At 72.8% G+C, this 56,171-nt stretch carries 52 protein-coding genes and 2 pseudogenes (2 of these 54 cut by a window edge); 36 read left to right on the top strand and 18 right to left on the bottom strand.

All coding sequences use genetic code 11. From position 1 onward, the window contains the following. A protein-coding gene (locus tag AQJ54_RS30060; protein ID WP_063806465.1) for a hypothetical protein crosses the window boundary here: on the bottom strand, positions 1–1,151 show its 5' portion. Its footprint begins 55 nt before the window's first position; 1,151 of the gene's 1,206 nt are visible here — the first part of the coding sequence; its start codon is at positions 1,149–1,151; the stop codon falls past the left edge of the window. A gap of 91 nt (positions 1,152–1,242) precedes the next feature. Further along, positions 1,243–2,268, bottom strand: coding sequence for a helix-turn-helix transcriptional regulator (locus AQJ54_RS30055; protein WP_062242389.1), 1,026 nt, complete (start codon positions 2,266–2,268; stop codon positions 1,243–1,245). A 287-nt stretch (positions 2,269–2,555) separates the two neighbouring features. On the opposite strand from AQJ54_RS30055, the gene AQJ54_RS30050 reads away from it, so the two are divergent. The 11 genes and pseudogenes from AQJ54_RS30050 (at position 2,556) to AQJ54_RS30000 (ending at position 15,144) form a co-directional block, all read left to right on the top strand. After that, positions 2,556–3,584, top strand: a complete 1,029-nt coding sequence (locus AQJ54_RS30050) for a sugar ABC transporter substrate-binding protein (protein WP_062242387.1) — start codon at positions 2,556–2,558, stop codon at positions 3,582–3,584. Between the two features lie 9 nt (positions 3,585–3,593). Beyond that, positions 3,594–5,363, top strand: coding sequence for a sugar ABC transporter ATP-binding protein (locus AQJ54_RS30045; protein ID WP_062242385.1), 1,770 nt, complete (start codon positions 3,594–3,596; stop codon positions 5,361–5,363). Further along, the gene (locus AQJ54_RS30040) at positions 5,360–6,340 is read left to right on the top strand and encodes an ABC transporter permease (RefSeq protein ID WP_062242384.1); all 981 of its coding nucleotides are present in this window, start codon (positions 5,360–5,362) and stop codon (positions 6,338–6,340) included. The genes AQJ54_RS30045 and AQJ54_RS30040 overlap by 4 nt, the downstream gene beginning before the upstream one ends. A 32-nt stretch (positions 6,341–6,372) precedes the next feature. After that, complete coding sequence (locus AQJ54_RS30035) at positions 6,373–8,070, top strand: amidohydrolase (protein WP_062242382.1); 1,698 nt, start codon at positions 6,373–6,375, stop codon at positions 8,068–8,070. A 242-nt stretch (positions 8,071–8,312) separates the two neighbouring features. Beyond that, on the top strand, positions 8,313–9,311 hold the full coding sequence (locus tag AQJ54_RS30030) for an aldo/keto reductase family protein (protein WP_062242380.1): 999 nt from the start codon (positions 8,313–8,315) through the stop codon (positions 9,309–9,311). 220 nt (positions 9,312–9,531) lie between these two features. Continuing rightward, positions 9,532–10,317 carry a DUF899 family protein gene (locus tag AQJ54_RS30025; RefSeq protein ID WP_062242378.1) on the top strand — a complete coding sequence of 262 codons (786 nt, stop codon included), beginning with the start codon at positions 9,532–9,534 and terminating at the stop codon, positions 10,315–10,317. A 78-nt stretch (positions 10,318–10,395) separates the two neighbouring features. Further along, positions 10,396–11,469: a DNA polymerase III subunit beta family protein gene (locus AQJ54_RS30020; RefSeq protein ID WP_079070063.1), complete on the top strand. Its 1,074-nt coding sequence runs from the start codon at positions 10,396–10,398 to the stop codon at positions 11,467–11,469. Between the two features lie 160 nt (positions 11,470–11,629). Next, positions 11,630–12,281: pseudogene (locus AQJ54_RS30015) on the top strand (ANTAR domain-containing protein). 201 nt (positions 12,282–12,482) lie between these two features. After that, positions 12,483–13,952: a purine-cytosine permease family protein gene (locus AQJ54_RS30010; RefSeq protein ID WP_062242375.1), complete on the top strand. Its 1,470-nt coding sequence runs from the start codon at positions 12,483–12,485 to the stop codon at positions 13,950–13,952. A 127-nt stretch (positions 13,953–14,079) separates the two neighbouring features. Beyond that, on the top strand, positions 14,080–14,622 hold the full coding sequence (locus tag AQJ54_RS30005) for a cysteine hydrolase family protein (protein ID WP_062242455.1): 543 nt from the start codon (positions 14,080–14,082) through the stop codon (positions 14,620–14,622). A 126-nt stretch (positions 14,623–14,748) separates the two neighbouring features. Then, positions 14,749–15,144 (top strand): SseB family protein, encoded by a 396-nt coding sequence (locus AQJ54_RS30000; protein WP_020138448.1) that lies wholly within the window; start codon positions 14,749–14,751, stop codon positions 15,142–15,144. A 274-nt stretch (positions 15,145–15,418) separates the two neighbouring features. On the opposite strand, the gene AQJ54_RS29995 is transcribed toward AQJ54_RS30000, so the two are convergent. From AQJ54_RS29995 to AQJ54_RS29980, 4 genes are all read right to left on the bottom strand, one after another. After that, on the bottom strand, positions 15,419–16,405 hold the full coding sequence (locus AQJ54_RS29995) for an AraC family transcriptional regulator (RefSeq protein ID WP_062031751.1): 987 nt from the start codon (positions 16,403–16,405) through the stop codon (positions 15,419–15,421). Between the two features lie 267 nt (positions 16,406–16,672). Beyond that, positions 16,673–17,062, bottom strand: coding sequence for a MarR family winged helix-turn-helix transcriptional regulator (locus AQJ54_RS29990; RefSeq protein ID WP_062031754.1), 390 nt, complete (start codon positions 17,060–17,062; stop codon positions 16,673–16,675). 65 nt (positions 17,063–17,127) lie between these two features. Then, entirely contained in the window at positions 17,128–17,478 is a 351-nt protein-coding gene (locus AQJ54_RS29985; RefSeq protein WP_062242373.1) for a VOC family protein, read from the bottom strand. 616 nt (positions 17,479–18,094) lie between these two features. Then, positions 18,095–19,126 (bottom strand): LacI family DNA-binding transcriptional regulator, encoded by a 1,032-nt coding sequence (locus AQJ54_RS29980; RefSeq protein WP_062031760.1) that lies wholly within the window; start codon positions 19,124–19,126, stop codon positions 18,095–18,097. 199 nt (positions 19,127–19,325) lie between these two features. On the opposite strand from AQJ54_RS29980, the gene AQJ54_RS29975 reads away from it, so the two are divergent. The 14 genes from AQJ54_RS29975 to AQJ54_RS46880 all read left to right on the top strand — a co-directional run bounded on the left by AQJ54_RS29975 (position 19,326) and on the right by AQJ54_RS46880 (position 34,856). Further along, positions 19,326–21,347: a beta-galactosidase gene (locus AQJ54_RS29975; protein WP_062242371.1), complete on the top strand. Its 2,022-nt coding sequence runs from the start codon at positions 19,326–19,328 to the stop codon at positions 21,345–21,347. Between the two features lie 257 nt (positions 21,348–21,604). Continuing rightward, positions 21,605–21,892: a helix-turn-helix domain-containing protein gene (locus tag AQJ54_RS29970; protein ID WP_020138454.1), complete on the top strand. Its 288-nt coding sequence runs from the start codon at positions 21,605–21,607 to the stop codon at positions 21,890–21,892. Positions 21,893–21,922: 30 nt separating this feature from the next. Further along, the gene (locus AQJ54_RS29965) at positions 21,923–22,885 is read left to right on the top strand and encodes an SMP-30/gluconolactonase/LRE family protein (protein ID WP_062242369.1); all 963 of its coding nucleotides are present in this window, start codon (positions 21,923–21,925) and stop codon (positions 22,883–22,885) included. Between the two features lie 167 nt (positions 22,886–23,052). Next, positions 23,053–23,508, top strand: coding sequence for a fluoride efflux transporter CrcB (gene crcB / locus AQJ54_RS29960; protein WP_062242367.1), 456 nt, complete (start codon positions 23,053–23,055; stop codon positions 23,506–23,508). Beyond that, complete coding sequence (locus AQJ54_RS29955) at positions 23,505–23,897, top strand: DUF190 domain-containing protein (RefSeq protein ID WP_062031786.1); 393 nt, start codon at positions 23,505–23,507, stop codon at positions 23,895–23,897. The genes crcB (AQJ54_RS29960) and AQJ54_RS29955 overlap by 4 nt, the downstream gene beginning before the upstream one ends. Next, on the top strand, positions 23,894–24,268 hold the full coding sequence (gene crcB, locus AQJ54_RS29950) for a fluoride efflux transporter CrcB (protein WP_062031794.1): 375 nt from the start codon (positions 23,894–23,896) through the stop codon (positions 24,266–24,268). Before AQJ54_RS29955 ends, crcB (AQJ54_RS29950) begins: the two co-directional genes overlap by 4 nt. 74 nt (positions 24,269–24,342) lie before the next feature. Further along, on the top strand, positions 24,343–25,179 hold the full coding sequence (locus AQJ54_RS29945) for an undecaprenyl-diphosphate phosphatase (protein WP_062031796.1): 837 nt from the start codon (positions 24,343–24,345) through the stop codon (positions 25,177–25,179). Positions 25,180–25,997: 818 nt separating this feature from the next. Continuing rightward, positions 25,998–26,735, top strand: a complete 738-nt coding sequence (locus AQJ54_RS29940) for a FadR/GntR family transcriptional regulator (protein WP_079070055.1) — start codon at positions 25,998–26,000, stop codon at positions 26,733–26,735. After that, positions 26,732–28,186 carry an amino acid permease gene (locus tag AQJ54_RS29935; RefSeq protein ID WP_062242363.1) on the top strand — a complete coding sequence of 485 codons (1,455 nt, stop codon included), beginning with the start codon at positions 26,732–26,734 and terminating at the stop codon, positions 28,184–28,186. The genes AQJ54_RS29940 and AQJ54_RS29935 overlap by 4 nt, the downstream gene beginning before the upstream one ends. Before the next feature lie 126 nt (positions 28,187–28,312). Further along, complete coding sequence (locus AQJ54_RS29930) at positions 28,313–29,329, top strand: asparaginase (protein WP_062242361.1); 1,017 nt, start codon at positions 28,313–28,315, stop codon at positions 29,327–29,329. A gap of 115 nt (positions 29,330–29,444) precedes the next feature. Beyond that, positions 29,445–30,857, top strand: coding sequence for an aspartate ammonia-lyase (gene aspA / locus AQJ54_RS29925; RefSeq protein WP_062242359.1), 1,413 nt, complete (start codon positions 29,445–29,447; stop codon positions 30,855–30,857). Positions 30,858–30,913: 56 nt separating this feature from the next. Continuing rightward, positions 30,914–31,843 carry a glutaminase gene (locus AQJ54_RS29920; protein ID WP_062242453.1) on the top strand — a complete coding sequence of 310 codons (930 nt, stop codon included), beginning with the start codon at positions 30,914–30,916 and terminating at the stop codon, positions 31,841–31,843. Positions 31,844–32,067: 224 nt separating this feature from the next. Beyond that, on the top strand, positions 32,068–33,504 hold the full coding sequence (mptB, locus tag AQJ54_RS29915; RefSeq protein WP_079070054.1) for a polyprenol phosphomannose-dependent alpha 1,6 mannosyltransferase MptB: 1,437 nt from the start codon (positions 32,068–32,070) through the stop codon (positions 33,502–33,504). Next, positions 33,501–34,856 (top strand): glycosyltransferase 87 family protein, encoded by a 1,356-nt coding sequence (locus tag AQJ54_RS46880; RefSeq protein ID WP_062242357.1) that lies wholly within the window; start codon positions 33,501–33,503, stop codon positions 34,854–34,856. Before mptB ends, AQJ54_RS46880 begins: the two co-directional genes overlap by 4 nt. 83 nt (positions 34,857–34,939) lie before the next feature. On the opposite strand, the pseudogene AQJ54_RS43930 reads toward AQJ54_RS46880, so the two are convergent. The 3 genes and pseudogenes from AQJ54_RS43930 to AQJ54_RS29895 all read right to left on the bottom strand — a co-directional run. After that, positions 34,940–35,725 (bottom strand): annotated as a pseudogene (locus AQJ54_RS43930) (D-alanyl-D-alanine carboxypeptidase family protein); the annotation flags it as partial. A 336-nt stretch (positions 35,726–36,061) separates the two neighbouring features. After that, positions 36,062–37,195, bottom strand: coding sequence for a transcription termination factor Rho (gene rho / locus AQJ54_RS29900; protein WP_062242353.1), 1,134 nt, complete (start codon positions 37,193–37,195; stop codon positions 36,062–36,064). Between the two features lie 228 nt (positions 37,196–37,423). After that, the gene (locus AQJ54_RS29895; RefSeq protein ID WP_062242351.1) at positions 37,424–38,251 is read right to left on the bottom strand and encodes a class I SAM-dependent methyltransferase; all 828 of its coding nucleotides are present in this window, start codon (positions 38,249–38,251) and stop codon (positions 37,424–37,426) included. A 154-nt stretch (positions 38,252–38,405) separates the two neighbouring features. On the opposite strand from AQJ54_RS29895, the gene AQJ54_RS47445 reads away from it, so the two are divergent. From AQJ54_RS47445 to AQJ54_RS29880, 3 genes are read left to right on the top strand one after another with little or no spacing between them, the layout of a single operon-like run. Continuing rightward, positions 38,406–39,068 carry a YciI family protein gene (locus AQJ54_RS47445; RefSeq protein WP_062031820.1) on the top strand — a complete coding sequence of 221 codons (663 nt, stop codon included), beginning with the start codon at positions 38,406–38,408 and terminating at the stop codon, positions 39,066–39,068. Next, positions 39,065–39,406 (top strand): YciI family protein, encoded by a 342-nt coding sequence (locus AQJ54_RS29885; RefSeq protein WP_062031823.1) that lies wholly within the window; start codon positions 39,065–39,067, stop codon positions 39,404–39,406. Before AQJ54_RS47445 ends, AQJ54_RS29885 begins: the two co-directional genes overlap by 4 nt. Beyond that, positions 39,403–40,632 carry an RNA polymerase sigma factor gene (locus AQJ54_RS29880; RefSeq protein WP_062031825.1) on the top strand — a complete coding sequence of 410 codons (1,230 nt, stop codon included), beginning with the start codon at positions 39,403–39,405 and terminating at the stop codon, positions 40,630–40,632. Before AQJ54_RS29885 ends, AQJ54_RS29880 begins: the two co-directional genes overlap by 4 nt. 4 nt (positions 40,633–40,636) lie before the next feature. Here the strand turns inward: AQJ54_RS29880 and AQJ54_RS29875 are convergent, their stop codons facing one another. Further along, complete coding sequence (locus AQJ54_RS29875) at positions 40,637–41,041, bottom strand: nuclear transport factor 2 family protein (protein WP_062031828.1); 405 nt, start codon at positions 41,039–41,041, stop codon at positions 40,637–40,639. A 71-nt stretch (positions 41,042–41,112) separates the two neighbouring features. Here AQJ54_RS29875 and AQJ54_RS29870 point away from each other — a divergent pair, with 71 nt between their 5' ends. From AQJ54_RS29870 to AQJ54_RS29860, 3 genes are all read left to right on the top strand, one after another. Next, complete coding sequence (locus tag AQJ54_RS29870; RefSeq protein WP_062242349.1) at positions 41,113–41,676, top strand: PadR family transcriptional regulator; 564 nt, start codon at positions 41,113–41,115, stop codon at positions 41,674–41,676. 72 nt (positions 41,677–41,748) lie between these two features. Continuing rightward, a complete protein-coding gene (locus tag AQJ54_RS29865; protein WP_062242347.1) occupies positions 41,749–42,477 on the top strand; it encodes a class I SAM-dependent methyltransferase in 729 nt (242 codons plus the stop codon). 104 nt (positions 42,478–42,581) lie between these two features. Then, entirely contained in the window at positions 42,582–43,355 is a 774-nt protein-coding gene (locus AQJ54_RS29860) for an acyl-CoA thioesterase (RefSeq protein ID WP_062242345.1), read from the top strand. 22 nt (positions 43,356–43,377) lie between these two features. On the opposite strand, the gene AQJ54_RS29855 is transcribed toward AQJ54_RS29860, so the two are convergent. From AQJ54_RS29855 to AQJ54_RS29835, 5 genes are all read right to left on the bottom strand, one after another. Then, positions 43,378–44,544 (bottom strand): serine hydrolase domain-containing protein, encoded by a 1,167-nt coding sequence (locus AQJ54_RS29855; protein ID WP_062242343.1) that lies wholly within the window; start codon positions 44,542–44,544, stop codon positions 43,378–43,380. A gap of 100 nt (positions 44,545–44,644) precedes the next feature. Next, a complete protein-coding gene (locus AQJ54_RS29850; protein WP_062032254.1) occupies positions 44,645–45,613 on the bottom strand; it encodes an acetylxylan esterase in 969 nt (322 codons plus the stop codon). A gap of 83 nt (positions 45,614–45,696) precedes the next feature. Continuing rightward, positions 45,697–46,278, bottom strand: coding sequence for an Rv1733c family protein (locus AQJ54_RS29845; RefSeq protein ID WP_062242340.1), 582 nt, complete (start codon positions 46,276–46,278; stop codon positions 45,697–45,699). A 118-nt stretch (positions 46,279–46,396) separates the two neighbouring features. Further along, entirely contained in the window at positions 46,397–47,152 is a 756-nt protein-coding gene (locus tag AQJ54_RS29840) for a ferredoxin reductase (RefSeq protein ID WP_062031845.1), read from the bottom strand. Then, a complete protein-coding gene (locus AQJ54_RS29835) occupies positions 47,145–47,750 on the bottom strand; it encodes a sulfite oxidase-like oxidoreductase (RefSeq protein ID WP_062242339.1) in 606 nt (201 codons plus the stop codon). The genes AQJ54_RS29840 and AQJ54_RS29835 overlap by 8 nt, the downstream gene beginning before the upstream one ends. Positions 47,751–47,919: 169 nt before the next feature. Here AQJ54_RS29835 and AQJ54_RS29830 point away from each other — a divergent pair, with 169 nt between their 5' ends. Together AQJ54_RS29830 and AQJ54_RS29825 are read left to right on the top strand one after the other, a co-directional pair. Further along, positions 47,920–48,837 carry an NADP-dependent oxidoreductase gene (locus AQJ54_RS29830; protein ID WP_062242337.1) on the top strand — a complete coding sequence of 306 codons (918 nt, stop codon included), beginning with the start codon at positions 47,920–47,922 and terminating at the stop codon, positions 48,835–48,837. Further along, positions 48,834–49,718, top strand: coding sequence for a GNAT family N-acetyltransferase (locus AQJ54_RS29825; protein ID WP_107121164.1), 885 nt, complete (start codon positions 48,834–48,836; stop codon positions 49,716–49,718). The genes AQJ54_RS29830 and AQJ54_RS29825 overlap by 4 nt, the downstream gene beginning before the upstream one ends. Positions 49,719–49,755: 37 nt before the next feature. On the opposite strand, the gene AQJ54_RS29820 is transcribed toward AQJ54_RS29825, so the two are convergent. Next, positions 49,756–50,187, bottom strand: coding sequence for a MarR family winged helix-turn-helix transcriptional regulator (locus AQJ54_RS29820; RefSeq protein ID WP_062031853.1), 432 nt, complete (start codon positions 50,185–50,187; stop codon positions 49,756–49,758). Between the two features lie 220 nt (positions 50,188–50,407). Here AQJ54_RS29820 and AQJ54_RS29815 point away from each other — a divergent pair, with 220 nt between their 5' ends. After that, entirely contained in the window at positions 50,408–51,199 is a 792-nt protein-coding gene (locus tag AQJ54_RS29815; protein WP_062031855.1) for a putative protein N(5)-glutamine methyltransferase, read from the top strand. Between the two features lie 9 nt (positions 51,200–51,208). Here AQJ54_RS29815 and AQJ54_RS29810 read toward each other — a convergent pair whose 3' ends face one another. After that, on the bottom strand, positions 51,209–52,135 hold the full coding sequence (locus AQJ54_RS29810) for a LysR family transcriptional regulator (protein ID WP_062242335.1): 927 nt from the start codon (positions 52,133–52,135) through the stop codon (positions 51,209–51,211). Between the two features lie 132 nt (positions 52,136–52,267). On the opposite strand from AQJ54_RS29810, the gene AQJ54_RS29805 reads away from it, so the two are divergent. After that, the gene (locus tag AQJ54_RS29805) at positions 52,268–53,515 is read left to right on the top strand and encodes an MFS transporter (protein ID WP_062242333.1); all 1,248 of its coding nucleotides are present in this window, start codon (positions 52,268–52,270) and stop codon (positions 53,513–53,515) included. A 6-nt stretch (positions 53,516–53,521) separates the two neighbouring features. On the opposite strand, the gene AQJ54_RS29800 is transcribed toward AQJ54_RS29805, so the two are convergent. Next, entirely contained in the window at positions 53,522–55,603 is a 2,082-nt protein-coding gene (locus AQJ54_RS29800; protein WP_062242330.1) for a SpoIIE family protein phosphatase, read from the bottom strand. Between the two features lie 287 nt (positions 55,604–55,890). On the opposite strand from AQJ54_RS29800, the gene AQJ54_RS29795 reads away from it, so the two are divergent. Next, positions 55,891–56,171 carry the beginning of a hypothetical protein gene (locus tag AQJ54_RS29795; protein ID WP_062031866.1) on the top strand. Its footprint extends 595 nt past the window's final position, so the window shows 281 of its 876 coding nt (coding positions 1–281); it begins with the start codon at positions 55,891–55,893; its stop codon lies off the right edge, out of view.

Genomic DNA, 56,171 nt, shown 5'->3' with positions numbered 1-56,171 from the left:
TCGGGCGACTTCGCGGCGTTTCCGTCACCGCCGTCCCCGTCCCCGCCGTTCCCGCTGTCTACGTCCCCGACGCCGCCGGTCAATCGCAGTGCCACGAACGCCGCCGTGCCCGCGAGGACGCCGAAGGTCAGGGCCGCGGGCACGTTCGAGCCGAGCCCCGAGAACAGGTGCACCGGGCCCCATACGGTGACGGTGTCGTCGGCCACCGTGCGCAGGAGCTCGCTCGCCAGCAGCCCGAGCAGGATGGCGCACACCGCCCCGACCGCCATCGCCGGGACCGTGATCCGGGTCAGCAGGCCGGGCAGCAGCCGCAGCGACCACCACACCACGGCCAGCGTCAGCAGATCCGCGGCCCGGTAGAGCAGCCAGTCGCCGAGCGGGGCGGTCGACGGGCCCGCCCAACTGCCCAGCAGCAGCCACTCCCGCAGCAGATCGCCGGGCTCGGACAGCAGTCCCCGGCCGCTGAACGAGGTCTGGAGCCGGCCCGCGACCGAGACGTGGGACAGCACCACCAGCGACACCGCCACCACCGCGGTGCCCACGCTCGCGGTGACACGAGCGGAGCGCGGCGGTACGGCCCGCCGGGGCAGCGGGGCCTCGCCCTTGACCGTGACGCGCGCCACGAGCACCGTGAGCACAGCGGTCGACAGCCCCGCGAACACCGAGACCGGGCCGCTCGACGAGATCACCGACGCCAGCTGGGGCAGGATCCGGTAGCTCCCGTGCTCCCGGGAGGCGAGCAGCCAGGGCGCGGAGAGAGTCACGGCGAGCGTGCAGGCCACCGGGCCCCAGGCCCACAGGGCGAGAAGGAGGGCCGGTGTACGGCCCCGCGTCGGCGGCATCCTGCGGATCAGCAGCAGCGCACCGGCCACGAACACCCCGAAGAGCGCCACGAACCGGATCTGCATCGCGGTCCGGTACAGGTCGGCGTACCGGGTGGCGCCGACCGCGCCGGGGTCCACGGACGCCGTGGAGGCGTCGTACGACCAGGGTGCCAGCCAGCTCCGCAGCTCGTTGACGGAGTCGATGCCCAACACGCTCGTACTGCCGCGCAGTTGGAGCGCCTGGGCGCTCGCGCCCGCCCACCACATCAGCAACGTGATCAGCAGTCCCCCGAACACCGCCGGTATCACCGCACGTCGATAGGTCATGTGTTGTCCCCCGCCTCGGCCCCTGGTCATGGGTGCTTCGATCAGCCGAAGAGTAGGCCAAGGAGACCTTCGGCCGAACCACAGGGTCGGCTCACCGCTCCACGAAGAACGCCAGGTGATCCGGTGTCGGCCGCAGCAGCCCGTCCCGGACCGCCAGGGCGGTGGCCTCGGCGCGGGAGACGGCCCCCGTCTTGCGGAGCAGGTGCTCGATGTGGCTGTGCACGGTCCGCGGGGAGAGGAACAGCGCCTGCGCGATCGCCTGGTTGGTCTGCCCGGTCGCGGCCCGGGTGAGGACCTCCAGCTCGCGGGGGCTGAGCCCGTACGGCAGCTCGGTGGGCGTCTCGTGGACCAGCACGGCGTCCGCCGTGAGTGCCGCGTCCGGCCGGTGCCGGTGGAGGGTGACGCGGTACCAGGTGCCGTCGACCGGCCACAGCAGCCGCAGTCGGTGGCCGCCCGTACCGGCGAACGCCCTGAGCACGCCCCGGAACTCCGGGTCCGTCGGCACCCGGGCGCGGTCCCGGCCCGGCAGGTCGACCGTGCCCTCGGCGGTCACGAGTCCCGCCGCCCCGTGGTCCGGCAGCCCGTGCGCGTCACCGGCGCGTGCCACGGGATCGGCGAGGGCGGCGAGGGCCGGGATGACGGAGGCGAGCAGTCGGCGTGCCTCGACGTCGTAGGCGTCGGCGCCCTCCGTGCTCAGGTGCACCAGCCCGACGAGTCGGTCGTGGTGCCGCAGCGCCCCGGTCACCCCGTCCCGGAAGCCCGCCGGGCGGACCCGCTCGGCGTAGAACCACCCCTGACGGAACCTGGGGCCCAGTTCCACCGGGTCCTCGGCGTCCTCGGAGATCGACGGCGGCAGCCCCTGGCCCACGACGTTGCGGTACCAGGGCGTGGTGACGAACTCGCAGGCCAGGGCGTGGGAGGTCTCGGCGGTGTAGCCGATGCCCGCGATCTGGACGTGACCCCCGGTCAGCGGGTCGATCGTGAGCAGCGTCGCGGCGTCCAGCGGCAGCGCGCGGGCGAGTTCGCGCAGCGCCTGGTCGCAGGCGGCGGCGGTGTCGCGCTCGCGGGTGAGCATGCCGATGCGGGTGGCCGCCGCGATCTGGTGGTGACTGAGCATGTGAGCCTCCGGGGAGCGGCTCAGGGGCATGGTAGGTCGTTTGGGGCCCAACGATATGTGGGGCCCACGATAGAGAGGCGGGTGGCGGCGGGCAAGGGGTCAGGTACCGCAGGCGGCGGGGCCGTCCCCCGGGGTTCGCGCCGAGGAGCGCGGTGTACGCCTGCGCGGCCGCACGTTTCCGCAGGGTCGGTATTTGTACGGATGGTGGCGCGCGGCGCGCGGGGCTTTTCTGTTCGGCACAGCTGGACGCCCGCCGGGAGCGGGCCCGCCCCTCGGAGAGCCCCGCCATGACCACACGCCGGTTCGCCACCGTCCCCTCGGCCACGCGCAGACAGTTCCTCGCGTACTCCGGAGCCGTCGCCGCCGCCCTCACCGCGGCCGGCTGCTCGGCCCCGCCCGGCGCCGCCACCGCCACCCGCCCCTCGGCCTCGTCGGGTGCCCGCCTGACGAAGATCGGCCTGGACTACCCGTTCACCCAACTCCCGCTCTACAGCACGCTGGTCAAGCTCTCCACCGCCGGCGCCAAGAAGCACGGAGCCTCCCTGCTGACCACCAACGACGGAGCGAACGCCGACACCCAGGCCAGCAACCTCACTACGTGGGTCGCCCGCAAGGTCCCCGCCATCGTCTCGTTCCCCATGGTCTTCGAGGCCACCGAGGCGATCGCCAAGGCGGCCCTGGACGCGGGTCTGATCTGGGTGACGTACGGCGGCTCGCTGGAGCACCAGAGCGCCGACATCCAGTTCAGCTTCCGCAAGGGCGGCACCCTGCTCGGCACGGCGGCCGCCAAGTGGGCCGCGGAACAGCTCGGCGGCAAGGGCAAGATCGCCTTCCTGACCGACAGCACGATCGAACTGGGCCGCGAACGCACCAAGGGCATGATCGACGCGTTCACCGAGCTCGCGCCCGGGGTCGACGTGGTCGCCCAGGAGCAGGCCATCGACCCCGACACCGGACTCGCCAAGACCCAGGCGATCCTCGCCAAGCACCCGGACCTCAACCTCGTCCTCGGTGTCACGGACGCCGCCGCGTACGGAGGGTTCAAGGCGCTCCAGCAGGCCGGCCGAAAGAAGGACGACGCGAGGACCTTCGTCGGCGGCCAGGACGGCTCGGCCCCCTCCCTGGTCGCCATCAAGCAGGGCACCTTCTACCGCGCCTCGGCCGCCCTGGCCCCGGACGACATCGCCCACGCCATCGTCGAGGTGCCGCGCGCGGTCGCCGCGGGCAAGGCCGACCCCGGCGTAGAGGTGCCGATCGCGCTGGTCGGTCCGGGCGACACCGCGGCCATCGACGACCTCCTCGCCCAGAACGGCTAGGAGAGCGCCATGACACCGGTGAACCTGCGCGTCCGGGGGCTGAGCAAGTCCTTCGGCGGGGTGCGGGCCCTGGACGGCGTGGACCTGACCGTGCCGATGGGGCAGGTCCACGCCCTGCTCGGCCACAACGGCGCCGGGAAGTCCACGCTCATCAAGTGCCTGGGGGGTGCCTTCCCACCGGACGCGGGCACGATCGAGGTCGGCGGGACGTCGTACACGCGGCTCAGCCCGCGCGAGTCGATCGACGCGGGCGTGGCGATCATCTTCCAGACGCTGAGCGTGGTCGACGCGCTCAGCGTCACCGAGAACATCTTCCTCGGCCAGGAGTGGACCCGGTACGGCCGGATCGACCGACGCGCCCAGGAGGAGGTCGCCGCCGGGCTCCTGGAGCGGGTCGCGGCGAGTTGCTCCCCGCGTGACCGCGTGGGCGAACTTCCCATGGGCCAGCGGCAGTTGGTGGAGATCGCCAAGGCGCTCAGCCGCAGCGCCGCCGTCCTCGTCCTGGACGAGCCGACCGCCGCCCTGTCCACCGCCGAGAGCGCGGCGCTCGCGGAACGCGTCGAGGACCTGCGCACCCAGGGGCTGGCCATCGTCTACGTCACCCACCTGCTGTCGGAGGTCGAACGGCTCGCGGACGCGGTGACCGTGCTGCGGGACGGCCGGGTCACCCACCGGTCGGTCGGAGCCGGACAGACGCGGCGCGAACTGGTCGAGGCGATCGCGGGACGGCCGACACGGGCGCCACAGGTGACACAGGTGACCGGGGGAGTCCCGGCTCAGGTTCCGGGATCCGGGGGTGGGGCGGACGAGTCCGCTGCCTGCGAGGGTGGGGCGGGCGGGTCCGCTGCCTCCGGGGGTGGGGCGGGCGGGTCCGCTGCCTCCGGGGGTGGGCGCGTCTCGGGACGCACAACGGCCGAGCCTCCTGCTTCCACCGCGGCCTCCGGCGCTCCGGCGCACCCGTCCGGCCGCCCCCGGCTCACCGTCGACGGCCTCCACGGACCCGGTTTCGGGCCGGTGAGCCTCACCGTCGCCGAGGGCGAACGCGTCGGTCTGTTCGGGCTCATCGGCTCGGGGCGGACCCGGATCCTGGAGAGTCTGTACGGCGCACGCCGGGCCGTCGGCGGCACCGTCAGCGTCGGCGACCGTACGGTGACCCCCGCGCGGCCCGCCGAGGCACTGGCCGCCGGGATCGCGCTGGTCCCGGCCGACCGGCGCCGCCAGGGGCTGTTCCCGCTGCTCGGGGCGCAGGACAACGCGCTGCTGCCGTCCGTACGGCACCTGGCCCGGGCCGGGATCCGCGCACGGGGCGCCGAGCACCGGGTGTTCGGGGCGCTCGCCGAAGCAGTGGGTCTGCGACCGGCCCGGCCCCGGCTTCCCGCTGCCGCGTTCTCGGGCGGCAACCAGCAGAAACTCGTCCTCGGCCGGTGGATCCACGAGGCCCGGAGCGTGGACGTATTGCTCCTGGACGAGCCGACCCAGGGCGTCGACGTGGGCGCACGGCAGGAGATCTACGAGGTCGTGACCGCACTGGCCGCCGACCGGGGTACGGCCGTCCTGTTCGCGTCCAGCGACCCCGAGGAGGTCGTCGCCCTCGCGGACCGCTGTCTGATCGTCGCCGAGGGCCGGATCGCCGGCGAGCTCTCCGGACCCGGACTCACCGAGGAGGCCCTGCTGTCGGCGATCCATGACGCCGAACCCGCCCCGGACCCCGGCACCCAGCACACCGCCTCCGCCCCAGCCCCATCCCCAGCCTCCGCCTCCGCCGAAGGAGCAGCATGACCGCCGCCGACTCCGTCCTCACCCGTCCCCGTCTCGTGGCCTCGGGCGGGCTGACTACCCTGCGGCGGCAGCCGTTGATCGTCGTCCTCGGGGTGATGGTGGCGGCCTTCCAGTTGTCCACGGGCAGCTTCCTCGACCCGGCGAACCTGCGGGGCATCGCCACCGACGCCGCCACCCTGGCCATCGTGGCGGTGCCCTCCGCACTGCTGGTCATCAGCGGGTACCTCGACCTGTCGGTCGGCTCCACGCTCGCCCTCGGCGGCCTGGTCGGGGGCTGGCTCGCCGGGCAGGGGCAGAGCCCCGTCGTCGCCGTCCTGGGCGCGCTCGCGGCCGGTGCCGCCGTGGGCGCGGTCAACGGCGTCCTGTGCTGCTACTTCGGCCTCTCGGCGTTCATCGTCACGCTCGGCATGCTGACCGCCGTACGAGGGCTCGCCCAGCAGCTCTTCCCGTTGCCGCTCAGCGGCTTCGGCACCGGTTTCGCCTGGCTCGGCGGAGCGCGGATCGCGGGGCTCGCCGCCCCGGTCGTCGTCGCCGCGCTCGTCCTGGCGGCCGGCGCCCTGTTCCTCGCGCTCACCCCGGCCGGCCGGCACGTCTTCGCCATCGGGGTCAACCGGGAGGCCGCCCACCTCTCCGGCATCGACGTCCGCCGAACGCCCTTCGCGCTGTTCGTGATCACGGGCGTCGCGGCCGCCCTGGCCGGGGCGATCAAGGCCTCCGTGCTGGACAGCGTGGTCGCCGGCACCTCGGGCAGCGGGTTCGAACTGGCCGTGCTCACCGCCGTCCTCGTGGGCGGGGTCGCGCTCACCGGCGGTTCCGGCTCGATCCTCGGCGTCCTGCTCGGCGTGCTGTTCCTCGGCTGCCTCCAGAACGGCCTGACCCTGCTGGACGTGCCCACCTTCTGGCAGCAGATGGCGCAGGGCAGCGCCCTGGTGGCGGGAGCGGCACTGGCGTACTTCGCGCCCCGCGCCGCCCGTTGACCCACCCCTGATCCCTTCCGAGAGAGGTTCCCATGCGCCGTACCGCGCCCACGCTCGTCCTGACCGGCGGTCAGGTCCTCACCGTCGACGGCGACTTCACGGTCACCGAAGGCGTCGCCGTACGCGGGCGGGAGATCCTCGCCGCGGGCACCGACGCCGAGATGCGCGCCCTGGCCGGCCCCCGCACCCGGCTCGTCGAACTCGGCGGCCGGACGGTCCTGCCCGGCATCAACGACTCCCACCTGCACGGCGCCGCCTACGGCATGACGAAACCGCCGTTCGCGATCGACGTCGCCCACCCGGCCGTGGGGTCGATCGCCGACATCGCGGCCGTCGTGCGCCGGGCCGCCGCGACGGCCCGGCCGGGGGAGTGGATCATCGGGCTGGGCTGGGACCCCGGCTACCTCGCCGAGTGCCTGGCCGACCCCCGGCGCTTCCCGCACCGCCGCGACCTGGACGCGGTCGCCCCGCACCACCCGGTGTGCCTCACGGACTTCTCCTCGCACATGGTGTGGGCCAACAGCGAGGCCCTGCGCCGGTGCGGCATCGACGCCGCCACCACGCCCCTGCCGGGCGGTGTCGTGGACCGCGACACCGACGGCGAGCCCACGGGCATCCTGCGCGAGGCTGCCCAGCGGCTGGTGCAGGCCGCGCTCCCCGCCCCGACCGTCGCCCAGCGCCGCAGGGCCATCCAGGGCGTGGTGAGCGAGCTGCACACCCGCGGCATCACCAGCTACACCGAACCGGGCCTCGGTCCCGGCGGTACCGGCACCCTCTTCGGCGGCCTGAGCACCGACAACTGGACCGCGTACGCCGAACTCGCGGCGGCGGGCGAACTTCACGCCCGGGTCAGCGTGCTGCTGCTGCCCGCCCCCATGGGCGGCTCCGCCGACGACCTCCTCAAGGGCCTGGAGGAGCTGCGCCGCCCGGAGTCCGCCGACCCGCGCCGGCTCCACGCGATCGGCGTCAAGATCTTCGCCGACGGTGTGCCGCCGAACCGTACGGCCTGGATGCACGAGCCCTACCGCGACGGCGGCCACGGCGCCCTGTGCGTGCACGGCGACTCACCGGCCCTCCAGGTGGAGGAACTGCGCGAGATGATCGGCCTCGCCCATCGAGCCGGATTCCAGCTCGGCGTGCACGTCACCGGGGACCGGGCCATCGACACGGTCGTGGACGCCTTCGTCGCCGCGAACACTGCCGCACCCCGCCGGGACGCCCGGCACTACGTCATCCACGGCGACTTCATCGGCGCCGGCAGCCTGGCGAAGCTGGCCGCGCACGGCTACGGCGTCAACATGAACCCGGCCATCAAGTGGACCATCTCCGACCTGATGGACGAGGTCGTCGGCCCGGAGAGGTCCGCCTGCCAATGGCCGGTACGGACCGCGATCGAGGCCGGCGTCCCGGTGTGCGCGAGCTCCGACGCGCCGATCACGGAGCCCGACTGGCGGCAGGGCGTGGCCGCGATGATGCTGCGCGAGTCCAAGGCGAGCGGCCGCACCAGCGGTCCGGAGCAGCGCGTGACACTCGCCGATGCCCTGCGCGCCTACACCGCCACCCCGGCGTGGCAGGACTTCGCCGACGACTGGAAGGGCACCCTCCAGCCCGGCAAGGCGGCCGACCTGTGCGTCCTGGACCGCCCGCTCCTCGACCTCGACCCGCACGGGATCACCGACGTCCAGGTCGACCTCACGGTCTTTGACGGCACCGTCGTCCACGAACGCTGATCCCGAACCGGCAGCAGAGTAGCGACAGTTGAACCCCTGCTCGCTGGCGCGGGTCGGCGGGTTGAGCGCGCTCATGCCGCCCCGCAACGGCCACGGCTTCCACCCGTTGGGACGCCCGACCCCGACCCCCAGTCGTCCCCACCTCGTCGGCCGATGAGGACCGCGGTTCGGGGTACGGGCATGGTCGCCGGGTGCCCACACTGGAACGGACCCCGGCCACGCGCCGTCCAGAAGGAGACCCCATGCGGTACCGCACACTCGGCAGCTCGGACCTTGAGGTCTCGGAGATCTCCCTCGGCTCGTGGCTCACCTACTCCGGCGGCGTCGAGGCCGACGCGACCCGTGCCTGCACCGAGGCGGCCTTCGACGCGGGCATCAACTTCTTCGACACGGCGAACGCGTACGGCAGGGGAGCGGCGGAGACGGCCTGGGGCGAGATCCTCTCGGCCCACCCGCGTGACTCCTACGTCCTGGCCACCAAGGTCTACTTCCCGATGTCGGACGACCCGGCCGACCGGGGCCTGTCCGCACCGCAGATCGCGAAGCAGATCGACGCCTCCCTCACCCGCCTGAGGACCGACCACGTCGACCTGTACCAGGCACACCGCTTCGACACCACCGTGCCGATCGAGGACACCATCGAGGCGTTCCAGAAGGTCGTCGCTCAGGGCAAGGCCCGCTACATCGGCTTCAGCGAGTGGACCCCCGAGCAGATCCAGGCGGCGATCGACCTCGCGGGGCCCGAGCTGTTCGTCTCCTCGCAACCGCAGTACTCCATGCTGTGGCAGGCGCCCGAGGCCGAGGTGTTCGACCTCTGCGCCGCGCACGACATCTCCCAGATCGTGTGGTCCCCGCTCGCCCAGGGCGTCCTCACCGGCAAGTACAAGCCCGGGCAGCCGGTGCCCGAGGGCAGCCGGTTCGCCTCCGCGGACATGGCGGTCTCCCAGGACCTCGTCTACAGCGACGCCATCCTCGAAGCGGTCCAGCGCCTCGTCCCGATCGCCGAGGAGGCGGGCCTCGACCTGCCGACCCTGGCCCTCGCCTGGGTCCTGCGCCGCAGGGAACTCGCCTCCGCGATCACCGGCGCCTCCCGCCCCGAGCAGGTCCACGCGAACGCGGCGGCCTCGGGGGTCGAGCTGACCGAGGACGTCCTCACCGCCGTGGACCGGGCCCTCGGCGACACCCCCGTCACCGAACCGACCCTCGCTCCGGGGGCGGAGGCGGGCGTCAAGCGCCGGTGAGAGGCCGCGCCCGTGGTGCCGTCGGCTCGACGGCGCCGGGACCCGGACCAGCGGCCACGGCGTGCGAACCGTCGGAACGCCAAAGTCCCCCGCGCGAGCGCGATGAGTTCGGCCCGGGGCCGCAGTCTGTCCCGGTAACCGATCCCCGGTGCCGTACGCCGCGCCCTGCCCGTGGCCGCCGTACGCACCCGTGCACCGCGCCCCGACCCACGGAGGACCCATGCCGACCACCCCCGACGACTCCACCGCGTCCCAGGCCCCCGGTCGCCCGCCCGTGACCGACCTCGCCACCTGGCAGCGCGCCCGCGACGAACTGCTGGTCCGCGAGAAGGCCCACACGCGCGAGGGCGACGCCATCGCCGCGGCCCGCCGGAGACTGCCGATGGTGGAGTTCGACAGCGCGGTCGAGGTCGCCGGGCCCGACGGACCCGTCCCCTTCCTGGACCTGTTCGAGGGCCGCGACGAGCTCGTGGTCTACAAGCACATGTGGTACGACGGCGCGCCGCACCAGGGCCAGTGCGAGGGCTGCACCACGACGGCGTGGCATCTCAAGGACGCCGTCTACCTCAACGCCCGCGGTGTCTCCTTCGCCGTCCTGACCTCGGGACCGGCGGACGAGGTCGCCTCCTACGTCGCGTTCATGGGCTACACGCAGCCCTGGTACTCGGTGCGTGACGTGGCTCCGCCGGTCGGCGGCGACATGGGCCACCTCACCTGTTACCTCCGCGACGGCGACCGCACGTTCCTCACCTACTCCACCACGGGCCGGGGCAACGAGCGGGTCAACGGATCCATGGGCCTGCTGGACATGACGCCCTACGGTCGCGGCGAGGCGTGGGAGGACAAGCCGGAGGACTGGCCCGAAGGCCTCGCCGCGTGCTGGAGCTGGCGCTCGGACGCCGACGGAACGCCCACCTGGGGTCCCACCAGCCGCCCCGTGCCTCAGTGGACCCGCCCCGACGCCACCCCCGTGCACACCCTCGGCCGCCGGGGCCACCACCACTGAGGCCGGCGAAGGCGCTCGCACCCCGCACTTGACCCTCGACCTTGTGCAGGGCCCAGAGTTCCGGGTGTGGAGAACGACATGCGCAGCATCGGCGAGACGGCCCGGGACAGCGGACTGGGTGTGAGCGCCCTGCGGTTCTACGACCGGGCCGGTGTGCTGGTGCCGGCCTGGGTGGATCCGGTCAGCGGATACCGCTGGTACGCGCCCGGTCAGGTCCAGGAGGCCCGGCTGCTGGGCCGTCTGCGCCGGGCCGGGATGCCGCTGGCGGACATCCGGCTGGTGCTGGCCGGCTGGTCCGGTGCGGACCCCGAGCTGGTCCGCACGCTGCTGGAGGCACACCTGGCCCGTCTCGAACGGGGGCTGTCCGCCGCCCGTGACGAGTTCTCCGCGCTCCGCGCCGTACTCGATCACCGGGAGAACGTCATGACCTCGCTCCGTACCGCCCTCCGGCTGTCCCTCGCCGCACCGGAGCTGGCGGCCGCGCTGGACACCGTCCGGTTCGCGGTGAGCACCGACCCGGACCTGCCGATGCTCGGCGGGATCCTGTTCGACATCGAGGGCGAGAGCCTCCATGTCGTGGCCACCGACCGCTACCGCCTGGCGGTCGCGCGGACCGGTGTCGCCGGGCACGAGGGCGGCCGGGTGCAGCTCGTGGTGCCCACCCCGCTCGCCGACGCGATCCGGGCGCTGCTGGACGGTGAGGGTGCGGTCCGGCTGATCGTCGACGGGGACCGCGTGACGCTGGAGGCCGGGGACCGGCAGGCGGCCGGTCCGCGCCTCGACCACGACTTCCCCGACTACCGCCGTCTGATCCCGCCGACCGCGGGGCGCCGCGTCCTCGTCGACGCGTCCGCCTTCCGGCAGGCCCTGGAGACCGGCCCGGTGCGCTCCGGCGAGGACGGGGGTCAGACCCTCAGCGTGCTCGCGGCTCAGGACGACGGCACGGTGACCCTCCACGCCGACGCCGACGGCGCCCCGGACCGGGTGGCGGTCAACCGTGACTTCCTGCTCGACGCCGTGGACGCACTGGCCGCCGGATCACACGACCGACTGGCCCTGGAGCTCGTCACCCCCACGGCCCCGATCACGATCCGCCGTTCGGACGACGAGGAGGCTTTCTCGTTGCTGATGCCGGTCCGCCTCGACGACTGACCCGCCGCCGGTGCCGGGCCCCGCACCCCTCGGGTGCGGGGCCCGCGACCGACGGACCCACACCCCGTCCCGTGAGGATTCCGCTGGGGCGGGTAGGGGTCCACTGTCGGAAGGAGCAGTGGTGGAGGACGTCGTGGACTGGAGTGGTTTCGCCCGGCAGATGGCGGGGATGGCCCGCAATCTCCTGGCGCAGGACTCGGTGTCGGGCACACTCGACCGGATCAGCGCCTCGGCCACGGAACTCGTGGAGGGCTGCACCTCGGCCGCTGCACGACCGCAAGGTCGAGACCCTCTCCGCCACGGACGGGCTGGTCGTCGACAGCGACCGGTTGCAGGAGCGGCTGGCGGAGGGGCCCTGCTACGACGCAGCCCGCACCTCACAGGGCGAACGGACCTACCGGATCGCCGACCTGGACGCCGAGAGCGAGCGATGGCCGGTGTTCGCCCCGCGGGCCCGTGCCCTCGGAGTGGGCAGCATGATGGGTTTCCTGCTGTTCACGGAGGACGACGACCTCGGCGCGCTGAACCTCTACTCGCGCGAGCCGGGCGCGTTCACCGAGGCCAGTGAGCTGGCCGGCTGGCTGCTCGCCTCGCACGCGGCGGTCGCCCTGTCGGCCGCGCGCACCTACGCCCAGATGGAGCAGGCCGTCGCCACCCGCCATGTGATCGGCGAGGCCATGGGCATCCTCATGGGCAGCCGGCACCTCACCGAGGACCAGGCCTTCGACGTGCTGAAGCGCTATTCGCAGGAGAACAACGTCAAACTGCGCGAGGTAGCCCGCCAGGTCTGCGAGAAGGGCACCCTGGACTGACCGGTCGCCTCCGGTGCCGACTCGCTGCGGCCTCCCCGGCTCGTGGCTGAACCGGAGAAGCCTGGCCGGGCGGCTCCCATGGGCTCACCGAACATCCGGCCTGTGCATCAAGTCCCCACCCAGGAGCGAGCTACTCCTGATTGACGCCCCGCCGCCCCCTGCCTACCGTCGGCCCCACACATCTGAACAGGCGGATCGACGATGACAGACACCACGGGGCTACCCGACAGCAGATCCACCGCCCGGCAGCTCCAGGTGGAGACGCACGGGCTGGACGTGATCGGCGACGCCGAACGCAAAGGCACTCCCCGCACCCTGTTCTGGCCGTGGTTCGGCGCCAACGTGTCCGTCCTGGGCCTGAGTTACGGCTCCTTCGCGCTCGGCTTCGGGATCTCCTTCTGGCAGGCACTGGCCGCCGGGGTGATCGGGATCGTCTTCTCGTTCCTGCTGTGCGGCTTCGTCGCGGTCGCCGGCAAACGCGGTTCGGCCCCGACGATGGTGCTCAGCCGCGCCGCCTACGGAGTGCGCGGCAACCGGCTGCCGTCGGTCGTCTCCTGGGTGCTCACGGTCGGCTGGGAGACCGTGCTGTGTGCGCTCGCCACCCTGGCCACGGCGACCGTCTTCAGGGAGCTGGGCTGGGGCGGCGGCACCGGGACCCAGGTGATCGCACTGATCGTGGTCGCGGGGCTCACCGTCGTCGGCGGAGTGATGGGCTTCGACCTGATCATGCGGCTCCAGACCGTGATCACCGTGGTCACCGGCGTGCTGACCGTCGTCTACGTCGGTCTCGTCGCCGACCACATCCACTGGGGCACCGTCAGCGCCCTCCCCGCGGGCTCCGCGCAGGAGTTCATCGGCGCCCTGGTCTTCATGATGACCGGCTTCGGCCTCGGCTGGGTCAACGCCGCCGCCGACTACTCCCGCTATCTGCCCCGCACCTCGTCGAGCCGGGGCGTGATCGGCTGGGCCACGTTCGGCGCCTCCGTGGCCCCCCTGCTCCTGCTGGTCTTCGGACTGCTCCTGGCCGGCTCCTCCACCAAGCTCAGCGCCGCCGTCGCCGCCGACCCGATCGGCGCCCTCACCACCCTCCTGCCCACCTGGTTCCTGGTGCCCTTCGCCGTCGTCGCCGTCCTCGGCCTGGTCGGCGGCGCGGTCCTCGACATCTACTCCTCCGGCCTCGCCCTGCTGTCCGCGGGCCTGCGGATCCCGCGACCGCTGGCCGCGCTCGTCGACGGCGTCCTGATGATCGCCGGCTCCGTGTACATCGTGTTCTTCGCCGACGACTTCCTCGGTCAGTTCATGGGCTTCCTCACCACCCTCGGCGTCCCCATCGCCGCCTGGTGCGGGATCATGCTCGCCGACCTCGCGCTGCGCCGCCGCGACTACGACGAGGCCGACCTGTACCGCCCCGACGGCCGCTACGGCGACGTACCACTCGTTCCCCTGGCCCTCACCGTCCTCGCCACCGCCCTCGGCTGGGGCCTGGTCACCAACTCGGCGGCCGGCTGGCTGGACTGGCAGGGCTATCTCCTCGCCCCCTTCGGTTTGGGCGGCAAGTCCGGCGCGTGGGCCTACGCCAACCTCGGCGTGCTGGCCGCGCTCGCGACCGGTTTCCTCGGCACCCTGACCCTCGGCCGCGACCGGGTCCGCGCCCAGGAGGAGGCCGTATGACGTGCCCAGGAGGAGGCCGGGTGACGTCGGGAGGCCGTACGACGACGGCTGGCCGTACGACGACGGGAAACTGTACGACGACGGGAGGCCGTTCGACGACGGGAGCCCGCGTGGCGGGGGAGGCCGTATGACGGCGGGACGGCTCGCCGTCATCGACATGCAGCGTGTCTTCGCCGAGCCCGACAGCCCCTGGGCGGCCCCGCGCTACGCCGAGGCGGCGGCAGGCGTACGACGGCTGCTGCCGGCCTTCGCCGACCGGGTCACCTTCACCCGCTTCGTCGCCCCCGCGGAGCCCACCGGTGCCTGGCGGGCCTACTACGCGCGGTGGTCCTTCGCCCTCCAGCCCCCGGACGCCCCGCTGTGGCGGCTCACCGACGACTTCGCCGACCGGGCACCCCACGTCCTGGACGCCACCACCTTCGGCAAATGGGCCCCCGAGCTCGCCGCCCGGGTCGCCCCCGAGGGCCGGCTGGTCCTGACCGGGGTCAGCACCGACTGCTGCGTCCTGTCCACGGCCCTCGCCGCCGCCGACGCCGGGGTCGAGACGTGGGTGGTGTCCGACGCGTGCGCCGGCGTGGACGACGACGCGCACCGCAAGGCGCTCGACCTGATGGGGATGTACGGCCCGCTCGTCCGGATCGTCACGGTGGACGAGGTCCTCGCGTCCTGAGGCCGCCGATTCCGCGACCTCCCGTACGCATGCTCTCGGCACGGTCGGGTACGCGAGCAGGACCGCGCCCCGGGCGATCATGTCCGCGGGCGGGCCTGCACGACAGCCGCTACCAGGGGATCTGCCATGGACACACCCGCCAATGACCACACCGCCACACCGGCCCAGCGGGCGCTGGACGCGCTGACGCAGAACACCGAGGACACGACTGCGCTGGACACGCTCGCCACCAGCGAGGTGCTCATCCCGGTGCCGGACGACGCCGCCGACGAGGACACCACCGTGGCGCTGCCCGTGCTGGAACAGCAGGACGGAGCTCCCGTGGTGCCCGTGTTCACCTCCGAGACGGAGATGGCCGAGCTGCTGCCGTTCGTCTCCCGCTACCGCCTGGTGCCGCTCGGCGCACTCGCCGCGCAGTGGCCCGACGGCGACCTGTCGCTCTCGATCGACGCCAGCTCCACGCATCCGCTCACGCTCACCTCCGAGGGCGTGCGCACGCTGCTGGCGCGACCGCAGGGCTGACGGCACAGGACCGCAGGGCTGACCACACAGTGGGGGCCCGGCCACCACTTACGACGGAGGGGGAGCGGCCGGGCCCGCAGAAGGTGCGGACCTGCTCCCGCCACCGCACCCCGGTTCTCGCCCGCGGAACAGAGGATGAGCGGCGCCGACCCTGCTCATCCCCGGTGCGCCGTGCGATCGCCGTGTCCCGACCATAGGACCGATCCGAGAGGCCGTCGCTCCGGAATACGAGGCGCATGTCCGCAAAACGCGGCGGATCGGCGGGCGCGACGGCTCACACCGAGCGCAGGGTCTGCGAGGGCGACTCCCCGAAGCGCTCCCGGTACCGGCGCGCGAAACGTCCCAGATGCACGAACCCCCACGCGTGGGCCACGTCCGTCACGGTCGTCGTCCCCGGCGCCGCCGCCCGCAACTGCCGGTGCACCCGCTGGAGCCGCACCTCGTGGACGTAGGCCATCGGCGACATGCCGACATGCCTGCGGAAGGCTTCCTGGAGGGTGCGCAGACCGACCTGGCCGATGGCCGCGAGCCGGTTGGCGTCGTACGGCTCGGCGGGCAGTTCCTGTACGGCGTCCATGACCCGCTTCACGGACGCCGGCCGCATCGGCGGGGGCGGGGCCTCCAGCGCCTCGCGGAAGGTGTGGTCCGTGGCGAGCAGCATCCCCTCCAGGAGCGTCTGTTCGAGACGGCCACGGATCATGGGACGGCTCAGCAGTCCGTGCGCCACGTCCCGCTCCAGCAGGTTCCACATCGCGAGCCGCATCCAGCTCAGCCCCGGCCCGCGGGAGACGTCCAGATAGGGCCCGAAGCGCGGCGGACGGCTCACCGAGCGGCCCAGGAGCACCTCCAACTGCCGTAGCACGGCCACCTTGTCGATCTTCACGGTGAGGGCCTGGCAGTCGGCGGACCAGGTGTCGACACGGATGTCCCGGCCCGGATCGAAGACCAGGGCCCGCCCCGGGGTCGAGACCTCCACCCTGCCGCCCCCCTCCTGGATGCTGAAGCAGCCGCTGAAGGGCACGGCGACGTGGTAGACGCCCGGTTCGCCGAAGCTCATCCGCATCTCGGTGCCGAACCGCACGTCTCCCACGGTGAGCGCGCCGAGTTCCACTACGTCGAGCCGGGTGGCGAACCGCGCGGCCGGTCCGGCGACTTCGAGCCGCAGGTCGTAGTAGTGGGCCGCGATCGCGTCGTGCGCCTCCTCCAGGGAGGTCGTCGCGTAGCTGCTGAACTCGGCGGCACGCTCCTCGTCCCCGGCCAAGGCGTCGTCAGCCCCTTCCCCGCTCGGCGTCTGCTGTTCAGCATGACCCCGGGGGCGAGACCTCATGCCGGGCGGGAGGGGGCCGGGTTTCACAGCGTCCCTCACGGGGGCGGCCGGTACTGCTCTCGCCGGGCGGATGACCGTGCCGGGACTCGCCCCCGGCGATCTGCTGCCGGGACTTGCCCCTAGCGATCTGCTGCCGGGCCTCGCCCCTTGCGCTCTGCCGGCGAACCCCGCACCCTGCGATCTGCTGCCGCGCCCCGGAACCTATTCGGCCAGCGTGCGGGCGAGCACCTCGCGTTGCAGGGGGAGTACCTCCGCGTGCAGGTCACGGCCCTTGCGGGTGAGGGAGACCCACACGCCCCGCCGGTCCTCCACACACACCGACCGCTCCACCAGGCCGTCCTTCTCGAGGCGGCCGATCAGCCGGGACAGCGCGCTCTGGCTCAGGTGCACCCGGCCGACGAGGTTCTGCACCCGGCACTGGTCGCCCTCCCGGGGCGACTCGGTGGCGAGGATGTCGAGCACCTCGAAATCGCTCGCGCCCAGCCCGTGCGGGTGCAGCACGCGGTCGATCTCGCAGATCGTGCGCGCGTGCACCGACAGGATGTCCCGCCACCGTTCCTCGAGACCGGTCCCGGCCGTGTTCACCGCCATAAGTGAACGGTAACACCGAACCGTCCGTTCGTTGAGTATGCAACTAGTGCATGTGCAAGGAGGGCTCAGGCCTGGGGGTCCTGGGTGATCCCCACCAGGTTGCCGTCCGCGTCCTTGACGAAGGCGATCAGCTTGCCGCCACCGACGTCCTGGACGTCCTGGAGGGTCTCCGCGCCTGCCTCCATCAGCGCCGCGAGCGTGGCCCGGATGTCGTCGACGTGCCAGTAGGGGACCGGCCCGGTCATGCCGCGGGCGTGACCGTTCGGGTCGAGGCCGACGTCCTGCCCCGCGTCCTTGAAGCCGACGTAGTACGGCTCGTCCGCGTAGGGCTCCACCCCCAGCAGCGCGCTGAACAGCGCCTTCGCGGCGGCTAGGTCCTTGACGGGGTAGATGATCGTCTTCAGTCCGGCGGTCATGGTGTGCTCCTCCGTGAGGCGTTCCCGACGTTTTCCGCCGGTGGTCTCACGCTAGGCCGGGGGAGCGGGGACCGCTTCTCCGATCCTGACCGGTCGGGGCACCGCGCTTCACCGGCATCGGCGATCCGCTGCGACCGCGCGGAGGCGGATGGCCCCCCGTCGCGCCGGACAACGCGTGTGCGATCGCCCGCACCGGTCACGTGCCTGCTGAGCACTGAGGCCGATCCCGACCCCACCGGTGGCGGCAGCCCGGCCCTCGGCGTCCCGCCACGCCCGCGGGGACAGGGCATCTACGCCCTCGACGTCCCGCCGCACCCGCGGTGGCGGGAAATCCACGCCCTCGGCGTCCTTCCACGCCCGCCGTCGCGCCGACCGCGGTCGCCGGTCGGGCCTCCTCCCGGAGCGCTACCGACCGCGGTTGAGGGCGGCGCCCTCCTGGAGCGCTACCGACCGCAGTTGAGGGCCGGCGCCCTCCCGGAGCGCTACCGACTGCAGCTGAGGGCCGGCCCCCTCCCGGAGCACTCCCGACCGCAAGCCCCCGCCTGCCGCCCCCCCCCGCGTGCTCACGAGCCAGGTCCGTCCCCACCGCCCCCATACGGCCCCGCTGCCGCAGGCGTCACGTCGACTCCCGTCGCACCAGTTCCGTCGGCAGGATCACCGCCGCCGGGTCCTCGCCGCCGAGCTGGGCCAGCAGGACGCGGACCATCTCGGCGCTGATGCGGTCGTAGGGCTGGCGGATCGTGGTGAGGGCGGGGGTGGCCTCGGTCGCCGCGACGGAGTCGTCGAAGCCGCCCACCGACACGTCCTCCGGGACCCGGCGGCCCGCGCGGCGCAGTGCGGTCAGGGCGCCCAGGGCCATGAGGTCGGAAGCGACGAACACGGCGTCCATGTCCGGCGCGCGGGCCAGCAGGGACTCGGTGGCCGCCTCCCCGCTGCCCCGGCTGTAGTCGCCGGAGATCACGAGCCGCTCGTCGACGCCGATGCCCGCCTCCGCGAGCACCTCCTTGTAACCGGCGAGGCGGTCGACTCCGCCCGGTGAGTCCGGCGGGCCCGTCACGATGCCGATCCGGCGGCGGCCCCGCGACAGCAGGTGGCGCACCATGTCCCGGGCGCCGTCCCGGTCGTCCGCGGCCACGTAACTCACCTTGGAGCCGGACCTCATGGGCTTGCCGCACTGGACGACGGGCACGCCCGCCTTGTGCAGCTCCTCGGCCACCGGGTCGGCGGAATGGCTGGTCACCAGGAGCACCCCGTCGAGGTGGCCGGCCGTGATGAACCGCTTGATCCGGCGCCGCTCGTCCTCGGTGCCCGCCAGCATCAGCAGCAGCGGGATGTCGTGCGCGGCGAGCGCCTGGGTGCAGCCGCGCAGCAGGACGTTGAAGTTGGGGTCCTCGAAGAACCGCTCCTGGGGCTCGGTGAGGAGGAAGCCGACCGAGTCGGAGCGTCCGGTGATCAGCGAGCGGGCGTGCCGGTTGACGACGTAACCCGTCTTGCGGATGGCGGAGTTGACCGCCTCCTGCGCGGCGGGGGAGACGTAGTGTCCGCCGTTGAGCACACGCGAGACGGTGCCCCGCGAGACCCCCGCCTCGCGTGCCACGTCGTGGATCGTCGGCGCTTTGCGCCGGCCCCCCGCATTGTTCATGGTCACGACTCTAAGCCCCGTGCGGGCGGCACGGGGGTGCGTGGCCTACGGGACACCTGGGGCAGCGGGCCCTCCGGCTGGGATCGTGCACAGAAACGGCCGAGGGCAGGCACTTGGCAAGGGTTGTATATGTGCGGTTATCTTGGGCCGCAGGCTTTCAGAACCGTGTGTGCACGTTCCCAACCAAATGACTCGGGAGAGACCCATGCCGGAGACCACCCCCAGGGGCCTCAGCAGGCTCGCCTTCGGCGGGGACTACAACCCCGAGCAGTGGCCGGAGAGCGTCTGGGACGAGGACGTCCGGCTGATGCGCGAGGCCGGGGTCACCATGGTCAGCGTCGGGATCTTCTCCTGGGCCCTCCTGGAGCCCGAGCCCGGCGCGTACGACTTCGGCTGGCTGGACCGGGTCATGGACCTGCTCCACGACAACGGCATCCGCGTCGACCTCGGCACCCCCACGGTCGCCCCGCCCAAGTGGTTCTACCGCGCCCACCCGGACGCGCTGCCCGTCACCGCCGACGGCACCCGCCTCGCCTTCGGCTCCCGCGGCGCCATCTGCCACAGCAACAGCGCCTACCGAGCGGCCGCCGCCGGCATCACCATCCGGCTCGCCGAGCGCTACGGCGACCACCCGGGCCTCGCGATGTGGCACGTGCACAACGAGTACGGCGTCCCCGTCTCCGCCTGCTGGTGCGACTCCTGCGCCGCCCACTTCCGCCGCTGGCTGGAGACGAGGTACGGCGGGGTCGACGGCGTCAACGAGGCCTGGGGCACCGCCTTCTGGGGCCAGCACTACACGAGCCTGGAGCAGATCGACCCGCCGCGCACCGCCGCCACCGTCGGCAACCCGGGCCAGGCCCTGGACTACAAGCGGTTCGCCGACGCCACCATGCGCGAGAACTTCTGCGCCGAACGGGACATCCTGCACCGCCTCTCCCCGGGCGTCCCGGTGACCACCAACTTCATGACCGCGCTCAGCCAGTGCGACTCCGTCGACTACTGGGCGTGGGGCCGCGAGGTCGACATCGTCACCAACGACCACTACCTCATCACCGACGGCCGCCGCACCCACGTCAACCTCGCCATGGCGGCGGACCTCACCCGCTCCGTCGCCGGCGGCGACCCCTGGATCCTGCTGGAGCACTCCACCTCCGGCGTCAACTGGCAGTCCCGCAACCCCGCCAAGGCGCCCGGCCAGATGGCCCGCAACTCCCTCGCGCACGTGGCCCGCGGCTCCGAGGGAGCCATGTTCTTCCAGTGGCGCCAGTCCAGGCGCGGCGCCGAGAAGTTCCACTCGGCGATGGTCCCGCACGGCGGCACCGACACCCGCGTGTGGCGCGAGGTCGTCGAACTGGGCGCCACCCTGGACTCGTTGAGCACCGTCCGCGGCACCCGCACACAGGCCGACGTGGCGGTCCTGTGGGACTGGCACTCCTGGTGGGCGCAGAGCCTCGACTGGCGGCCGAGCGTCGACCACGACGCCCGCGAGCGCGCCGACGCCTTCTACGAGGCGCTCTACGACCGCCACCTCACGGTCGACTTCGCCCACCCGGAAGCCGACTTGTCGGCCTATCCCCTTGTCGTCGTACCGGCGTCGTACCTGATGACCCAGGAGGCCGGGCGCAACCTCGCGCGGTACGTCGAGAACGGCGGCACCCTCGTCGTGTCGTACTTCTCCGGCATCGTCGACGAGCACGACGCCGTGCACGAGGGCGCCTGCCCCGGCGCGCTACGTGACGTCCTCGGGCTCACCGTCGAGGAGTTCTCGCCGCTGCTCCCGGGGCAGCAGGTCCGGGTCACTGGCCCCGACGGCCCCGAGCTCACCGGGGACGTGTGGAGCGAGTTCGTGGTGCCGCGCGGCGCCGAGACCGTGTGGACGTACGCGGACGGCCTGGCCGCGGGCCACCCCGCCGTCACCCGGCACCGCCACGGCCGGGGCACCGCCTGGTACGTCTCGACCCGCCTGACCGCCCGGGGTCTCGACGCGCTGCTCGGCCGGGCCGCCGAGGACGCCGGGCTCCCCTCACGCGCCGACCTGCCCCACGACGTCGAGGTCGTCCGGCGCGAGGGTGCGTCCGGTTCCTTCGTCTTTGTGGTCAACCACACGGCGACGGAGGCCAAGGTGCCCCTGGACGGGGCGGGCACCGAGCTGCTGACCGGTGAACGCACCGCCGGCCGCCTCGCGGTTCCGGCCGGTGCGGTCCGGGTCGTACACCTGGACGGTTGAGCCCTGGTCCCGGTCGTACGCCTCGACCCTGAACCCGTCCGGCCACGCGCCCCGCCGACTCCCCTCCGCCCGCGAGACCACGAGCCGCGGGCGGAGGGGGCCTCCTCCGCCGTCCCGCCCCGGTCAGGGGCCGTCGGCGCCGAACAGCCCCTTGTCGCAGTGGAGTTCGATATCGGACAAGCTCCGCGACCCCGGGACAAGGCGGCCGCCGCTGCGGGACAGTGGTGGGACGCAGAGGGAGGGGCGGAGGGGACGAGATGCTGAGGACTCCGACCGGCCGGCGGCGCCTGGACATCCTGGAGTGGCTGAAGGACCCGGCCGCGCACTTCCCCCCGCAGCGGCACATCGATCCCGTGGAGGACGGCGTCTCCGCGCACGCCGTCGCGGTCAAACTCGGCGTGTCGCGCTCGGTCGCGGAGACCCATCTCGGCCTCCTCGTGAACACCGGTCTGGTGCGCACCAAGAGAATCCGGTGGCGTACGTACTACCGTCGCGACGAGATGCGCATCGCCGAGGTGGCGCGCATGTTCGAGAAGGGCTGGTAGCGACCCGCACCGGAAGGGCAGACAGCACCCATGAACCGTCCCACCGAACTGACCCCACGCCACTACGTCGCGCTCGGCGGCCACGGTCCCGAGGACGTCGTCGCCGACGCCCGGGGCCGGGTCCTGGCCGGCGTGGCGGACGGCCGCATCCTGCGCGTCGACGGCCTCACGGAACCCGTCGCACCCCGTGTCGAGGTCCTCGCCGACACCGGTGGCAGGCCACTCGGTCTCGAACTCCTGCCGGACGGCGCCCTGTTGGTGTGCGACGCCGAACGCGGACTGCTCGGCGTCGACCTCACCGACGGCTCGGTGCGCGTCGTCGCCGACGAGGTGGCGGGGGAGAAGCTGCGGTTCACCAGCAATGTGGTCGCGCTGTCCGACGGCAGCGTGTACTTCACCGTCTCCAGCCGCCGTTACCCCCTCGACCAGTGGATCGGCGACATCGTCGAACACACCGGGACCGGGCGGCTGCTGCGGCTGGCTCCCGGTGACGACACCCCCGAAGTCCTCCTGGAGGGGCTCCAGTTCGCCAACGGGCTTGCGGCGAGCGCCGACGAGTCCTTCCTCGTCGTCGCCGAGACCGGCGCCCGCCGCCTCACCCGCTACCGGCTCGACGGGCCTCGGGCGGGCCAGGCCGAACCCCTCGCCGAGAACCTGCCCGGCATGCCCGACAACATCTGGCGCGGTGGACCCGACGGCCCGATCTGGGTCTCCCTCGCCGGACCCCGGGTCCCCCCGCTCGACCTGCTGCACCGCGCCACACCACCGGTCCGCCGCGCCGCCGCCCGCGTCGCCGTGGGCGCCCCGTACCGGCCCACCGGATTCGTCGGGGTCCTCGCGGTCGACGACGAGGGCCGCACCGTCCACCACCTCACCCGCCGGCGCTCCCGGTTCCGCATGGTCACCAGCGTGTGCGAGGCCTCCGGCCACCTGGTCCTGGGCAGCCTCTGGGAGCGCGGCATCGCGCTGTGCGAGCCGCCCGCCGCGAAATGACCCCGGCCGGGCCCTGGCGTTACCCTGGTCCTCGGTCGCGATCACCGTCGCGACGCGGCGGTGGGGCCCGCCGTACCCGAACCGCGGCGAAGGTGCCGCCAACGGTCCCTACTTGCGATGGAGCGCGCCCGCACGCCCGGGCACCGGCGAGTAGGAGAGACACCACGATGACAGCCCCGGAAAGCCTCCGCGCCCCCGCGCGGCCCCCACGGCAGTCCTTGTGGCAGGGCCAGGCGCCCGTGGTGGCGGTGGTCGCCCTCGGCGGCGCGCTGGGCGCGACGGCTCGCTACGCCCTCGCACTGCACTGGCCCGCGCACCCGGGCGAGTTCCCCTGGGCGACCTTCTGGACCAACGTCGTCGGCTGTGCCGTCATCGGCGTGTTCATGGTCGTCATCACCGACGTGTGGGCCGCCCACCGCCTGGTCCGCCCCTTCTTCGGCACCGGCGTCCTCGGCGGCTTCACCACCTTCTCCACCTACGCCGTCGACATCCAGAAACTCGTCGACCACGGCCGGCCCGTCACGGGCCTGGCCTACCTCGCCGCGACCCTGCTCGCGGCCCTCACGGCGGTGTGGCTCGCGTCCACGGCGGCCCGCCGCGTCCTGAAGCGGAGGCAGCCATGACGAGGCTGACCGGCGGCGCGCTGCGCCTCACCGTCCACATCGGCGAGAACGACACCTGGCACCACAAGCCCCTCTACTCCGAGATCGTGCACCGCGCGCACGCCGCCGGGCTCGCCGGGGCCAGCGTCTTCCGCGGCATCGAGGGCTTCGGCGCGTCCTCCCTGATCCACACCTCCCGGCTGCTGTCCCTCAGCGAGGACCTGCCGGTGGCCGTCGTCATCGTCGACACCGAGACGCGCGTACGGGAGTTCCTGCCGCAGCTCGACGAACTCGTCACCGAGGGGCTGGTGACCCTGGACGCGTGCGAGGTCATCCGGTACGTCGGCCGCGACGACCGCCAGGAGTCGAACCAGGGCAGAACGGGCACGAAGGGTAAGAAGTCGTTGTGAACTGGCTGCTGGTGGTCGCGGGTGCCGTGGTCGGTGCCCCGCTCCGCTACCTCACCGACCGGGCGATCCAGTCGAGGCACGACTCGGTCTTCCCCTGGGGCACCTTCGCCGTCAACGTCACGGGGTGCCTGATCCTGGGCCTGCTCACCGGCGCCGCGGCGGCGGGGGCCGCCGGATCCCACCTCCAGCTGTTGCTGGGCACCGGCCTGTGCGGGGCGCTGACGACGTACTCGACGTTCTCCTACGAGACCCTGCGGCTGGCCGGGACCGGGGCGCGCTTCTACGCCGCCGCGAACGTGACCGCGAGCCTCGTGGCAGGTCTGGGGGCGGCCTTCGCGGGCGTCGCGCTGGCGCAGGTGGTGTGGGCGTAGGAATTCCGTCCTCGCCCGCGTGTAGTAAGACTGTGGCCTCCGCACCCGCCTTCCCCTGAGAAGAACTGGATCCCATGAGCGTCATCAGCGTCGGTCAGGCCGTCGTCCTCGGAGCCGTCGAGGGGGTGACCGAGTTCCTGCCCGTCTCCTCGACCGGCCATCTCAAGATCGTCGAGGGGCTCATGAACATCCCCGTCGACGACGACGCCGTCGTCGGGTTCTCGGCCGTCATCCAGGTGGGCGCGATCGCCGCCGTGCTCGTCTACTTCTTCAAGGACATCGTGCGGATCGTCTCCGCGTGGGGCAGGGGACTGGTCCACAAGGAGGAGCGCTACCACCACGACTACAAGTTCGCGTGGTGGGTGATCGCCGCGACGGTCCCGATCGTCGCGGTAGGCCTCGCCGCCAAGCCGCTCATCGAGGGGCCGCTCGCCTCCCTGTGGGTGGTCGCGGGCTCGCTGATCGTCGGCAGCGGGGTGATGTGGGCGGCGGACCAGATGGGCCGGCACAAGCGGGGTGAGGACGACACCTCCTTCAAGGACGCCATGCTGGTCGGCAGCTCGCAGATCCTCGCTCTGCTGTTCCCCGGCTTCTCCCGCTCCGGCGCCACCATGTCCACGGCCCTCATCCTCGACCTGGACCGCGTCGCCGCGACCCGCCTCTCCTTCTTCCTCGGCATCCCCGCCCTCACCGGCGCCGGCATCTACGAGCTCAAGGACGCCCTGGGCGCGGGCGTGGGCGCGGCACCGCTCGCCGTCGGCACGGCGGTCTCCTTCGTCGTCGCCTACGCCTCCATCGCCTGGCTGCTGAAGTTCGTGGCGAAGCACTCCTTCAACGCCTTCGTGATCTACCGCATCGTCGTCGGCGTCCTCCTCTTCGGCCTGCTGGCCACGGGGACGCTGTCGGGCTGAACGGGGAGGAGGCGGGGTCGTGCTCGATAGGGCCTCGCTGGAGCCGCGGGCCATGTGACCCCGCCCCGCGTCTGTACTGGGCCGACCGTGGGGCGCGGGCGAACGTCGGCGTATCGGAAGGTCGCCTCTGCCTCAGCGCTGACCTGGGGCGCGTCGCCCTCTGCCCAGCTGACCATGTGGCTCCGCTTGCCCGTGCTCCCACCGACGCACGGCGGGACGGCGAGCGCCGATCCCGGCTGTTGCACGTCGGCCGTGTGGCGACGGCCGTTGTGCTGCACGCGCCCGCGTGGTGTGGGCCCGCGACGCCGTGCCGCGCCGAGCGTGTCGCGTCGGCCTCCGTCCGTGCGTGCGGCGGGCCTCTCGGCCATGTCCCCACCTCTGGACGGCCGGCCCAGCCCGCGTGGCGCGAACACCTCTGCACGGTCGGCCCGGCCCGTGCGGCGCGGACTCGCCGCGCGATGCAGGCCGACGGCGCCGTGCCGGCCGCCCCGCGCCCCCGCCTCAGCCTTACTGACTCATGCGGCCACGCCCGCCTCTACGCACTGCCCGCCCGCGCCGTACCCCTGCCGTCACGCCCCATCCGCCCCGTCGGCTACGCCTCACCCCTGCCGTTACGCCCCCATCCGCCCCGTCGGCTACGCCCCACCCCTGCCGTCAAGCCCCATCCGCCCCGTCGGTCACACCCCACCCGAGGCCCGGCGGCGCCCCGCTCACCCTCGGCACGCCGCCCGACTCCGCGACGTGCCCCCCAGGCCCCCGCACCCCAGACGACCCCAGACCCTTGACAGCACCATCCCGTCGCCCGGAGTATCTCTCCCGTGAACCTGTCAGACAGCCGGACAGCCAGTCAGCCTCCGCGGCGCATCAGTGCCATGGAGGCCGTCCTGGCACATCTGCGTGGCGCCATCGAGCGCGGGGAGTACGCCATCGGCGACAAGCTCCCCTCCGAGGCGGAGCTCTGCCGGACCCTGGAGATCAGTCGGCCCGTGCTGCGCGAGGCCCTCAGAGCCCTGCAGACCATGGGACTGACCGTGTCCAAGACCGGCAAGGGCACCTTCGTCGTCGCCGACGCGGTGGAGGACCCCACCTTCGGCGACTACGCGGCCAGCGACCTCCTGGAGGTCCGCCGGCACGTCGAGATCCCGGTCGCCGGGTACGCGGCCGGCCGCCGCACCCCGGAGAACCTCGACCACCTGGCCCACCTCCTGGACCGGATGGAACGGGAGACCGACACCACGGCATGGGTCGCGATGGACACCCTCTTCCATCTCGCCGTGGCCGAGGCCGCCCAGAACCCGGTCTTCCGCCGGGTCATCGAGGAGATCCGCGACGCACTGGCGCGTCAGTCGGCCTTCCTCAACGAACTGGGCGGCCGCCGCGAGCAGTCCAACCGCGAGCACCGCGCGATCGTCGAGGCGCTGATCGACGGTTCCGAGCACGACGCGGTCGAGGCGATGTCCCATCACCTCGACCGCGTCGAGACCACCCTCACCGACATCGTGCGTTCCCCGCGCACGGATGCGGACCCCTCCAAGGAAAGCGAAGCCCAGGCGTGAGCGAGCAGAGCCTGCACGACGATGTGCGGAAACGTTCCAGCCATGTCGACGCCGGAGACGAGGGCTACAGCAAGTCGCTGAAGTCCCGACACGTCAACATGATCGCCATCGGTGGCGCGATCGGCACCGGCCTCTTCCTCGGCGCCGGCGGCCGCCTCGCCGACGCCGGCCCCTCCCTGTTCATCGCCTACGCGGTCTGCGGCGTCTTCGCCTTCCTGGTCGTCCGCGCGCTCGGCGAACTCGTCCTCTACCGGCCCTCCTCCGGCGCCTTCGTGTCGTACGCCCGGGAGTTCCTCGGCGAGAAGGGCGCGTACGTCGCCGGCTGGATGTACTTCCTGAACTGGGCCACCACCGGCATCGCCGACATCACCGCGGTCGCCCTCTACACCCACTACTGGGGCATGTTCGCCGACATCCCGCAATGGGTGCTCGCGCTCATCGCCCTGGCCGTCGTCCTCACGGTGAACCTCATCTCCGTGAAGATGTTCGGCGAGCTGGAGTTCTGGTTCGCCATCATCAAGGTGGGCGCGCTCGTGGCGTTCATGCTGATCGGCATCTTCCTGCTGGCCACACAGCACCCGATCGACGGCCACCACCCCGGCCCGGCGCTGATCACCGACAACGGCGGCGTCTTCCCCAACGGCATGCTGCCGATGCTGCTGATCATCCAGGGTGTCGTCTTCGCCTACGCCTCCGTCGAACTCGTCGGCGTCGCCGCGGGCGAGACCGAGAACCCCGAGAAGATCATGCCCAAGGCGATCAACTCGATCATGTGGCGCGTGGGCCTCTTCTACGTCGGCTCGGTCGTCCTGCTCTCGATGCTGCTGCCCTGGAACAAGTACACGGCCGGCCAGAGCCCCTTCGTGACCGTCCTGTCCAACATCGGCATCCCGGCCGCCGGCGGCGTGATGAACCTCGTCGTCCTCACCGCGGCCATGTCCTCCCTCAACTCCGGCCTGTACTCCACCGGCCGCATCCTGCGCTCCATGGCGATGTCCGGCTCCGCCCCGAAGTTCACCGCGGTGATGAGCCGCAACCAGGTCCCCTACGGCGGCATCCTGCTCACCAGCGGCATCTGCGTCCTCGGCGTCGGCCTCAACTACGTGGTCCCCGCCGACGCGTTCGAGATCGTGCTGAACTTCGCCGCCATCGGCATCCTCGCCACCTGGGGCATGATCATGATCTGTCACCTGCTCTTCTGGCAGAAGACCGAGAAGGGCGACCTGACCCGCCCCGGCTACCGACTGCCGGGATCCCCCTGGACCGAACTCGTGACGCTGGCCTTCCTCGCCTCCGTTCTGGTCCTCATGTACGCCGACGGCGGCGCGGGCCGCACCACCGTGCTGTGTCTCCCGCTGATCGTCGCGGCCCTGGTCGCCGGCTGGTTCGCGGTCCGCGGCCGGGTCGCCCGGGCGGCCACCGCAACCGAACCCACCGGCGTCGACGGGTGAGTGCCCGCGTGGACGCCGGGGCCGACCCCGCCGGCGTCCACGCGGCATGCTCGCGCGCGACCGAGACTCCACATCCACCGGCGCCGACACGCCACCCGCGTGGCGCCTCCCGAGAAACAGGCAGTGATGTTCAGCAGTTCCGTCGCGGACGCACCCCTTGTCCGTGAGCCCCTCCACGCTCCCGTCGCCCACCTCATCCGCGGTGGCCTGGTCGAGGGCATCCACTACGGATCCGTCGTCATCCTCGGCCGGGACGGGGAGGTCCGCTTCCAGCTCGGGGACATCGAGGCCGCGTTCTACCCGCGCTCGGCGCTCAAGCCGGTCCAGGCCGTCGCCATGGTCCGCGCCGGGCTGCCCCTCGACGGCGAGCTCCTCTCGCTGACCGCCGCCAGCCACTCCGGCGAGGAACGCCACCTGGACGGGGCGCGCCGGATCCTGGAACTGGCGGGGATCACCGAGGACGCCCTGCGCAACGTCCCGGACATGCCGTTCGGTCCGGCGGTGCGGGACGAGTGGATCCGGGAAGGACGCGGACCGTCCCGGCTCGCGCAGAACTGCTCCGGGAAGCACGCGGCGATGCTGTACACCTGCGTGCTCAACGACTGGCCCCTGGACGGGTACCTCGACCCCGCGCACCCGCTCCAGCAGGCGATCGCCGAGATCGTGGAGGACCTGACCGGGCAGCGGATCGCGCGCGTGACGGTCGACGGCTGCGGTGCGCCGCTGTTCTCCGTCTCCCTGCACGGCCTCGCGAGGGCCGCCGCCCGGATCACCTCCGCGGCTCCCGGTACGCCCGAGGCGCGGGTCGCCGACGCGATGCGTGCGCATCCGGAGATGGCGTCCGGGGCGGGGCGCGATGTGGCCGCGCTGATGAAGGCGGTGCCGGGGCTGCTGGCCAAGGACGGGTTCGAGGGGGTCGAGGTCGCGGCCCTTCCCGACGGGCGGGCCGTCGCCGTCAAGATCTCCGACGGGGCGAACCGGGCGCGGATTCCGGTGGCCGCGGCGGCGCTGGCCCGTGCCGGGGTCTCGGCGGAGTTGCTCACGGAGTTTCAGGGGGAGGCGTTGCTCGGGGGCGGCCGTGAGGTCGGGGCTGTGCGGCCCGTTCGTTCGCTGGACCCGGTTTCCGTGTCTGCCTGCGCCTAAGAGCTCGGGTCTGCATGTCGTTGTGCGGGTGCGGGCCGGTTGTGGCTGGTCGCGCAGTTCCCCGCGCCCCCGAAAGTACTCACCTGAGCCTCTCTCAGAAGAAGGACCTACCCTCATGAACGCCGCAATCAGTCGCCGTGAGCACGATCTGTTGGGTGATCGGGACGTACCCGTCGACGCCTACTGGGGTGTGCACACCCTGCGTGCCACCGAGAACTTTCCCATCACCGGGACCCCGATCTCGGCCTACCCGCACCTGATCGACGCCCTCGCCGCCGTGAAGGAGGCCGCCGCGCTCGCCAACGAGGAGCTGGGGCTGCTGGAGTCCCGCAAGGCGGCCGCGATCGTCGAGGCCTGCCGGGAGATCCGGGACGGGAAGCTGCACGACCAGTTCGTGGTGGACGTGATCCAGGGCGGCGCCGGTACCTCCACCAATATGAACGCCAACGAGGTCATCGCGAACCGGGCGCTGGAGCTGCTCGGACACGAGAAGGGGCAGTACTCGTTCCTGCACCCCAACGAGGACGTCAACCTGGGGCAGTCGACCAATGACGTCTACCCGACCGCCGTCAAGATTGCGACGGTCTTCGCGGTGCATGGACTGCTCAAGGCGATGGCCGTACTCCAGGACTCCTTCGCCCGTAAGGCCGTCGAGTTCCGTGATGTGCTCAAGATGGGCCGCACACAGTTGCAGGACGCGGTGCCCATGACGCTCGGTCAGGAGTTCTCGGCCTATGCCGTCATGATGGACGAGGACCGCAGCCGTCTTGACGAGGCCGTCGAGTTGATCCATGAGATCAACCTGGGCGCCACGGCCATCGGGACGGGACTCAATGCTCCCGTCGGGTACGCCGAGTCGGCCCGCCGTCACCTCGCCCGGATCACCGGGCTCCCGCTGGTCACCGCCGCCAACCTGGTCGAGGCGACCCAGGACTGCGGGGCGTTCGTCCAGATGTCCGGCGTACTGAAGCGGATCGCGGTCAAGCTGAGCAAGAGCTGCAACGACCTGCGGCTGCTGTCGTCGGGTCCGCGGGCCGGTCTCGGCGAGATCAACCTGCCGCCCGTGCAGGCCGGTTCGTCGATCATGCCCGGCAAGGTCAACCCGGTCATCCCCGAGGTCGTCAACCAGGTCGCCTTCGAGGTCATCGGGAACGACGTGGCCATCACCATGGCCGCGGAGGCCGGACAGCTCCAGCTGAACGCCTTCGAGCCGATCATCCTGCACTCCCTGTCCGAGTCGATCACCCACCTGCGCGCCGCCTGCCTGACGCTCGCCGAGCGCTGCGTGGACGGCATCACCGCCAACACCGAGGTGCTGCGCCGGACCGTCGAGAACTCCATCGGCCTGGTCACCGCCCTCAACCCGCACATCGGCTACACGGCCGCCACCGACATCGCCAAGGAGGCCCTCGCCACGGGCCGCGGGGTGGCCGAACTCGTCCTGGAGAAGGGCCTGTTGCCCGCCGAGACCCTCGCGGAGCTGCTGCGCCCGGAGATCCTCGCCGGCAGTGGCTCACCCGTGGCCTGACGGCCCTCACCTGCCGCGATGCGCCCCACGACCGGCCCGGAGGCACAATAGTGATCATGACAACGACGTCGTCGCTGACCTTCCAGCCGGTCCTGGAGCGCATCGCCGAGGAGATCGCCCGGACCCCGGGCCGCGGCCGCGCCGCCGACTACATCCCGGCGCTCGCCGCCTGCGACCCGCGCAGCTTCGGCATGGCCGTGGCCGAGCTGGACGGCACGGTCTACGGGGTCGGGGACTGGCGCGAGCCGTTCTCCACGCAGTCCATCACCAAGGTGTTCACCCTCGCCCTCGACCTGGCCCGCGAGGGCGACGAACTCTGGGAGCACGTGGGTCGCGAGCCCTCCGGCAACCCGTTCAACTCCCTGGTGCAGCTGGAGTACGAGAACGGCATCCCGCGCAACCCGTTCATCAACGCGGGCGCCCTCGTCGTCACCGACCGCCTGCACAGCCGTAGCGGAGACGCGGCCGGTGAACTCCTGTCCTTCCTCCGCGAGGAGAGCGGCAACCCGGACCTGGCCTTCGACGAGGAGGTCGCCGCGTCCGAGGCCGCGCACGGCGACCGCAACGCGGCCCTGGCCCACTTCATGGCCGCGTACGGCAACATCGACAACGACATCCCCGTCCTGCTCGACCAGTACTTCCGCCAGTGCTCGGTCCGGGCGTCCTGCGCCGACCTGGCCCTCGCCACCGGCTTCCTGGCCCGCCACGGCATCCGCGCCGACGGCACCCGCCTCCTCACCCGCAGCCAGGCCAAGCAGATCAACGCCATCATGCTGACCTGCGGCACGTACGACGCGGCAGGCGACTTCGCCTACCGGGTGGGCCTGCCCGGCAAGAGCGGGGTGGGCGGCGGCATCATCGCGGTGGTACCGGGCCGCTGCACCCTGTGCGTGTGGAGCCCGGGCCTGGACGAACGCGGCAACTCCGTGGCGGGCGTGGCGGCCCTGGACCGGTTCACGACGCTGACGGGCCTGTCGGTGTTCTGAGAGCGCCACGTTCTGAAGCCGCCACGATTCGAGAGCGCCACGTTCTGAAGCCGCCACGTTTCGAGAGCGCCACGTTCTGAAGCCGCCACGATTCGAGAGCGCCACGTTCTTGGAAAGCCCGCGTTCCGGGAGCCCTCCCGGGTGCGAGCGGCCGGCCCGCACCGGTCACACTCCGGTCGCCGCCCTGTCGCCTGACCGCCACCCTCGACTGCCACGCTGCCCACGTGTTGGCCAACATTCCCGTCGATCTCCGCCGCTGCCAGATCCTCGGCCTGGTCGGCACCGCGTTCCTCGCCGCAGGGGGTGAGACCGCGGGCGCCCTGCCCGTGCGCGAGCTCCTCGCCCCGGCCTCGCCGCAGGCCGCGCTGGGGCTGGTGGGTGTCTACTTCGGCGTCGTCCTCCTGATCGCGGCCTGGCTGCTGCTCGGCCGTCTGGTGCGCGACCCCTCGACCCGGCCCGGCACCCATGAGCTCATGGTCGTCCTGGCCGTCTGGTCGGCTCCGCTGCTGCTCGCCCCGCCCCTGTTCAGCAGGGACGTCTACAGCTACCTCGCCCAGGGCGCCATGGCCGACGCCCACATGGACGTCTACACCCACGGCCCGGCCCTCCTCGGCGGCCCCCTCGCCGACGAGGTCGCCCCCATGTGGCGCGACACGGCCGCCCCGTACGGGCCCGTGTTCCTCGGCCTCGCCTCCGCCCTCGCGAAGGCGTCCCGGGGCGAACTCCCCGCCGGTCTGTTCGGGATGCGGCTCGTCGCCCTGCTCGGCGTGGCCCTCATGGCGGCCGCGCTGCCCCGGCTCGCCCGGCACAGCGGCGCCGACCCGGCCGCCGCGCTCTGGCTCGGCGCCCTCAACCCGCTCGTCCTGCTCCACCTGGTCGCGGGCGCCCACAACGACGCCGTGATGCTGGGACTGCTCGGCCTCGGACTGGTCGCCGCACTGGGGAGATGGCCGGTCCTGGGGGCCGTCCTCGTGACACTGGCCGCGCTGGTGAAGGCGCCCGCCGTGCTCGGGCTCGCGGCGATCGTCGTGCTGCGGATCCGGGCCGGCGACCGTCCGGCGAGAGCCGTCCTGACCGCCGCCGCGTCGGCCGCCGCCACCACGGTCGCCGCGACGGCCGTGGCGGGCACCGGCTACGGCTGGATAGGCGCCCTCGACACTCCCGTGTCATCCGGCAACTGGGCCCTGACCAGCCTCCTCGGCCGCGCCACCGCGGCCCTGCTGAAACGGCTCGGCAGCGACCTGGCCCCGCTGGCCGTCCCCGCCTGGCACGCCCTCGGCGTCGTCCTCGCCGTCGCCCTCATCGCCTGGACCTGGCTGCGCCTCCGTCCACGACCCGTCTACGCCCTCGGCCTGAGCCTCGCCACCGTCGCCGCCCTCGGCCCGGCGATCCGCCCCTGGTACGCGCTGTGGGGCCTGTTCCTGATAGCGGCAGCCGCGCCCAGCGCCTCCGTACGGCACCGCGTGGCCGCCCTGACAGGGGTCCTCGCCCTCGCCACCCTGCCCAGCGGCGGCCCCGCCGACGGCGGCCAACTGGTCCTCGCCGTCTCGGGCGGAGTACTCGCCCTGGTCGTGCTCGTCCAGGCCCACCAGACCGCGCGGGCCGCGACGGGACAGGCCCACCGGATCGGCCGGACCGCGCCGACGGGACACACGGCATGAGGGCGCCGGGCACGGACCGCGGCCGACTGCTCCTGGTCCTGACCCTCGCCGCCGCCGTCACCGCGTTCACCGCGACCGTGCCCCTGCTGCGCGACTGGTTCGACCTGCGCGTCTACCACGGAGCCGTGGACACCTGGATCCACCACGGCGGACGGCTCTACGACTACCGGGTCCCGGGGACGCCGTACGGCTTCACCTACCCGCCGTTCGCGGCCGTCGCCATGGTGCCCATGGCCCTGCTCGGCCTGCGCACGGCCATCGCCGTCGGCCTGCTGCTCAACCTGGCCGCGCTCGCCCTGGTCGTACGCCTGCTCACCGGCCGCGCCTGGCGGCGCCTCGGCTGGTACGGCTGCACCCTGGGCGCCTGCGCGCTCGCGCTGTTCGAACCGTTGCGGGACACCTTCAGCTTCGGCCAGGTGAACCTGCTGCTGCTGGCCCTCGTCCTCGTCGACGCCCGGCTGCTCGCGACCGGCCGGGGACGCCTGGCCGGCGTCGGGATCGGTCTGGCCGCCGCCGTGAAGCTCACGCCGGCTCTCTTCATCGGCCTGCTCCTGGTCACCAGGCGTTGGCGTGCGGCGGCGGTCGCCACCGTGGTGGCGCTGGCGGCGACCGGGTTCGCTGCCGTCGTGGCTCCGGACGCCTCCCGCTTCTACTGGACCGACGCGATGTGGGACACGACCCGGGTGGGCCGCCTGGACTATGTCTCCAACCAGTCCCTCCAGGGCATCCTGGCCCGGCTCGGCGAAACGGACCGCGCGGTGTGGGCCGTGGCCGTGCTGCTGACCCTGTGCGTATGGGCCGTACGGGCCCGGCGGGCCGCCGCGGCACAGGACTGGACGGCCGCGTTCGCCCTGACCGGACTGACCGCCTGCCTGGTCAGCCCGATCACCTGGGTCCACCATCTGGTGTGGCTGCTGCCCTCGTTCGCCGTCCTGGTGCGCGCGGGGCACCCACGGATCGCGGGCGCCCTGTACGCCGTGCTGTGCACCAGCGTGGTGTGGCTGTGGTTCGACGACGCGTCCGGCGTCGACGGCTTCCTCGGCGGCAACACCTACGCGTGGATCACCCTCGGCCTGCTGCTGTGGCTGCCGGTCGGTCAGCCCCGGGCCGCCCGCCCGAACCTCGCCCTGAGCGCCAGGGCCATCGACCCCGCCCCGAGCCCGGCCGCGCCCAGGATGGCCCAGGTCTCCAGCCAGCCGGGCCCCGCGGCGGGCGGCGACACCGCCGCCGCGACCGGCACGGCCGCGGGCCCCGGCCTGGGCCGTACCCGCAGCGCGTCCAAGGAGCCCACCGGATCGACCCGCCCGGCCGCGGCGAACCCCCAGTCGAGCAGCGCGCGCGCCTCCTCGTAGACCGTGAAGCCGCCGCCGGACTGGGGGTTCATCACCGTCACGACGAGGGTGCGGTCGCCCCGGCGGGCGGCGGCGACGAGCGTGTTGCCCGCGTGGCTGGTGTAGCCGTTCTTGATGCCGATCAGCCCGTCGTAGCGCGCCACGCCGTTGGCGCCGGTCAGCAGCCGGTTGGTGTTCTGGATCCCGTACGACCATCCGCCCCGGCCCGGGAAACTTGCTGTGGCGGTGCCGCAGTACCGGGCGAAGTCCGCGTTGCGCAGCCCCGCCCGGCCGAAGACGGCGAGGTCGTACGCGGAGGAGACCTGGCCCGGGGTGTCGTAGCCGTCGGGGGAGCGGACGTGGGTGTCCCGGGCGCCCAGCGCCCTCGCCTTGGCCTGCATCCGGGTGGCCGCCGCGCGCCAGCCGCCGCTCAGCCGGGCCAGGACGTGCACGGCGTCGTTGCCGGAGTTGAGGAAGACCCCGCGCCACAGGTCGGCGACCTGGTAGGTCTGGCCCTCGGCGACCCCGACCAGGCTGCTGCCGGGCCCGATGCCCGCGAGATCCTCCGGCCGGACGGTGTGCCGGAGCCCGCCGGGCAGCACGGGCAGCACGGTCAGGGCGAACAGGGTCTTCAGCGTGCTGGCCGGCGGCAGCCTGCGGTGGGCGTCGTGGGCCGCGAGCACCTCCCCGCTGCGGGCGTCGGCCACCACCCACGACAGCGCGGACACGTCCGGGACGCGGGGTGCGCCGGAGTGCGGGCGGGCCTGGGTGCCGGACTGGTACAGCAGGGCGGGTGACACGGCCGGGGTGCGGGGTCTGCCGGGTGCGCCGGGTCCGGAGCCCGTGTGCGCGGCCGCCGTGGCGGGGGCGAGCGCCAGCAGTCCGGTCATGCACAGCGCGCAGGCCGGGACGGCAAACCGGGAGGTAAATCCGATTGTCATACCGCAAAGCTAGGAAGGGACCCGCCGTACACCGTGCTGCCCGGGCCGTGCGGCGCGCGTGAGCACCCGGACGGACGAGGGGCCGCGGGCACCCGGAGGGGTGATGGCCCGTCAGCCACCGGGCCCGTCAGTCAACGGTCGTGTCGGCCACCGGCCCCGTCAGTCAACGGTCGCGTCAGCCACCGGCCCCGAGGCTCGAAGGCCCGTCAGCCACCGGACGCCGAGGCTGGACGGCCCGTCGGTCACCGGTCGCGTCGGTCACCGGTCCCGTCCCTCGACGCCCCGTCAGCCCGTCGGCAGCGTCGGCTGGATGCGGCGCAGGAACGTCGCGTTGTCCGGGGTCTCGCGCATCCGCTCCAGGAGCGTCTCCAGGCTGGCCTGGCCGTCGCGGGTCTGGAGGGCCCGGCGCAGACCGTGGACCGTGGCCAACTCGGCCGACGGGAGCAGGAGTTCCTCGCGGCGGGTGCCGGAGGGGTTGACGGCGACGGCCGGGAACACCCGCCGGGAGGCGAGTTCGCGGTCCAGGCGTAGCTCCATGTTGCCGGTGCTCTTGAGCTCCTCGAAGTAGAAGTCGTCGGCGCGTGAACCGGTCTCCACCAGGGCGGTGGCGAGGATGGTCAGCGAACCGCCCTCCTCGGCGAGCCGGGCGGCACCGAAGAACTTCTTCGGCCCGATCAGCGCGGTCGCGTCGACGCCCCCGCTGAGCGTGCGGCCGTTGCCGGAGGCCGCGTTGTTGTGGGCCCGGCACAGCCGGGTCAGGGAGTCGAGCAGGATGACGACGTCCTCGCCGGCCTCGACGAGCCGCTTGGCCCGCTCGATCACCAGCTCGGCGAGCGCGATGTGCTGCTTGGGCGTGCGGTCGAACGTCGAGGCGTACACCTCGCCCCGCACGGAGCGCCGCATGTCGGTGACCTCCTCGGGGCGTTCGTCGAGGAGCACCACCATCAGGCGGCACTCGGGGTGGTTGCCGGCGACCGCGGCCGCGATCTGCTGGAGCAGCACGGTCTTGCCGGTCTTGGGCGGGGCCACGATCAGCCCGCGCTGGCCCTTGCCGACGGGGGCGATCAGATCGGCCACCCGTCCGGTGAGGCCGGACGCCGGGTGCTCGAGCCGGATCCGCTCGCGCGGGTGCAGCGGGGTCAGGTCGTGGAAGTGGCGGCGGTTCCGGTCGGGGACGCGGCCGTCGACCCGGGCGATCTCGGTGAGGGCGCGCTGCTCGCCGCGGGTTCCCTCGACGAGATCGCCCTTGCGCAGGCCGTACCTGCGGATCAGGGCGGGGGAGACCTGGAGGTCGGAGGGGGTCGGGAGCAGACCGGCGGAGCGGAGGTGACCCTTGCCGTTCGCGTCGATGTCGAGCACGCCGGTGACGGTCCGGACCGGGGTCTGCTGGATCGGGGGGTTTTCGAGTGTGGTGGTCATCAGGGTGGTCCTTTCGAGGACGCGGGGCATGGGACATGCGGAAGGAAGGGGGAGAGCCGCGCACGACGGGAAGGCGGACATGGCGCCTTCGGGCGGCGGAGAGACAGCACCTCGCCAACTACGAGGTGGTGAGGAGAAGCCGGTACAGCGACCGGCGGAGGAAGGAGAACTGGCACCGGCGCCCTGACGGGGCGTACACAAGTGCTAGCAGGACCGTACCACGACGGCTCAGCGCGTGGCGAGGAGTCCGTAGAGCAGCGGGATGCGCGGTGCGGGCAGTCGCCACCAGCCGGACGCGGTGCGCGTCATCCGTTCCCAGCGGGGCCAGGGCAGCTCGTCGCTCTCGCGGAGCCGGCGGACCTGCAGTCCTGCCCCGCTCAACGAGTTCACGACCTCCCCTATTCCGTGCATCCACTCGAAGCTTTCCGTGGCGCCCTCGACGGCGGGGCCGTCGGTGTAGGTGTGGGTCGCGTCGCGGCGGACGGGTCCGTCGCCGCCCAGGTAGTCGTGGCGCAGCAGCAGCTCCGGCCCTTCTCCCTCGCCGGGCTTCGGGCCGAGGGAGTTGAGCAGCGGGTGGAACTCGACGATGTACAACAGGCCGCCGGGGCGCAGGAGTTCGGCGACCACCGCGGCCCACCGCGCCAGGTCCGGCAGGTAGCAGAGCGCGCCCTTGCCGGTGTACACGACGTCGAACCGCCGCCCCTCGAGCGCCTCGACGGCGTCGTACACATTGGCCCGCACGTACTCGGCCTCGACACCCGCCCTCGCCGCGATGTCCCGCGCGGCCGCCACCGACGCCTCCGAGAAGTCCAGGCCCACCGCCCGGGCGCCGCGGCGGGCAAGGGCCACCGTCTCGGTGCCGAGGTGGCACTGGAGGTGGAGCACGTCACGGCCGGTGAGGTCGCCGAGGTCCTCCCACTCGAAGGGGGCGAACCAGCGCTCGGGATCGAGCTCCTGGTCGAGGCCGTAGAACCGGCTGGCGAGGTGGACGGGGGTGCGGGCGTCCCAGTTGGCCTGGTTGACCCGCATCAGCCGCGCGTGCTCGTCGGAGGTCATGACCCCATCCAACCGCGAACCGGGCGGCGACGCGCCGACGTGCGGAAACACGGCCGGATCACAGGTGCTCCGATTTTTTCCGCGGCCGGTGTCGATTCGCCTCGGTCCCGTTCGTCGGTGGGGTGTAGGAAGCTCATGAGGACCGGGAGGAACCATGAAGTACATGCTGCTCGTCTGCGGCGACGACACCAACGACGCCTCGGACATGGCCCCCGTCGAACCCTGGGTCGACGAACTCGGCGACCGCGGCGTACGGCTGCACGGGCACCGGCTCGCCCAGCCCGCCGACGCGGTCACCGTGCGGGTGCGCGGCGGTGAGGTGCTGCGCACGGACGGCCCGTTCGCGGAGACCAAGGAGTACGTCGCCGGCTTCGACATCCTGGAGTGCGACAGCCTGGAGGAAGCGGTCCGGGCCGCCGCCGGGCACCCGGTCGCCACCGTCGGCGCCCTGGAGGTGCGCCCGTTCTGGGAGGACGAGGACGCCGAGGGGGAGATCCGGCGGCTGGACGCCGCACTGACGGATGCGCTCCGTGCGGGGGACGTCGAGCGGGCGCTCGCCTGCTACGCACGGGACGCGCAGGTCGTGGCGGACGGTCGCGCGGAGCGGGGTGTCGAGGCACTCCGCAAGGCCTGGTCGGAGACCGGGCCGGCCACCCGTGAGGTCCTGGAGTCCCGGATCCACGTCGACGAGAGCATCGCCTTCGGGCACGCCCTCGTCCGCACCGACGGCGGGCTCCGGCGCGTCACCACCGGCTACCGCAACGTCGGCCCGCGCTGGCTGATCGTCCACGAGCACGTCACGGAGGCCACGTCATGAAGTACGTGCTGCTGATCTGCACCCCGGTCGACGGCGAGGAACTCAGCCCCGCCGAGATCGCCGAGGACCCCCGCTTCACCTCGTACATCCACGAGGTCCGCACCAGGGACCTGGTCAAGGGCGGTGCCCGGCTGCGTCCCGCCTCCGACGCCACCACCGTGCGCGTCCGGGGCGACGAGGTCCTGCTCACCGACGGCCCGTTCATCGAGTCCAAGGAGTACATCGCCGGCATCGACATCATCGAGGTCGCCGATCTCGACGAGGCGATCTCCCTCGCGTCCCGGCACCCGGCGGCGCTCGGGGGCGGCTCGGTGGAAGTGCGGCCCGTGTGGGAGTGACCCCGGAGGAAGCCGTCGCCGCCGCCTTCCGCGAGGAGTGGGGCCAGGTCGTGGCCACCCTGATCCGGGTGACCGGCGACTGGGACCTCGCCGAGGAGTGTGCGCAGGACGCCTTCACCCAGGCCCTCGACCGGTGGCGGCGCGACGGAGTCCCGCGCCGCCCCGGCGCCTGGCTCACCACGACGGCCCGCCACCGGGCCATGGACGTGCTGCGCCGGGAGGCCGTCGGAGCGCGGAAACTTCAGGAGGCGGCGATGCTCACGGCCCCCGAGGAGCCGTACGACGACAGCGGGGTCCAGGACGACCGACTGCGCCTGATCTTCACCTGCTGCCATCCCGCGCTGCACATCGAGGCCCGGGTCGCCCTGACCCTGCGCACCCTCGCCGGGCTGACCACCCCGGAGATCGCCCGCGCCTTCCTCGTCCCGGAGGCGACGATGGCGCAGCGCCTGGTGCGCGCCAAGAAGAAGATCCGCAACGCGGGCATCCCGTACCGCGTGCCGCCGGCCCATCTGCTGCCGGAGCGCACCACGGGCGTGCTCGGGGTGATCTACCTGCTGTTCAACGAGGGGTACGCGGCCACCTCGGGCGCCGATCTCGTACGGCAGAGCCTGTGCGCGGAGGCGATCCGGCTGGCCCGGGTCCTGGCCCGCCTGATGCCCGACGAGCCCGAGGCCCTCGGCCTGCTTGCGCTGCTCCTCCTGCACGACGCCCGCCGGGACACCCGCGTGGACGCCGACGGCGACCTGGTCACCCTGGAGGACCAGGACCGCACCGCCTGGGACCACGCCGAGATCGAGGAAGGCGCCGGGCTCCTGGAGACCGCGTTGCGCCGGGGCCGCCCCGGGCCGTACCAGATCCAGGCAGCCATCGCCGCCTGTCACACGACCGCACCCACCGCCCAGGACACCGACTGGGCCGACATCGCCGCCCTCTACGGCGAGTTGGAGCGCTTCGTGCCCTCGCCCGTGGTCCGCCTCAACCGTGCGGTGGCCGTCGGCATGGCCCAAGGAGCCGACGCGGGGCTGGAGTTGGTCGCCGAACTGGAGCGGGAGGGCGAACTGAGCGACTACCACCTGCTCCCGGCCACCCGCGCCGACCTGCTGCGCCGCAGCGGCCGTACGAGGGAGGCGGCCCGGGCGTACGAGCGGGCGCTGGAACTGGTGGAGAACGACGCCGAGCGCGGCTTCCTCGAAAGGCGTCTCGCGGAGTGCCGTCCGGCGTAGCGGTTCAGGAGGCGACGGCCCGCGCCTCCGCCTCCTTCGCGATCTCCTCGAACCGTGCGCCCATCTCCGCCGCCAGGGCCTGCGCCGCCGACAGCGGGCGGACCATCACCATGAAACGGTCGATCAGACCGTTCTCGTCGAGATGGAGGAAGTCGCAGCCGTCCAGCGCCCGTTCGCCCACCCGCGTCGAGAACACCAGGGCATGGTCGCGGCCGTCCTCACTGCTCAGCTCGCTCACGTAGCGGAAGTCCTCGAAGACCTTTACCACCGTGTTCAGGATCGCCGCCGTGATGGCCTTGCCCGCGTACGGCTTGAACACCACGGGGCTCGTGAAGACCACGTTCTCGGCCAGCAACGCCTCGACGGCGTCGAGGTCGCCCGCCTCCACTGCTTCTCGGAACGCTCGCATCGGCGGCCTCCATAGTCAATTTGTTGAGTAGGTGCGGAGTAGATTAGTCACTCTGCTGTTAGCGTGTCCACATGTCGCTCAAGTACGCCGTCCTGGCGGCCCTGCTGGAGGGCGAGGCCTCGGGCTACGAACTGTCGAAGGTCTTCGACGTGTCTCTGGCGAACTTCTGGCCGGCGACCCCGCAGCAGCTCTACCGGGAACTGGAGCGCCTGGCGCAGGACGGGCTGATCGAGGCGCGGGTGGTCCAGCAGGAACGCAGGCCCAACAAGCGGCTGTTCACGCTCACCGAGACCGGCCGCCGTGAGCTGGGCGCCTTCGCCGGCGAACCGCCCCGCAGGCCGGCCGCCCTCCGCGACGAGTTCCTGATCAAGATCCAGGCCATGGACGGCACCGACCCCGAGGCCACCCGGGCCCTGTTCGAGGAACGTCTGTCCTGGGCGCGCGGGAAGCTCGCCCGCTACGAGCGGGTACGCGAACGGTTCCTGGACGGCCGCACCGAGGCCGAGTACCTGCGGGACGCCGAGCGCATCGGCCCCTATCTCACCCTGCTGGGCGGCATCGCCCTGGAGAGCGAGACCGTGCGCTGGTGTGAACGCGCCCTCGTGATCCTCGAGGCCCGCGCCGCGCACACCTGACCCGCCCAAGCCCCCGCGCACACCTGACTCGCCCAAGCTGCCCCGCACACCTGACTCGCCTAAGCTGTCGCGATGTTCAGCCCAGAAGGCCCCAGCCTCCGCGAACTCGCCGTCCAGGCGCTGTCGTCCGTCGAGCGCGGCTACGACCTGCTCGCCCCCAAGTTCGACCACACCCCCTTCCGTACGCCCGACTCCGTCCTGGACGCGGTGGCGTCGGCACTCCGCCGGCTGGGCCCCTTCGGCGCCGGGCTCGACCTGTGCTGCGGCACCGGTGCCGGTGTCGGTGTGCTGGCCCGGGTCTGCGGGGAGAGTGTCACCGGCGTCGACTTCAGTGCCGGGATGCTCGACGTGGCCCGGGAGCGGACCGTCTCACGGGGTCCACGCGTGTCCTGGGTGCGGGGGGACGCGCGCACCCTGCCGTTCGCCGACGGCTCCTTCGACCTGGTCGTGAGCTTCGGCGCCTTCGGGCACTTCCTGCCGCGGGAGCTGCCCGGCCTGTTCGCCCAGGCCCGGCGGGTGCTGCGGCCGGGCGGCTGCTTCGCCTTCCCGATCGTCGCCCCGCCGCGCCCCTCGTCCCCGGCCTACTGGATGCTGCTCGGCTTCGACGCCGTGATGCGGGTGCGCAACGCCCTGTGGCGGCCCCCGTTCGTCATGTACTACCGCGACTTCCGGCTCGGGGACGTGCGGCGGGAACTGGAGTGGGCCGGGCTCGAGGTGGAGCTGCACGCGCTGCGCGAGTTCGGCGAGCGGCCGGACGGCAGTCCCCGGGTCCGGCTGGTCGTGGCACGACGGCCCGCTTAGTCGGTCAGGCTGGTCGGTCGGTCGGGCCGGCAGGTCAGGCCGGTGAGTCTGGATTTCCAACTTATCCGTTTGATTTTCCAACTCACCACGTTATGGTGAGGCGCGTGACCACCTCCACCGAGCACGAGAGCCGGATCGACCCCCAGTGGCGGTCCTGGGAAGGGGCGCACGGCGGCCATGTCGCCGCCGTCGCCCTCGCAGCCGTCCGCTCGCGGTTCGCCGGGGGAGCCCGGCCGGTCCGCACACTGACCACGCACTTCCTGGCCCCGGCGGACGCCGGCCCGCTGCACGTCTCGGGCACCGCGCCCACATCCGGGCGGCGCACCGCGGCCTGTGTCTTCTCCGGCCACCAGGACGGCCTGCCGGTCGTCGTCGGCTCGGCCCTGTTCGGCGAGGGGCGGCCCGGGGTGGCGTACGACGGACAGCCCGCCCCGGACGTGGCGGGCCCGGACGGCTGCCGGACCGTGCGGCTGCCCGGCCATCTGGCGCCCTTCGCCCGGCAGTTGGAGATACGGCCCGCCGGCCCCGACCTGCCCCTGGCCGGCGGCGACCGGGCCGAACTGCTCGCCTGGGTGCGCTTCCCGGACGGCCGGCCGCTGGACGCACCGGCGGTCGTCACCCTCACCGATGTGCTGCCGCCCGCGCTGTACGCCGTCTGGGACGTCCCGCGCCCGGTGCCGAGCGCGGAGCTCACCGTCCACTTCACCGACGCCCTCGACGCGGGCGGGAGCCTTCTCGGGGGCTGGGCCCTGGTCCGGATCCGCACCGACCACGCGGGCGCCGGATGGGCCGTCGACGACAGTGCCGTCTGGGCCGCGGACGGCCGCCTCCTTGCTCTGGGCCGTCAGTCCCGCGTGGTGCGCGGCGCGCGTCCGTAGCGCCGCCGAGCGGAACCCGCGGTCACAGCGCGCTGTACAACGCGTCGACCAGGGCCGTCTTGCGCGGGTCGTTGGCGATGTGGGGGCCCATCCGGTTCATCACATACCCCAGGGACACCCCGGACTCCGGGTCGGCGAGACCGCACGAGCCGCCGAAGCCGTCGTGTCCGAAGGCCCGCGGATTGGGCCCGTACGAGCCCTCGGCCCCGCTGAGCCACAGCCCGAGCCCGAGTTCCGTGTCGTTCCCCAGGCCGGCGCCGAGCACCAGGTCACGGCAGCGGCCCTGTCCCTCGCGCACCCGCTCGGCCGCCGCCGGGGACAGGACGCGGTGGCCGCCCCAGGTGCCCCGGCCCGCGAAGATCCCGTAGAGCGCGGCCACGGCCCGGGCCGTGCCGTGGCCGTTGGCGGCGGGTATCTCGGCGGCCCGCCACTCCGGCGTGTTCGCCTCCGCCGCCCCCGCCACCGGGTTGGTCAGCGCGGCGACGGCGGCCGGCGCCAACTGGGCGAAGACCGCCGCCTGTTCGCTGGTCGACACCACCGGCGGATGCACCAGCTCGGCGGCCCGCCCGGCCTCCTTCTCCGGCAGGCCGATCGTGAAGTCGATGCCGAGCGGCCCCGTCACCTCCCGCTCCAGGAAGGCGCCGGGCAGCAGCCCCGAGACCCGTCGGACGACCTCCCCGACCAGGAAGCCGTACGTGAAGGCGTGGTAGCCGGACACCGTGCCGGGCTCCCACCAGGGCTCGGTCGCCGCCAGCCGCCGTGTCGTCAGCTCCCAGTCGCAGAGCTCGGTGAGGGAGTGGGGCTCACGCAGGCCGGACAGTCCGGCCCGGTGCGAGAGCAGGTGCCGTACGAGCACCTTCTCCTTGCCCGCCGCCGCGAACTCGGGCCAGTACACGGCCACCGGGGCGTCGAGGTCGAGCAGGCCCCGGTCGGCGAGGACGTGGGCGCACAGGGCGGTCGGGCCCTTCGTCGTCGACCATACGTTGACCAGCGTGTCCCGCTCCCAGGGGCGGGTGCGGGCCGCGTCGGCCCAGCCGCCCCACAGGTCCACCACCGTCTCGCCGCCGACCGAGACGCTCACCGCGGCGCCCAGCTCGGCGCGGTCCCGGAAGTTCTCCTCGAACGCCGTCCGCACCGCCGCGAAGCGTTCGTCGCAGTGGCCGTGGACAACCGACTGGTGCTCGGACATGGGTCCTCCGTCGTCGCCGGACGTCCGGGCCGCCACGCCGCGACCCGGATCCGCCGAACATACCGACTGGTCGGACCGGTGGGAAGGTGTCAGGCGTGACTCACGCGAGGGCGCGCAGCCAGCGCAGCTTCGCCGCCTCCTGGTAGGGGCCGCCGCCCTCGTGGTCGTTGAAGTCGTAGACCTCGATCTGCTTGTCCTGGTGGCCCCAGGCGTTGAAGGCCGCGAAGACGGTGGAGGGCGGGCAGGTCTGGTCCTCCAGGGCCGCCGAGAACAGCGCGGGCGCGCGGCCGCGGCTCGCGAAGTGCACACCGTCGAAGTAGGCGAGGGTGCCCAGGACGTCCTGGTAGCGGCCGCGGTGCGTCTTGAGGTAGAGGCCGATCTCCCGGTACGGGTGCCGGTCCGTGAGCGTCGCCGCGCGCGGGAAGTCGCACAGGAAGGGCACGTCCGGCGCGACCGCCGCCAGGTCCGGCACCAGACCGCCGACCGCGATCGAGATGCCCCCGCCCTGGCTGCCGCCGAGCACGACCGTGCGCGCGGGGTCGGTCAGCGGGTGCGAGCGGGCCGCCTCCACCGCGCGCACCGCGTCCGTGAACACCCTCCGGTAGTAGTAGTTCTCGGGGGCGTCGATGCCCCGGGTCATGAAGCCGGGGTACGCGGGGGCGCCGCCCTGCGGGTCCGCGGTGCCGCCACCGCCGCCCCAGGCGCTGCCCTGCCCCCGGGTGTCCATCACGAAGTGCGCGCGGCCCGAGGACGCCCACAGCAGATGCTCGTGCGGCAGTCCGCGCCCGCCGCCGTACCCGATGAACTCCACGACCACCGGCACCGGCGCGGAAACCTCGGCGGGGATCGTGAACCATCCCTTGACCGGCTGGCCGCCGAACCCGGCGAAGGTCACGTCGTACACCTTGACCGTGGACAGGCCGGTGTCGACGAGCTCGAAACGGGCGTCCAGGTCGTGCTCGCGGGCCTCCTGAAGTGTCTTGGACCAGAACGCGTCGAAATCCTCGGGCTCGGCGGACTCGCTGCGGTACTCGCGCAGTTCGTCGAGGGGGAGGTCGAACAGTGCCATGCAGGACCGCCTTTGCGAAGGGACGTGCGGGATGATCACACCGTACGTGGGCGGTCGGACGAATCGCCAGGCCAGGTACGAGTTCAGGCCCGGCGGCGGGTCCACTGGGGCTCGGTGAGGGCCCAGTCGCGTTCCCACTCGGAGAGCCGGTGGCGGTGGGCGGCGGCCCGGACGACGGAGTGGCCGAGCAGGATCACGGCGATCGCGCCGCCCGCCCCGCAGGCACCCATCGTCAGGGTGTGCTGCCAGATCGCGGTCCCGTCGGGCGGCGGGGCCACGCTCCGGCCGCGGGAGTCGAACCACACGTCGACCGTGTCGCCCCGGTCCGTACCGGCCGGGACCCGCGCGATGGCCGTCCTCGTCGCCCCGGCCTCCGTCCAGCGCACCGCCACCCGGTACGAGCGCTCGCGCCCGCCCTGGACCGTGGGCGGCGAGTCCGGCACCTGGCCGGTCACCTCGGCGCGCACCCGATGTCGGTCCGCGCGCTGCTCGTCGGCCACCGCCTGTGCGTCGCCATGGGCCCACCAGCCCACGACCGCGCCCGCCAGCGGGGCCGCCAGCAGCAACAGCACCGCGACGGCCAGTACCGTCCACGCCTCGACGACGTCGGACCGACGCCTGAGCGGATTGCGCCGCCAGCGCCAGCCGCGCACCCGGGTTCGCATGTCGACCTCCGCACCACGCACGCCTGTGAGTGGTCACAAAGATGTAGTACCCCTCAACCGGCGTCGTTCACTTGTGGGGGAGCGCACCTGCACAGGGAGTGCACACACGCGTCTCCTGTCAGCCGAACCGCTCGATCCGGATACGGTCCACCGGCTGCCCCGCCGTCAACAGAAGCCGCGAGGCGTGCTCGGCGAACGCGTTGGATCCACACACATAGGCCTCCCACCCATCATCAGGCTGTTCGGCCAGGAGTGCCGCCACATGTGCGGCCGTCATACGTCCGACCGGCACCCCCGCAGGGGCGCTCCGCGTGAACACGGTCGTGGTCTCGGCGCCGAACTCGCGGGCGTAGATGAGCTCCTCCGGCCCCCGCGCCGACACCAGCAGCCGCAACGGCACGGACAGTCCGCGCGCCCGGTGGTGCCGCACCATCGACATCAGCGGTACGACCCCGGACCCGGCCCCGATCAGCAGCGCGGGCCGATCACCGGGCCAGGCGAAGAAACCGCTCAGCGGCCCCCGCACCTCGACCTCGTCACCGGGCGCGGCCTCCGTGTGGAACCAGCCGGACACCTCACCGCCCTCGACGTGGTCCAGGGTCAGCTCGATGTGGCCGGTGTCCTCGGGCGGGGACGCGATCGAGTAGTGCCGCTGGGCCGTGTAGCCGTCCTGGGCGGTGAGCCGCAGCATCAGATGCTGGCCCGGCAGATGCCCCTGCCAGTCGGGCACCGCGAAGCGGAACGTGGACGCGTACGGCGTCTCCCGGCGGATCTCGGTGAGGGTGGCGGTCTGCCACAGCGCGGCGGACCGGTTGCTGACGGCGATCCGCCCGGGCACGGCGAACCGTGTCGCGGGCACGAAGGTCTCAGTCACCGGCGTACCTCTGCTCCTCCCACGGGTTGCCCCGCGCGTGATAGCCGTTCTGCTCCCAGAAACCGGGTTCGTCGTGGTCGAGCAGGGTCAGGCCCGCGACCCACTTGGCGCTCTTCCAGAAGTACAGGTGCGGCACCAGCAGCCGCGCCGGGCCGCCGTGCTCGGCGGGCAGCGGCTCGCCGTCGTACTCCCACACGATCCAGGCCCGCCCGCCGGTCAGGTCCGCGAGCGGCAGGTTCGTGGTGTACCCGGTGTGCGCGTAGGCGACGGCATGAGTGGCCGACGCAAGGGGCCGCGCCTCGGCCAGGAACGCGTCCAGCGAGACCCCCGCGAACCGCACACCGAACTTCGACCAGCTCGTCACACAGTGGATGTCACCCTCGTAGGCCGACGACGGCAGTTCGTGCGCCTCGTCCCAGTCCCAGGTGCGGGACTGTTCGACCAGCCCGTCGACCCGGAACGTCCAGTCGGCCGGCGACAGGTCCGGGGTGACCTCGGCGGAGAGCACGGGCCAGTCGTCGCCCGCGTCGTACTGGCCCGGTGGCAGTCCGGGGTTGTGGACACGGGGGCGTCCCGTGAAGCCTCGGGTGACGTTCATGCACCCACCGTACGCTCTCGTCCCTGGTGCTCCGGCCCAGGTCAGTGCCCCGATCATTGCGGCCGTATGAACAGCGCGCGGCTGCGGGAATAGCCGCCGCGCGCCGCTCCTTGGCGCTGGAGTGCCGGGTCGCTGCCCCGGTGACAGCACGAGGAGAGTGAGGAAGCAGATGCCCAAGGCGTACGTCTTCACGCGGTACGGCGGTCCGGAGACCGAGGCGTTCGTGGACGTGGACCGGCCGAGCCCCGGACCCGGTGAGCTCCTGGTCGCGGTGCGGGCGGCGGGTGTGAACCCGGTCGACTGGAAGATCCGCTCCGGTTACGTGCGGCCCGGCGACACCGGTGAGCGGGTCTTCCCCGCCGTGTTCGGCAGCGAGGTCTCCGGCGTGGTGGCGGAGACCGGCGCGGACGTCGAGGGGTTCGCGGTCGGGGACGAGGTCTTCGGCAACACGCTCACCGGCGGCTACGCCGAGTACGCCCTGATACCGGTCGCCATCGCCGCGCACAAGCCGACCGGGCTCTCCCACGCGGACGCGGCCACACTGCCCGTCGCCGCCGCGACCGCCTACGACGGCGTCCGCCAGCTAGGCCTGCCCGAGGGAGCCACGCTGCTGGTCACGGGCGCGGGCGGGGGAGTGGGCGCGGCCGCGGTGCAGATCGCGCGGGCCCTCGGCCTGAAGGCCGTCGGCGTCGCCGGCGAGGCCAAGAAGGAGTTCGTCGAGGCGCTCGGCGCCGTCCATGTCGCCTCCGGACCCGGCTGGGCCGAGCGGGCCCGGGCGACCGCACCGGACGCCGTCTACGACCTCGTGGGCGGTGAAGTCCTCGTCGAAGCCGCTGAGTTGCTCGCCGACCGGACGAGGCTGATCACCGCCGGGGCCCCGGAGGAGGACGTACGGCGGCTGGGCGGCGCCCGCGTGGTCCGGGCCCGTGACGCGGCCGTACTGGAGGAGGTCGCACGGCTCGTGGTCGCCGGTGACCTGGACCCGCATGTCACCGCGACCTTTCCCCTCGACCGGGCGGCCGACGCGCTGCGCACTGTCGAGGAGGGCCACGCCCGCGGCAAGACGGTGATCGAGGTCGCCCGATGACCGACGACTCCTCGAACGTGCTCACTGGTGATTACGTCCGGCACGTCGACGGACGGGATGCCTCACCGGCCGACGGCGGCGCTCTTCACGGCCTGGCCGGCGATGACGTCCGGCAGGTCGGCGACAGGGATGCCTCACAGCTCGACAACGGCAGCGCTCTTCACGGCCTCGCCGGTACCGGCGCCCCGCACGTCCTCGACAACCCCGCCCTCGCCTCCCTCACCGGTCCGCACGCCCACTTCGCCGAGAAGCGCGGCCGGGTCCTGCGCTACCCGGTCGACGTGTCGCCGTGGCTGGCCCTGCCCGACGAGCCCGACGCCGGGGCCTGGGCCGACCTCGCGGCCCAGGCGGGTCCCGGTGCGGAGGTGATGCTGACGGCGTACGCGGGAGCGGTGCCGGAGGGCTGGGAGATCACCTTCCACGTCGAGGGCGTCCAGCTCGTGGACGACGGCGTCGCCGCCGCGCCCGACCCGGAGGCGGTCCGCCTGGGCCCCGCGGACGTGCCCGAGATCCTCGACCTGATCGCCCGCACCCAGCCGGGCCCGTTCCTGCCCCGCACCATCGAGATGGGCACCTACCTGGGCATCCGCAGGGAAGGCGCCCTGGTCGCGATGGCGGGTGAGCGGCTGCACCCGCCGGGCTGGACCGAGATCAGCGCGGTCTGCACCGACCCCGCCGTCCGCGGCCAGGGCCTCGCGACCCGGCTGATCCTCGCCGTGGCGCACGGCATACGGGAGCGCGGCGAGACACCCTTCCTGCACACCGGCGCCCGCAACACCAACGCCATCCGGCTCTACGAGTCCCTCGGCTTCCGGCTCCGCCGCAGGACCGCCTTCCTGGCCGCACGGGTGCCCGAGCGGTCGCCGGAGGCGGTGTCGTAGCGCTTTCGGGGCGGACCAAACCGGCTGAGCTCGTCCTTCAGCCGGAACGGGACCAGGAGTTGTACCGCACGAGATACCCGGCGAACCGCTCCAGGTCCTCCTCGGACCACTCCGCCAGCCGCTCACCCACGGCGGCCCGGCGGCTCACCGTGACCTGGCCGAGGATGCTCCGGCCCGCGTCGGTCAGATGCAGCACCTGGACCCGGTGATCGGCCGGGTCCGGGCGCCGCTCGACGAGGCCGGCCCGCTCCAGCGCGGTGACCTGGCGGCTCACGGTGGACTTGTCCAGGGCGTAGTGGGCGGCCAGGTCGGTGGCACGGCAGCCGTCGCGCTCCTCCAGATGTCCGAGGAGGGTGTACGACACCAGGGACAGCTCGGGGTGCAACCGGCTCGCCGAGGCTCGGGCCCGCCGCGCGAACACCGTCATCTCGTGCTGGATCGTCTCCACGGCCCTGTCCGCTGCTCGCATCGGACCTCCCTCGCAGTACTACTGGTTGCACAGTACAACTCATCGTGCCCTGGGGTAGGGTGGCCGTCCGGCCGCGGGAGGTCCCGGCCGTGAGGTACCGAGGGGGTGAGACCCATCAACGCTGTGTCAGATCGGGTGCTCCCCTCTCGCATCGGCGCGGATCACCGCCGGTAGGTGACCGCTGGAGCGCCCTTCGGCTCTCGAAAGGCCCCCGGCTCCCATGCCTTCCCTGTCTCCCCGCTTCCCGTCCGGCGACTCGGTCGTCGCCGCACTCCGCACGGCCGGCTGTGTGTTCGCCGAGGACGAGGCCCGGCTGATCCTCGCCGCCGCCCGTACCCCTGACGAACTGGCCGCCATGGTGGACCGGCGGGTCGCCGGGCACCCTCTGGAACTCGTCGTCGGCTGGGCGGAGTTCCGCGGACTGCGGATCTCCGTGGCCCCCGGCGTGTTCGTGCCCCGCCGACGCACCGAGTTCCTCGTCGAGCAGGCCCTCGCCGAGGCACCGGCCGCCTCGGTCGTCGTGGACCTGTGCTGCGGATCGGGTGCCGTGGGCGCGGCCCTCGCCGCCGCGCTGGGCCCGGTCGAACTGCACTGCGCCGACATCGACCCGGACGCAGTGGAGTGCGCCCGCCGCAACACCGCCGGGGCCGGCGGCCGGGTCCACACGGGTGACCTCTTCGAGGCACTCCCCGCCGAGCTGCGCGGCCGTGTCGACATCCTGGCGGCCAACGTCCCCTACGTCCCCACCGAGGAGGTCGCCCTCCTGCCCTCCGAGGCCCGTGACCACGAGCCGCTGGTCGCCCTGGACGGCGGCACGGACGGCCTGGACCTCCTGCGCCGGGTGGCCGCCGGGGCCCTGGACTGGCTGTCCCCGGCCGGCTGCCTCCTCGTCGAGACCAGCGCCCGCCAGGCCCCCGCCGCCGTCGACGCCTTCACCCGCAGCGGCCTGGCCACCCGCCTGGCGGTCTCTGAGGAGCTCTACGCCCAGGTCGTGATCGGCACCAGGCCGTAGCGCCGCCGGTCACGCCCAGTTCGGGGTCCACGTCCCGGTGTCCGGCAGGTCGGGCCGGGTGCGGTGGAGGTGGGAGCGGAGGGCGTCGAGGACCGGGTGGGCGTTGTCGGCGCGCCAGATCAGGGAGTGCGGGTAGACCGGTGTGGGTCCGTGCACCGGGATGCGGCGCAGGTCCTGGCCGGACGGCCAGACCAGACGGGTCAGCTCGCCGACCAGGGTGGCCAGGCCCGGTGAGTCGGCGATCGTGTCGAGGAGGGGGTCGGTGCCGAAGTCGGGCCCGGTGACCTCGATGGTGAGTCCGAAAGAGGCCGCCAGATCGTCGTAGTAGGTGCCCCACTCGGTGCCGGTGACCAGGCCGGGCATCCAGATCCGGTGCCCGGCCAGCCGGTCGGGTGTCACCGAGCGGGCCGTCGCGAGCGCGTGGTCGGGGCCGGTGAGCAGCTGGACCGGTTCGTCGTAGACGCGCACGGACTCGATGCCGTCGGCCGACGGGCCCTGGGCATGGGGTACGGCACGGAAGGACGCGTCGATCGTGCCGGACCGGAGCGCTTCCAGGGCCGCGTCGGCGTCGAAGAGCGTGACCACGTCGAGCTCCACGCCGGGATGGGCGCGGTGGAAGGCGCGCAGCAGTTCGGCGGGGGCGAGCCGGCGGCCGATCACGTCCACCCGCAGGGCGCGGCTGCCGGGGTGGACCGAGGCGGCCGCCCGTTCCGCGGCCCGGAGCAGGTCGCGGGCGTGCGGCAGGAACGCCTGGCCGTCGATGGTGAGCCGGGCGCCGCGCGGGGTGCGGGTGAACAACCGCGCCCCGAGGTCCTTCTCCAGCGCGGCGACCCGCTTGGACACGGCCTGCTGGGTGACCGCCAGCCGGTCGGCGGCATCCTGGAAGCGGCCCGCGTCCGCCACGGCGACGAACGTGCGTACGGCGTCGAGATCCATGCGAGCAGCCTAGGCCGCCCTCGGTACAACCCGGGGTTGTGCCGGTTCGCCGGGCCGGTTGTTTGATCTGCGGGACCGTACTCGGTTGGATGGCGCCGGTTCAACGCGGGGTTGTCGACGAAGGGGTGGGGCGTGGGCGGGAGGCGGTCGCTGGGGCGGCGGTTCGGGTGGCTGTGGGCGGCCTACGCGGTCAGCGCGTTCGGTACCTCCCTGTCCTTCGGGGCCTTCCCGATGATCGCCGTCCTGGTGCTGCACGCCGGCCCGGCCGCGGTGTCCCTGCTGGCGGCCGCGGGCCTCGCCGTGGGGGCGGCGGTGGCGGTACCACTCGGGCCCTGGGTGGAGTTCCGCCGCAAGAGACCGGTGATGGTCGCGATGGACCTCACCCGGTTCGCCGCCCTGCTGAGCATCCCCGTCGCCTTCGCGCTGGGCGTGCTCGGTTACGTCCAGCTCCTGGTCGTGTCCGTGCTCGTCGCGGCGGCGGACATCACCTTCACCGCCGCGTCCGGAGCCTTCCTCAAGTCGTTGCTCGACCCGGAGGACCTGCTGGTCGCCAACGGGCGCTTCGAGGCCACCAACTGGACCTCCATCGTCGTGGGCCCCCCTCTCGGCGGTGCCGCCGTCGGGCTGCTCGGCCCGGTGACGACCGTTCTGGCCGACGCGGTCAGCTATCTGCTGTCGGCACTGGGCCTGCGCGCGATCGGTGGCGGCGAGGCGCGACCCGCCCCGACCGGCGCGCCGAAGGGTTCGCTCCTGGAGGGCTGGCGGTACATCCTGGCCAGTCCCGTGCTGCGTCCCCTGTTCTTCAACACGGTCCTGGTCAACGCCCTGATCATGGTGCCGGTGCCGCTGCTCACGGTCCTCATGCTCGGCCCGCTGGGCTTCGCGCCCTGGCAGTACGCCCTCGCCTTCTCGGTGCCCTGCCTCGGCGGCCTGCTCGGCTCACGGATCGCCCGCCCCCTGGTGACCCGGTTCGGACGGCACCGGGTCCTGCTCACCTCGGGAGTCCTGCGCGCCTGCTGGCCGCTGGGCCTGGCCTTCGTCGGTCCGGGTGCGGCGGGTCTGCTCCTCGTCATGGTCATCGAGCTGGGCGTGATCACCTCGTGTGCCGTCTTCAACCCGGTGTTCGCCACCCACCGCCTGGAGATGACACCGACGGACCGGGTGGTCCGCACCCTCTCCGCCTGGTCGGTGACCGGCAAGCTGCTCACCGCGGCCCTGACCGCCCTGTGGGGCCTGCTGGCCGGCCTCACCGGAACCCGCGAGGCCATCGCCCTCGCCGGGCTCCTCCTCCTGGCCACGCCGTTCCTGCTGCCCCGCCGCCAGAGGCCTCCGCAGGAGACACGGCGGGACGCCGCGCCGTCGTCGGCCCCGGCCCCGTGACGTCGTTCAGGACTCGGGGGCTTGGACCCGGGCGATCAGCAGGGCCACGTCGTCGGAGTTGTCCGGCTGGTGCAGGGTGCGCAGCAGGAGGTCGCAGGCCTCCTCCAGGGGGCAGTCCGGGCAGTCGAGGAGGTCCAGGAGGGCGTCCAGGCGTTCGTCCAGGGGGTGCTGGCGGGTCTCGACCAGGCCGTCCGTGTAGAGGACGAGCCGGTCGCCGGGTCCGAGGTCGACGGTGGTCGTGGAGAAGGCGACACCGCCCACGCCCAGCGGCGCCCCCGTGGGCAGCTCCAGCAGCTCGGGCGGACGGCCCGCGCGCAGTCGTACCGGAGGCAGATGCCCCGCGTTGGCGATCCGGCACTGGCCGAGCCGCGGATCGTGCACGGCGTAGACGCAGGTGGCGATCGAGTGGTCCAGGTCCTGGGTGATCCGGTCGAGGTGTTCGAGCAGCTTGGCCGGATCGAGGTCCAGGGAAGCCAGGGTGTTGGTGGCGGTGCGCAGCCGGCCCATGGTCGCGGCCGCGTTGATGCCGCTGCCCATCACGTCGCCCACGACCAGCGCGGTCTTCCCGCCGTCCAGCGGGATCACGTCGAACCAGTCGCCGCCGACCTCGGCGGTGGCGCCCGCCGGCTGGTAGCGGGAGGCGACCTCCAGGCCGCCGGTCACCGAGGGGTGGCTGGGGAGCAGGCTGCGCTGGAGGGTGAGGGCGGTGTTGCGGGCGTCCTGGTACCAGCGCGCGTTGTCGATCTGCACGGCCGCGCGGGCGGCGAGCTCCCGGGCCAGCAGCAGGTCGTCCTCGCCGAAGGGCTCCGGGTTGCCGACCCGCTTGAGGTCGAGCGCGCCGAGCACCTCGCCGCGCGCGATCAGCGGTACGGCCAGGTAGGAGTGCACACCGGCCCTGCCCAGCAGTGCGGCCGCCTCCGGGGACCGGCTGATGCGGGCGAGGTCGTCCGGACCGACCCGGGACACCAGGACCGGCCTCCCGGTGCGCACGCACTCGGTGACCAGGCGCTCGGGTGCGTAGTGGGCCACCTGCCCGGGCGGGTCCGCCGCGCGCAGCGCCTCGGGGACACCGGCCGCCTCGACGGCCAGCGGGCGCATCACGGCGGGCTCGGCCGGGCGCAGGGTGCTCGGCCGGCCCTGCACGACCGCCTCCAGGAGGTCCACGGCCGCCACGTCCGCGAGCTCCGGCACGGCCACGCCGGCCAGCTCACGGGCGGTGCGGTCCAGGTCCAGTGTGGTGCCGATGCGGGCGGAGGCGTCGGCGACGAGCGCGAGCCTGCGCCGGGCCGCCTCGGCCGCCACCGTCGCCCGGTGGTGTTCGGTGACGTCCAGGACCGACCCCGCCACGCCGAGGACGGTTCCGTTGGCGTCCTCCAGCCGGTACAGGGACACCGACCAGGCGTGTTCGTTCTCGGGGTCCGCGGGTGTGTGGCCGACCGTGTGCTGGTCCACCAGCGGCGTGCCGGTCCGCATCACCTCGAGGGCGGCGGTCTCGAAGGCGCTCACGTCGAGTTGGGGGAGGACCTCGCCGATCTTCCGTCCGACGTGGTCCGCGGCCGGGACCCCGTTCAGCTGCTCCAGGGCCGGGTTCACGGAGACGTACCGCAGCTCGGTGTCGAGCACGGCCAGGCCGATCGGGGACTGGGAGACCATTCGGGTGGACAGGGCCACGTCCCGGTCGAGCCGGCGCACCGTCTCCTGGTCGGCGCACAACCCCAGCGCGTAGACGTCCCCCCGGTCGTCCAGCAGCCGCATGTTGCGGAACTCCACGAGCTTGGTGCCGCCGTCCTTGCGCCGGACCGGGAAGGCCCCGGCCCAGCTCTGACCGGTCTCCATGACGTCGGCGAACAGCTTGACGACCAGGTCGACGTGCTGTTCGTGGATCATCAGATGGGCCGCGTACTGCCCCAGGGCCTCCTGCGCGGTGTAGCCGAACAGCTCCTCGGCCTGCGGGCTCCACAGCACGATGCGTCCCTCGGTGTCCGTGACCACCGAGGCCATGCCCAACTCGTCGAGCAGCCCGCTCGGCCGTACCGCACCGCGCGGGGGCTCCCCGCCCTCGGAAGCGGGTATTCCGGCTGCACCCATTGCACGAACCGCCTTCGACCGTTCTCGCGGCACGTCGTACCCCCGTGCCGACTCCCCTTCGTTCTACCGCGTGCAGCCGTCTCTGTGGCCACGCGGTGGTGTTCTTCCACCATCCCTCAACACGGGGGCGCGCGTCCGGTGAAGTGCGCCGGGGTGACGAACACCCGCCCGCTTCCTTCCGGCGCCCCCGTGTTCATTCACTTGGTCTGTACATGACCGTCACGGGGCGCCAGACTGTCCGCCGAGCCACCTCACCCCCCCGCCCCAGGAGCCCCAGGAGTCCCTCCATGCCCCTGCGCGTCAGACAGCGCTCGCGCGCGGTCCTCGCCGCCCTCGTCACCCTCACCGCGACGGCCCTCCTGGCCGCCGCACCGCCGGCCTCCGCCGCCGACACCTGGACCGAGGTGGGCTCCGACCGTGCCGACCCGCTCACCGAGAGCCAGGGCCTGACCTCCGTCGAGGTCCCGGCCAACTCCGCCAACCGGTACACCGGCATCGGCACCATCCCCTTCGGCGTCTCCACGCGGGGCTGGAACCACGTGGGCGACCCCGACGCCTCCTACGACGG

Origin of the sequence: Streptomyces griseorubiginosus (genome assembly GCF_001514195.1) — a bacterium.
GTDB lineage: Bacteria > Actinomycetota > Actinomycetes > Streptomycetales > Streptomycetaceae > Streptomyces > Streptomyces griseorubiginosus.
Note: the sequence above shows the minus strand (reverse complement) of the source record. Positions and strands in the feature narration are given on the sequence as shown.

Excerpts from the sequence above, each read along its gene's own strand:
- AQJ54_RS30055 (WP_062242389.1), bottom strand. The coding sequence starts at position 2,268 with ATGCTCAGTCACCACCAGATCGCGGCGGCCACCCGCATCGGCATGCTC.
- AQJ54_RS30050 (WP_062242387.1), top strand. The coding sequence starts at position 2,556 with ATGACCACACGCCGGTTCGCCACCGTCCCCTCGGCCACGCGCAGACAG.
- AQJ54_RS30045 (WP_062242385.1), top strand. The coding sequence starts at position 3,594 with ATGACACCGGTGAACCTGCGCGTCCGGGGGCTGAGCAAGTCCTTCGGC.
- AQJ54_RS30040 (WP_062242384.1), top strand. The coding sequence starts at position 5,360 with ATGACCGCCGCCGACTCCGTCCTCACCCGTCCCCGTCTCGTGGCCTCG.
- AQJ54_RS30035 (WP_062242382.1), top strand. The coding sequence starts at position 6,373 with ATGCGCCGTACCGCGCCCACGCTCGTCCTGACCGGCGGTCAGGTCCTC.
- AQJ54_RS30030 (WP_062242380.1), top strand. The coding sequence starts at position 8,313 with ATGCGGTACCGCACACTCGGCAGCTCGGACCTTGAGGTCTCGGAGATC.
- AQJ54_RS30025 (WP_062242378.1), top strand. The coding sequence starts at position 9,532 with ATGCCGACCACCCCCGACGACTCCACCGCGTCCCAGGCCCCCGGTCGC.
- AQJ54_RS30020 (WP_079070063.1), top strand. The coding sequence starts at position 10,396 with ATGCGCAGCATCGGCGAGACGGCCCGGGACAGCGGACTGGGTGTGAGC.
- AQJ54_RS30010 (WP_062242375.1), top strand. The coding sequence starts at position 12,483 with ATGACAGACACCACGGGGCTACCCGACAGCAGATCCACCGCCCGGCAG.
- AQJ54_RS30005 (WP_062242455.1), top strand. The coding sequence starts at position 14,080 with ATGACGGCGGGACGGCTCGCCGTCATCGACATGCAGCGTGTCTTCGCC.
- AQJ54_RS30000 (WP_020138448.1), top strand. The coding sequence starts at position 14,749 with ATGGACACACCCGCCAATGACCACACCGCCACACCGGCCCAGCGGGCG.
- AQJ54_RS29990 (WP_062031754.1), bottom strand. The coding sequence starts at position 17,062 with ATGGCGGTGAACACGGCCGGGACCGGTCTCGAGGAACGGTGGCGGGAC.
- AQJ54_RS29985 (WP_062242373.1), bottom strand. The coding sequence starts at position 17,478 with ATGACCGCCGGACTGAAGACGATCATCTACCCCGTCAAGGACCTAGCC.
- AQJ54_RS29975 (WP_062242371.1), top strand. The coding sequence starts at position 19,326 with ATGCCGGAGACCACCCCCAGGGGCCTCAGCAGGCTCGCCTTCGGCGGG.
- AQJ54_RS29970 (WP_020138454.1), top strand. The coding sequence starts at position 21,605 with ATGCTGAGGACTCCGACCGGCCGGCGGCGCCTGGACATCCTGGAGTGG.
- AQJ54_RS29965 (WP_062242369.1), top strand. The coding sequence starts at position 21,923 with ATGAACCGTCCCACCGAACTGACCCCACGCCACTACGTCGCGCTCGGC.
- crcB (WP_062242367.1), top strand. The coding sequence starts at position 23,053 with ATGACAGCCCCGGAAAGCCTCCGCGCCCCCGCGCGGCCCCCACGGCAG.
- AQJ54_RS29955 (WP_062031786.1), top strand. The coding sequence starts at position 23,505 with ATGACGAGGCTGACCGGCGGCGCGCTGCGCCTCACCGTCCACATCGGC.
- AQJ54_RS29945 (WP_062031796.1), top strand. The coding sequence starts at position 24,343 with ATGAGCGTCATCAGCGTCGGTCAGGCCGTCGTCCTCGGAGCCGTCGAG.
- AQJ54_RS29930 (WP_062242361.1), top strand. The coding sequence starts at position 28,313 with ATGTTCAGCAGTTCCGTCGCGGACGCACCCCTTGTCCGTGAGCCCCTC.
- aspA (WP_062242359.1), top strand. The coding sequence starts at position 29,445 with ATGAACGCCGCAATCAGTCGCCGTGAGCACGATCTGTTGGGTGATCGG.
- AQJ54_RS29920 (WP_062242453.1), top strand. The coding sequence starts at position 30,914 with ATGACAACGACGTCGTCGCTGACCTTCCAGCCGGTCCTGGAGCGCATC.
- AQJ54_RS46880 (WP_062242357.1), top strand. The coding sequence starts at position 33,501 with ATGAGGGCGCCGGGCACGGACCGCGGCCGACTGCTCCTGGTCCTGACC.
- rho (WP_062242353.1), bottom strand. The coding sequence starts at position 37,195 with ATGACCACCACACTCGAAAACCCCCCGATCCAGCAGACCCCGGTCCGG.
- AQJ54_RS29895 (WP_062242351.1), bottom strand. The coding sequence starts at position 38,251 with ATGACCTCCGACGAGCACGCGCGGCTGATGCGGGTCAACCAGGCCAAC.
- AQJ54_RS47445 (WP_062031820.1), top strand. The coding sequence starts at position 38,406 with ATGAAGTACATGCTGCTCGTCTGCGGCGACGACACCAACGACGCCTCG.
- AQJ54_RS29885 (WP_062031823.1), top strand. The coding sequence starts at position 39,065 with ATGAAGTACGTGCTGCTGATCTGCACCCCGGTCGACGGCGAGGAACTC.
- AQJ54_RS29875 (WP_062031828.1), bottom strand. The coding sequence starts at position 41,041 with ATGCGAGCGTTCCGAGAAGCAGTGGAGGCGGGCGACCTCGACGCCGTC.
- AQJ54_RS29870 (WP_062242349.1), top strand. The coding sequence starts at position 41,113 with ATGTCGCTCAAGTACGCCGTCCTGGCGGCCCTGCTGGAGGGCGAGGCC.
- AQJ54_RS29865 (WP_062242347.1), top strand. The coding sequence starts at position 41,749 with ATGTTCAGCCCAGAAGGCCCCAGCCTCCGCGAACTCGCCGTCCAGGCG.
- AQJ54_RS29855 (WP_062242343.1), bottom strand. The coding sequence starts at position 44,544 with ATGTCCGAGCACCAGTCGGTTGTCCACGGCCACTGCGACGAACGCTTC.
- AQJ54_RS29850 (WP_062032254.1), bottom strand. The coding sequence starts at position 45,613 with ATGGCACTGTTCGACCTCCCCCTCGACGAACTGCGCGAGTACCGCAGC.
- AQJ54_RS29845 (WP_062242340.1), bottom strand. The coding sequence starts at position 46,278 with ATGCGAACCCGGGTGCGCGGCTGGCGCTGGCGGCGCAATCCGCTCAGG.
- AQJ54_RS29835 (WP_062242339.1), bottom strand. The coding sequence starts at position 47,750 with ATGAACGTCACCCGAGGCTTCACGGGACGCCCCCGTGTCCACAACCCC.
- AQJ54_RS29830 (WP_062242337.1), top strand. The coding sequence starts at position 47,920 with ATGCCCAAGGCGTACGTCTTCACGCGGTACGGCGGTCCGGAGACCGAG.
- AQJ54_RS29825 (WP_107121164.1), top strand. The coding sequence starts at position 48,834 with ATGACCGACGACTCCTCGAACGTGCTCACTGGTGATTACGTCCGGCAC.
- AQJ54_RS29820 (WP_062031853.1), bottom strand. The coding sequence starts at position 50,187 with ATGCGAGCAGCGGACAGGGCCGTGGAGACGATCCAGCACGAGATGACG.
- AQJ54_RS29815 (WP_062031855.1), top strand. The coding sequence starts at position 50,408 with ATGCCTTCCCTGTCTCCCCGCTTCCCGTCCGGCGACTCGGTCGTCGCC.
- AQJ54_RS29810 (WP_062242335.1), bottom strand. The coding sequence starts at position 52,135 with ATGGATCTCGACGCCGTACGCACGTTCGTCGCCGTGGCGGACGCGGGC.
- AQJ54_RS29800 (WP_062242330.1), bottom strand. The coding sequence starts at position 55,603 with ATGGGTGCAGCCGGAATACCCGCTTCCGAGGGCGGGGAGCCCCCGCGC.